This window comes from Nocardia caishijiensis NBRC 108228 (genome assembly GCF_001612825.1).
GTDB lineage: Bacteria > Actinomycetota > Actinomycetes > Mycobacteriales > Mycobacteriaceae > Nocardia > Nocardia caishijiensis.
The window spans coordinates 1-56662 of sequence record NZ_BDBE01000031.1 but is presented as its reverse complement, the minus strand read 5'-3'; the positions used below and the strand labels follow the sequence as shown (position 1 = coordinate 56662).

The window sequence follows — 56662 nt, the reverse complement described above, 5'->3', positions numbered from 1 at the left end:
CGAGCAGCATCTTGGCGATGAGTTCGGCGCCGCGCACGGGCTGGCGGATCGCGGGCACCTTGCCGCCGCCGTCGGCGGTGAGCACCACCTTCTCGTCCAGCACGCCGAGCAGCGAACTCAGGTCACCCGAGCGCCAGGCCAGGGCGAACGCCGAAACGACCTTCTCCTGTTCGGCGGGTGAGGCCGGGAAACGCGGTGTGCCGCTCTCCACGTGCTTACGGGCCCGCGAAGCCAGCTGACGTACGGCGGCCGGGGTGCGCCCGACCACCTCGGCGACCTCCGGGCCCGACATCCCGAACACGTCCTGGAGCACGAAGGCCGTGCGCTCGGCGGGCGAGAGCGATTCGAGCACGACCAGCAGGGCGGTGGTGACCCGCTCGTCCTGGGTGACGCGGTCGGCTGGGTCGTCCATGGTGCTGACCTCCGGTTCCGGCAACCACTCGCCGACGTACTGTTCGCGGCGGGCCCGCGCGGACCCGAGCTGGTCGAGGGCGAGTCTGCCCGTGACGGTGGTGAGCCAGGCGCGCAGATTGTCGATCTCACCCGTTCTGCCCGCCGCGTGCTGACGGTGCAGCCGCAGCCACGCCTCCTGCACCACGTCCTCGGCGTCGGCCAGACTGCCGAGGGTGCTGTAGGCGAGCCTGCGCAGGTAGGCGCGGTGCTCCTCGAAACGGCGCGCCAGTCCGGCGCCGTCGAGGTTCGCTGTGTCGGTCATGGTGCCAGCCGTTCGGTCGAGAGTGGGCGGGTGCGCCAGATGCTGTCACGAGGACGACGAAGCGGACGCATCCGGTGTGACATCAGCGCCGACCGGCTAACCTCGCCCGGTGCACAAGGGGATTTCGACCGCCGCTGGACTGCTGCTCGGTTTCGCGCTCGACCGCGTTCTCGCCGATCCGCGCCGGTGGCATCCGGTAGCCGGGTTCGGGACGGCTGCGGCGGCCTTGGAACGGTGGACCTACGCGAACACCCACCGGGCGGGGATCGGGCACGAGGCCGTGGCGGTCGGGACGGTCGTCGCGCTCGGCACGGTGGCGGCGCGGGGCGGGCTGCTGGCGACGACGCTGGCGACGTGGACGGTGCTCGGCGGGCGCAGCCTGGCACGAGCGGGCCACGCCATGGCCGACCGGCTCGACGCGGGCGATGTCGACGGTGCCCGCACGCTGCTGCCGTCGCTGTGTGGCCGCGACCCCTCCGTCCTCGACGCCGACGGATTGGCCCGCGCCGCACTGGAATCCGTCGCCGAGAACACCTCCGACGCCGCCGTCGCACCGCTGCTGTGGGGTGCGGTCGCCGGAGTGCCCGGGCTGCTCGGGTACCGGGCGGTGAACACGCTCGACGCGATGGTCGGGTATCGGAACGAGCGCTACCTGCGCTTCGGCTGGGCCGCCGCCCGCACCGATGATGTCGCGAATCTGGTGCCCGCTCGGATCACCGGATTGCTCACGGTGGTCTCGGCGCCGCTGGTCGGCGGGAGCCCCGGGCAGGCCTGGCAGGCCTGGCGCCGGGACGCGCGCAAGCATCCGAGCCCCAACGCGGGAGTGGTCGAGGCATCGATGGCCGGGGCGCTCGGGGTGCGACTCGGCGGCCGCACGCAGTACCGCTACGGGGCGGAGCTGCGGCCGACTCTCGGCAGTGGCCGGTCGCCGGGAACCGAGGATCTGCGCCGGGCCGTCCGGATGTCGGAGGCGGTGCAGATCGGAGCTGTCGTTCTCAGCGCGGCGGTGGCGTCGCTGCGCCGGTGAGCGTGCGGGACGGGCGCCGGACTGTCAGCGGGTGCGGCCGTATCGATCGGCCAGGCGGGCCTCCGTCGTGCTCGCCTCGGATGTCTCGGCGGGCTGATCGGTGACGTCAGGGACGGCTTCGCCGCGCTCACGACGACGAGCCCGCATTTCGGCGAAGACGAAATAGCCGAGGCCGAGCGGCGCCATCACACCGAATGCCAGCCACTGCAGTCCGTAGGAGAGGTAGGGGCCCGCGTCCAGCTGGGGGAGGGGAACGGGTGTGAACGCCCCCGGCTGGTTTTCGGCGAGCTGGAGGTAACCGCCCTTGTCGGTACCGGTCGGGATGGGCGTCAGCGGGGTACCAAGCACGGTGGATTCCTGGGCGGTGTCGATCGTGTACACCTGCCGGAACCCGTCCTGCGTACTCGGTGCCTTGTCGGGAACGACGCCTTCGGAGGCGCGCACTCGCGCTTCGATGCGCTGGGCGCCGACGGGTGCTTCGGCGATCTCGGGTGGGCGGGTGCCGTCGACGGCGGCGACGAGACCTCGGTCGACCAGCAGCGTGCGGCCGTCGTCGAGGCGGAACGCGGCGAGGACCGCGTACCCGGGGGCGCCGTCGAGGTGACGCAGACGCACCAGCACGGTGGAATCCGGCAGGAAGGTGCCGGTGGCGGTCACCTTGCGCCACTCGGTGTGGGTGGTGGGATCACCGGCGAGGATGTCGGTGACGGCGACCGGGTCGGCCTGCACGGAGTCGGCGATCAGCTGATTGCGGTGCTCGGTGCTGGTGTTCTTGTTCAGCTGCCAAGGCGCAAGGATCGTGAAGCACAGGTACGCGAACGCGACGACGACCAGGGCGAGGATCAGCCAGCTCGGGCGCAGCAGGAAGGTGAGTTTGCGCATCAGCGTCGCGCGGTGGCGGTGTCGCGGGCCTCTAGCTCGGCGCGTACCCAGTCGAGCAGGCCGGGCACGGCGGCCTCGATCTGGTCGCGGACCAGGTCGAAGTCGGTCTGGTCGCCGTAGTAGGGGTCGGGGACGTCCACGCCGTCGGCGGTGGGGTCGAAGCTGCGCAGCAGCCGACGCTGTTCGGTCGGCACGCCCCGGTGGGCCAGCTCGCGGTCGTGGCTGGTGTCGAGCACGACGATCAGGTCCGCGTCGCGATGCTCGTCACCGAAGGTGGCCGCGATGTGTTCGGCGGCGTATCCGGCGCGGCGCAGGGTGGCGGCGGTGCGCGGGTCGGCGGGGTCGCCCACGTGCCACGAGCCGGTGCCCGCGCTGCTCACTCTTACCCGGTTCGCCAGACCGGCACGGTACAGATGCGCTTCGAACATCTTCGCCGCCATCGGCGACCGACAGATGTTCCCTGTGCAGACGAAGGTCACGTGCAGCTCTCCCACGGGTCCCATTGTCGCCGGTGGGGCCGCGGCGGCGCCACGTAGGGTGTTCAGTTGTGTTCGAGGACTCGGTCGACCCCGCGATGCTGCGCCACCACGGCGACGTGGAAGCGCGCCCGGGCATGCTCGATTTCGCGGTGAACGTGCAGGGCGTCGCCCCGCCCGCCTGGCTGCGCGATCGGCTCGCCGCCCGCCTCACCGACCTCGGCCGCTACCCCGACGCCGACGAGGAACTGGCCACCCGCGCCGCCGTCGCCGCCCGCCACGGCCGCGCGCCCGACGAGGTCCTGCTGCTCGGCGGCGCCGCCGAGGGCTTCGCGATGCTGCCCCGCCTGCGACCGCGACTGGCCGCCGTCGTCCACCCGTCCTTCACCGAGCCGGAACTGGCCCTGCGTGAGGCGGGCGTCCCGGTGGCCCGGGTGATCCTCGACCGCCCGTACACCCTCGACCCCGACGCGGTGCCGGAAGAAGCAGACCTCGTAGTCCTCGGTAACCCCACCAACCCCACCTCGATCTTGCACCCCGCCGAGACCATTCAGCAGCTGCGTCGCCCGGGCCGCATAGTCGTCGTCGACGAAGCTTTCGCCGACGCGGTCGCCCACCTCCGTGCTCTCGCTGTCTCGCCGAACACGCAACCCCCGATCGGTAAGCGCGGCGCGGATGGTGGTGTGCTGCCCGCCCCGGGAGGTCTCCCGGCGTCGGCTCGGGAAGGCCGGGCTGCCGCTGTCGGCGTCATCGATGGTGAGCCCGAATCACTGGCCGGACTGGCCGCCCCGGACATCCTGGTGCTGCGCAGCCTGACCAAGACCTGGGCGCTCGCCGGGCTGCGCTGCGGCTATGTCCTCGGTGACCCTCAGGTCCTGGCGCGGCTGTCCAGCGGACGCCCGCACTGGCCGCTGGGCACCCTGCAACTCGAGGCGATCCGTGCCACCGCCGAACCGGCGGCCGTCGCCGCGTCCCGTCGCCTCGCCGACCGCATCGCCACCGACCGCGACGCGATGATCGATCGCCTCACCGCCCTCGGCATCGACGTGCACACCCCGGCGACCGGGCCGTTCCTGCTGCTGCACGTGACCGACGGCGCGCTGGTCCGCAAGCACCTCACCGACCGTGGTATCGCGGTTCGCCGCGCCGACACCTTTCCCGGGCTCGGCCCCGACCACCTGCGCCTCGCCGTGCGCGGTCGCGACGAGGTGGAGCAATTGATCGACGGGTTGCGAGCCGCGCTGTGGTGATGCCGATCCCCGCGGGTGCCCGCGCCAAGTCTCGAACCTGGCATGATCGAGCATTTTCCAGCGGAGCGAAGGAGGCGGCGGTGACCGACCTGGCCGAACTGATCGGGGTACTCGACGCGGCGTACCCTCCGAAGCTGGCCGAATCGTGGGATTCGGTCGGCCTGGTGTGTGGTGATCCGGCACAACAGGTTTCGAAGGTGCTGTTCGCCGTCGACGCCACCGCCGCCGTCGTGGACGAGGCGATCGCGTGGGGCGCGCAGGCGCTGGTCGTGCACCACCCGCTGCTGTTGCGCGGTGTCGACAGCGTCGCCGCGGATACACCGAAAGGCGCTCTGCTGCACCGGCTCATCCGTGCGGACTGCGCCCTGTTCTCGGCGCACACCAACGCCGATTCCGCCGACCCCGGTGTCTCCGACGCGCTCGCCGCCGCCGTCGGTCTCACCGTCACCGGCCCGCTCGACCCCAAACCCGTTGCCTCGATGGACAAATGGGTCGTCCAGGTGCCGCAGACGCACACCGCCGCCCTGATGTCGGCGCTGTTCGCGGCCGGTGCGGGGGCGCTCGGTGACTACCGCGAGGCGGCCTGGTACACCGCAGGCACCGGCCAGTTCCTACCGGTCGACGGCGCGAACCCGGCCATCGGCGCGATCGGCACCGTCGAGACCGTCACCGAGGACGCGGTCGAGGTCGTCGCGGCGCCGTCGGCGCGCCGAGCGGTGTTGGCGGCCCTGCGCGCCGCCCATCCGTACGAGGAACCGGCCTACCACGTCACCGAATGTGCGCCCCTGCCCTCATCCCTCGGCATCGGCCGCATCGGTGAACTCGCCGAACCCGAGACCCTGCGCGAGTTCACCGAACGAGTGGGCAATGGCCTGCCGCGCACAGTCTGGGGCGTGCGGGCCGCCGGTGACCCCGACCGTGTCATCGAGCGCGTGGCCGTCTGCGGCGGCGCGGGCGACTCCTACCTCGGCGCCGCGATCCGCGCGGGTGTCGATGCCTACCTCACCTCCGACCTGCGTCACCACCCGGTCGACGAACACCTGCGCCGAGGCGGCCCCGCCCTCGTGGACGCCGCCCACTGGGCCACCGAATTCCCCTGGTGCGCCCAGGCCGAATCCGTCGTCACCCGCGCGCTGCCCGGCCTCACCACCCGGGTGTCCACCCTGCGCACCGACCCGTGGACGGTCACCGGCTGACGCCTGGTCAGCGCCGGCCCCAGGCGGCCACGAAGTTCGGGTGCGCCCGCAGGGTCAATCGGCTCCCGTCCGGCGCCAGCTCCGCCTCGAGGTACCGCTCGTCCTTCGCGAACACCGCGGGCCAAGCGAACAACGCGAGCGGAAAGATCACCAGCGCGGAGATCACACAGGTGAGGAACGCGAACGCCGAGGCATGGATCGTCATCCACGCGATGCCGACCAGCAGCGGGACGAGGGCGATGCCGAAGTAGATGATCATCCGCTTGTACTTGGCGTTGTTGCGCTCACCGCATCGAACGCATTCGGGCCAGCTGGCGCTCACGACGGCGAACGGTTCGCTCACATAGGTCACCCACGGCGGTGCGAGGACCGACTTGACGCTCTCCCACAGCACCCGGCCCGACCCCTCCGGCCGGTAGGCGCCCGGTCTGCCCCAGAACCGGAGGAAGGCGCGCTTCGGTCTGACAGCGGGATCGCCGTGGCGGATACACACCGGCGGCAGGAGCCCGTCCACCGTCAGCTGGAGCCGGTCGGACTCCATGTACGGATCGACGACGTATCCGCTCAGCGGCAGGGTCACGGTTTCGGGTGGGTTCACGATCTGTTGGACGCGCCACGCCCCCGTTCGGTTCCGCCCTCTCGCGGATCCGGGTCATGGCGTCTTCGCGTCGCGGGGCGCGGTACGGTTGATCGATCCATCCGTCCACCGTGTTCAGGAGTTCGTGCCCGTTGAATGTCGAACCGTCGGTCCAGTCCAAGCTGTTGCAGCTCGCCGCTGTCGATGCCGAGCTGACGCGGATCGCGCACCGGCGCACCGCGCTGCCCGAGCAGCAGGAGGTCGCGCGGCTGGCGACCGAGCGCAACGGTTACAAGGACGCCGCGGTCGCGGTCGAGATCGGCATCGACGACCTGGATCGCGACATCCGCAAACTCGAGGGTGAGGTCGAGGCGGTGCGCAAGCGCGAGGACCGCGACCGCGCCATGCTCACCTCGGGTTCCGTCGCCGCCAAGCAGCTGTCCGAGATCCAGCACGAACTGAGCAGCCTGGAACGGCGCCGCTCGGTGCTCGAGGACGAGTTGCTCACCGTGATGGAGCAGCGCGAGGCCATGTCGGCCGACCACGACCACGCGGGTGCCCGGCTCAGCAAGGCCGACCAGGACCTGGCCGATGCCGAACGCCTGCGCGACGAGGCGATGGCCGATCTGGAAGTGGCCCAGCGCCGTTGCGAGAACGACCGCGCGGCGCTGATCGGGCAGTTCCCCGACGAACTGCTCGGCGTCTACGACAAACAGCGCGCCGCCAACGGTGTCGGTGCCGCCCTGCTGCAGGCCCGTCGCTGCGGCGCGTGCCGCATCGAGATCGACCGGGGTGAGATGCAGCGCATCGCCAAGGCCGCGCCCGAATCGGTCGTCCGCTGTCCCGAGTGCGGCGCGATCATGGTGCGCACCAAGGAATCCGGGCTGTGACCGCTGGGCCGGTTGGTGTGCGTGAGGTGATCGTCGAGGCCGACGGCGGCTCACGCGGCAATCCCGGCCCGGCCGGTTACGGCGCGGTCGTCTTCGCCGACGACCACGTGCGGGTGCTGGCCGAACGCAAGGAATACGTCGGCGTCGCCACCAACAATGTGGCCGAATACCGTGGGCTGATCGCGGGTTTGGAAGCCGCGGCCGAACTCGGTGCGCGGGTGGTGACGGTGCGCATGGACTCCAAGCTCGTCGTCGAACAGATGTCGGGCCGCTGGAAGATCAAGCACGCCTCCATGATTCCGCTCGCCGAACAGGCACGTCGGCTGGTCGCCGGTTTCGACCGGGTGAGTTTCACCTGGATTCCGCGCGCCGAGAACTCCCACGCCGACCGGCTGGCGAACGAGGCGATGGACGACGGCGCGCTCGTCGGCACTGTCCGCGAATCCCTCGCCGCGGGCTACACGCCGGGTGATCAGGTCGCCCTCGGCGAGGCGGATGAACGGGCTGCCGCCGACGTGGAGCCAAGCGTCGTCGCCAGGAGCGACGAAGCATCGACTACTTCGGGTGTGACCGTGACCCCGGCCGGTGGCAAGTCCCCGGGCTGGACAGGTGCCATCGGCCGACCCACGCGCCTGCTCTTGTTGCGCCACGGCCAAACCGAGCTGTCGGTGCGACGCCGCTACTCCGGTCGCGGCAACCCGCCCCTCACCGAGCTGGGCCGCGAACAAGCCGATCGCGCCGCGAAAATGCTTGCCGCCAAAGGTGATATCGCCGCCGTCGTGAGCTCACCGCTACAACGCGCCCGGTCCACCGCCGAAGCCGCCGCCACCGCACTCGACGTACCCCTGCGCGTCCTCGACGGGCTCATCGAGACCGACTTCGGCGACTGGGAAGGACTCACCTTCGCCGAAGCGGCACAGCGTGATCCGGCGCTGCACGCCGACTGGCTCGGCGACCCGTCGATCCCCGCGCCGGGCGGCGAGAGCTTCGACCAGGTGCGCGAACGGATCGAGAGCGTGCGCCGCGACCTGGTCGCGCTGTACCCCGGCGAGAACGTCGTCGTGGTCAGTCATGTCACCCCGATCAAGACCTTGCTGCAGCTCGCGCTCGGGGTCGGCCCCTCGCTGCTGTATCGGTTGCACCTGGACCTGGCGTCGCTGTGTATCGCCGAGTTCTATCCCGACGGTGGCGCTTCGGTGCGCCTGGTCAACGACACCTCCTATCTCTGAGCTGGCCCCGTGTCACCCGGGCGCGGTACGGTCGCCCGGGTTCGCGATGCGCGTCACATCGACGCATAGCCGGTCGCGGACGTCGAGAAAGGTACTTGATGAAGTTTCTACGGATGGCGGCGTTCGCGGCGGCCATCGCGGGGGCGCTCACCACGTCTGCCGGTGTCGGCAGCGTGTCGGCTGATCCGAGCGTGGTGCTCGGTGCCGGTTCGGGCATCGTCTTCGACAACAATTCCGGCTGCTCGCTCACGGCCATCGGCCACGACAACGCGGGTCGGCTGGTCGGTCTCACCGCCGGGCACTGCGCGTCGACCGGTGCCAAGGTCGGCGCGGAGCAGGCGCTGCACGCGGGTGTGATCGGTACCGTCGCCTTCTCCGACGACGGCGACTACCTGGATTTCGCTGTGCTGCAACTGGATGCGTCCAAGGTGGTGCCAACGCGCACGATCGGGCAGACCACCGTGGCGGGCCTCGGCCCCGCGCCCGCGCCGGGCTCCACCGTGTGCTCCGACGGGCGGACCAGCGGCCGCAGCTGCGGTGTGGTGTGGGGTGAGCTCGAGGGCAACTCGATCAACCAGTACTGCTCGCAGCCGGGCGATTCCGGCGGCCCGGTCGTGGTCGGCGACCAGCTCGTCGGCATGAACCAGGGCAGGCTCACCGGCCTCGGCCCGGTGGACTTCGACGTGCCGTGCACCAACGGCGCCAACCCGATCCACTCGCCCGCCTACTTCCAGCCCATCCAGGTGATCCTGGACGTGGTGAACCGCGCGGGCGGCGTCGGCGCGGGCTTCCAGCCCATCTGATTCGGTTCCGCGAAACCAGTAGGGGCGCAGCATCATCACGATGCTGCGCCCTGTTTCATGACGGCGACGGTGACGTCGTCGACCGGGTGGAAGAACTCGATGGCCAGCTCCGACAGGGTCACGTCGGCCGGTGCGCCGAAGGCGGCATGACCGCCTTCACCGCCGCGGGCCTTCGCCGCACCTCGATCGCCTGATCAGGGGCGCAGGATCGACACCAGGAAGTCGGTCTGGTCGCGCACGACCTGTTCGAAGACGTCGTCGAAGTACACGTCGAAGTGGCCGACCGGGTATTCCTTGACCACCGCGTGTTTGGTGCGGGCGGCGGCCTTGCGGGTGGGGCCGGACGGAGCGACGGAATCGTTCTCGGCGATCGTGTACAGCACCGGGACCTTCAGCGACTTGGCGCGTCGACCGGGGGAGTCGAACAGGGTGGAGAAAGCCACGCGCGCACCGACTTTGGGATCGTAGGTGGGGCTCTCCTCGGCGAGCCTGCCGAAGCCCTCGGGCACATCGGAGGCACTCATCAGGGCGGCGGCGCGTTTGCGGCCTGCCAGACGGATGCGAATCGGCTTGCGGCGCAACGGTCCGAACAGCAGATCGGTCATGGCGACGGTCGCCACCTTGGTGAGGCTGATCGGTCCCTTGGCCCGCGCCGACGCCCAGCCACTGGTGAAGGGCACCTGGGCGACCACGGCCGCCAGATAGTCGTCGTCTGGAGCGACGGAGAGCACATGCCCACCACCGAAGGATGTGCCCCACAGGGCGATCCGGGTGGCGTCGAAGCCGCGGATGCTGCGCGCGTAGGCGATCGCGGCCTTCCAGTCCTGGCGCTGCCTGGCGATGTTGAGCACCTGGCGCGGGGCACCCTCACTGGCACCGAAATGTCGGTAGTCGAAGGCCAGCACCCCCATTCCCGCCGCGACGAAGCGTCGCGCGTACCGATCCAACCCCATCTCGCGAGTCGCCCCCAGCCCGTGTCCCATGATCACCAGCGGACGCGGCCTCGGCGCACCATCGGGGAGATAGAGCCATGCGGCGCATTGCTGGTCACCCGAGGGGAAACTGACGTCGACACGTTCCATGACTGATTACCGTACCGAGTACCATGGCGGAGCGGACGAGTCGGCCGGGCGACCGCGGTGACGGGAACGGGCACGCTGGTGCCGCCGCCCACCACCGAGGAAAGTCCGGACTCCACAGAGCAGGGCGGTTGTTAACGGCAACCCGGGGCGACCCGCGGGACAGTGCCACAGAAAACAAACCGCCGCACGCCAGCGTGCGGTAAGGGTGAAACGGTGCGGTAAGAGCGCACCAGCGCCCCGGGTGACCGGGGCGGCTAGGTAAACCCCGCCCGGAGCAAGGTCGAAGGTCGCACCGGCGACGGTGCGACTGCGCAGGTGTTCGAGGGCTGCTCGCCCGAGCCTGCGGGTGGACTGCTCGAGGCACCCGGCGACGGTGTGTCCAGATGGATGGTCGCCCCCCGGCGCGAGCCGGGGACAGGATCCGGCTTACAGGCCGACTCGTCCGCCCGGGAACGACGAAGGCGGCGGTCCCACACGGGACCGCCGCCTCGTCTGTCCGGGGGACTCAGCACATCAGCTTGGCCATGTCGTAGACCGCGCGCGCTTCCTGCTCGGTGGCCGAAACGGAGCCGTTGGTCGAGCTCTTGACGATTCCGGCGATGGTGTCGGCCTCGGCCTTGCCCGCCTTGATGTCGGAGCACGTCTGGTTGAGCACCCCGCTCACCGCCAGGTCGTCACGGCCCGCGGCCAGCTTCGGGAAGGCGTTGCGATAGCTCACCACGAACATGCCCGCCTTGCCGGGATCGACCTGAACGGCCGGTGTGGTGGTGGTTGCGGGGGCGGCGGCGGTGGACGAGTCCTCGCCGCAACCGGTCAGAAGCAGGGCGAAGGCTGCGGTGCCTGCCGCGAGGGCGGCGGTAGTTCTACTCACGCAGCGGGATGCTAGCGGTCCAGGAAACAAGCCGCCTCCCGTCAGGTTAACGGGAGGCGACAGGTCGACGTGCTCTGCGGTGAGTCAGGCCGGGTTGATCATCAGCACCTGGGCCCAGTAGGTGGCCTGGTCAGGCCCGAGGATCGGCAACAGGTAATCGTAAATCAGCGACGACATACGCTCGGAACTCCCATTTATCGACGTGGGTGCAACACTTTCCGGCTTGTGCCGGGTGTGCCGCCGCCACAGTAACAATTCGTGCGAGGCGCGCGACGGGGCGGTGAATATGCGCGGGAACTCGTCGGGAACGTGAGCGAGGTCATAGAGTGTTGCCCGTCGGCAGGGCCCGTCGTGCGGGCTCAACACATCGATCGCGGAAGCAGGTCACATTTCCATGCGGGTAGTTCGTTCCATTGTCGCCGGTGCCTTGATCGCCGGAGCCGCCGCGGTGCTCACCTCGATGGGTGCGGGTTCGGCGAGCGCGGTCGCGGTGACCCCGCTGCCCGGCGGGGTCCAGGTGGATCTCAGCCCGGCCGATACCGCCTGGGTACACCAGAACAAGTTCGGCCGGACCGTCGCCGGTCTGCCGCATCCGTCGGCGGCCTCGTTCGGTCAGGCGCTCGACGCGGCCGCGGCCGTGTCGTCGTCGGTGCCGGGTGGCCGGGTCACCTTCACCGTGTACGGCCCGTTCGATCAGCTCAACGGCACCATGCTCGCACTGCAGTAGAAGTCGCTACGCTGCCAGGATGGAACTCCATCAGCGGATCGTCTCGGCGCCGGTCGATTTCGGCGCCATCCGTTCCGAATTCGGGCTGGCCTCGGACTATCCGTCCGAGGCCGTCTCCGAGGCCCGCGACGCGGTCGACGCGTTCGCGGGCACCCGGGTGGACCGCACCGACCTCGAGTTGGTGACCATCGACCCGCCCAGCGCCATGGATCTGGACCAGGCGCTGCATCTCGAACGCACCGCGACCGGTTTCACCCTGCACTACGCCATCGCCGATCTCGGCGCGGTGATCGTGCCCGGCGGTGCCCTCGCCCGCGAATCCGAATCCCGCGGCCAGACCTTCTATCTCCCCGACGGCACTGTGCCGCTGCATCCGCCCGTGCTGTCGGAAGGGACCGCCAGCCTGCTGCCCGGCGTGGACCGGCCGGTCGCGCTGTGGACCATCGAGCTCGACGATGCCGCCGCGCCGCTGCGTTTTTCGGTCGAGCGTGCCCTGGTGCGCTCCCGGGAACGTTTCGACTACCAGCAGGTCCAGGCCGCCGCCGACGCCGGGACGTTGCACCCCTCGCTGGCCGCGCTGCCCGAGTTCGGGCGGCTGCGGATCGAGGCCGGACTCGAGCGCGGCGCGATCTCGTTGCGCCTGCCCGCCCAGGACGTGGTTCGCCACGGCGACAACTGGCGCCTCGACCTGGAACCGCGCACCGCCGCCGACGACTGGAACGAACAGATCTCCCTGCTCACCGGGATGTGCGCGGCCCGAATCATGCTCGACCACAAGACAAGCCGGGTGGGCCTGCTGCGCACGATGCCCCCACCGGCCGACAGCGCGGTCGAGTCGATGCGCCGCACCGCCGCCGCTCTCGGTGTCGACTGGCCCGCCGACCTCACGGTCGGTCGCATGCTGGCGGGTCTCGACCCCAACACCCCGGCCGGGCTGGTTCTGATGTCGGAGGCCACGACCCTGCTGCGCGGCGCCGGGTACACCCTGCTCGCCGACCTCGACGACCCGACCCCCGACCAGTTGACCCACAGCGCCATCGGCGCCCCCTACGCCCACGTCACCGCCCCGCTGCGTCGCCTGGCCGACCGCTTCACCACCGAGATCTGCCTGGCCCACTGCGCGGGCACCGAGGTACCACGGTGGGTGCTCGACGGCCTCGCCCCCGCCGCGGAAACCCTGCGCCGCACCGATTCGGTCGCCAACAAGGTCGACCGCGCGTGCGTCGACCTCACCGAAGCCACCGTCCTCGCCCCCCGCGTCGGCACCGACTTCGACGCCCTTGTCCTGCGCGAGGCCAATGGCTCCCGCGACGCGGAGATCTTCGTCGCCGAACCCCCGATCCTGGCGCGCTGCGCGGGCAAACCACCGGAGGGCGACCGCGTGCGCGTGCGTCTCGTCGAGGCTGACAGCACGACGAGAACAATCCAGTTCGCCTACCCCGCCCACTGACCGCGGAGCCCCCATGAGGCGTCGCCGCAGCAGGCGACTCGTACTCGCGGACAAGGTTTTTCGATGGAGTCTGACCCATCGCCACACCGTCGGCGACGACGGGGCCTACCGCGAATGCCGGGAGACGCTCACGGTGTGGCCGGAGGGCATCCGAGGGTGCTGGCGCATCGTGTTCGCCGACGGTCCCGATCGACTCGTCGGCGGACCCTACCTCCACGGTGGCGGCGTCTGCCTCTCAGCGACACGGCCTATCTCAATCTGAACCGGCCGGGCGTGGTCCGGGCGTTGATCGGACCCGCGTTGGCCGACGGCGTGGCGGCGGGGGCCCGCGTCGATGGCTGGCAACTGCTCGACCGCGCACGGGCGGCCCTGCCTGATGTGGTGGGGTCAGGCGATCATTCGACCGACGAGATGAACGCCGCGGCCGAGGGATAGCCCGCGATCGCCCGACCGGCCGCGGCCTCCTCGGTGTCGGCGAGGAGTTCGTAGACGGTGGCGTCGGTGGCATCGGCCGCGGCCGCCATGATCGCCTCGCGGGATTCTACGGCGTCGCGGTGGTCGCCGAGGACCGATTGCAGGCGTTTGGCGTGGGTGCCGAGGTCGGTGGCGTCGGTGCCGAGGACATCGCCCGCCGCTTCGCAGGAATAGCGTAAACGCTTGGCGCCCTTGCGGATGTCGTGCAGCAGCTCCACTCGGTCGGCGGGGGTCGCGGTCGGCTCGGCGAAGACCAGTTCGCGCAGCCGTTTGCGGTCGCGGCGCAGCACCCGGCCGAACACCTCGTCCGCGTCGTCACCGGCGAGGGAATCGTTGAGCGGGGGATCGGTGCGCCAGGCGGTGAGGACCTCGCGCAGAGCCGCGTACCGCTTGCCGTCGAGGGCGGTGAGGATTTGCGCGTGAGCCTGGGCGTAGGCGTCGCGGGCGGAGCCGACCAGGCGGTGGGTCACCTCGGCGGGCACCTCGCCGAAGCCGTCGAGCAGTTTCTCGAACCGCTCGCCGCGGACCTCCGCGTCGCGCGCCACCCCGAGCAGTTCCGCGAGCCACTTCAGCTCCGTCACCGTCTCGGCGGCGGCCTCACTGTCGAAAAGCTTTCGGTAGGAACGCAACACGCTGCGCAACCGCCGCGTGGCCACCCGCATCTGATGCACCGAGTCCTCGGCGTCGGCGCGCACCTCGGGTTCGGCGGCCAGCAGCCGGTCGATGTCCTCGCGCAACGCCGCGACGACGGCGGGTCCGGCCTCGGTCGTCATGGTTGCGCCTCACTTCCCGAACAGGTCGGTCGCCTCGACCAGGTGATGGGTGATGCCGGGCTCGTGCGCGGTGTGCGCGGCGTCCTCGACGATGTGCAGGGTCGAACCCGGCCACGCGTTGTGCAGTTCCCAGGCGCTCACCGCCGGGCACACCACGTCGTGGCGGCCCTGCACGATCACTCCGGGGATGTCGGCGATCCGATGGATGTCACGCAGCAACTGTCCCTCGTCGAGGAATCCGCCGTGCCGGAAATAGTGGTTTTCGATGCGAGCGAAGGCGAGCGCGAAACGTGGTTCACCGGTCTCGGCGACCCGATCCGGGTGCGGCAGCAGCGAACTCGTCGCACCCTCCCAGGTCGACCAGGCGACCGCGGCCGCGAGCGCGACCTGCGGATCCGGCGAATGCAGCAGCCGGTGATACACCTCGACGAGGTCGTCCCCGTGCTGCTCAGGTGGCACCGGTGCCAGGAATTTCGCCCATTCGGCGGGGTAGATGTTGCCCGCCGCGCCGTTGTAGTACCAGTCGATCTCCTTGCGCCGCAACAGGAAGATGCCGCGCAGCACGAGCTCGGTGACCCGTTGCGGATGCGCCTGGGCGTAGGCCAGGCCCAGGGTGGAACCCCACGACCCACCGAACACCTGCCAGCGTTCGATCCCGAGGTGCTCGCGCAGTGCCTCCATGTCGGCGATCAGGTGCGGCGTGGTGTTGAACTCGAGGCTCGCGCCATCGGCGATGTGCGGCACCGACTGTCCGCATCCGCGCTGATCGAACAGCACGATCCGGTACACCGCCGGGTCGAAGAAGCGTCGTTGCAGCGGACCGGTGCCGCCGCCGGGACCGCCGTGCACGAACACCACCGGCTTGCCGTCGGGGTTGCCGCTGACCTCCCAGTACACCGACTGGCCGTCGCCGACGTCGAGGAGTCCCTTGTCGAAGGGTTCGATCTCGGGGTACAGCCCGCGCATCAGAACGCCAATCCCGAGGCCAGATCGGGCAGGTCGAGGGCGGTGAGCGTCTCGGTGCGCACGTCGGCGCACGCCTTGGTGGTCACCCGGTCGATCATCGCCTTGTCGGCCAGCACGTGCCCGTTGATGCCGCCGTTGCGCAGTGCCCATTCGTGCACCATCGTGTTGAGCGCCAGCCGTCCGAGCGTCGGGCCCTGGACCCGGAAGTTCGACAGCTCCGGCCGGATCATGTCGCACAACTGGGTGGCCGAGGAATCGCTGATCTCGAGGGTGGTGCTCGGCGTCGCCGTCTCGGTCGTGGTGGCGGCACCGGCGGTCGTGGTCGTCGCGGACCCGCTGGGTGTGACTTCCGCACCGCCACAGGCTGTCAGGGTCACGGCGGCGAGAACACCGGTGACAACGAGCCCGGCACTGGTCTTCCATCGGCGATGCATGCGTACCTCTTCGAGTCGGCTGTTTCGACTCCGAGTCTGCCACCTCACCGGCCGCCGCGCCGCTGCCCGACCCCGCCGGGTGGCGGGGTCGGGTGCGAGGGGGTCAGAAGCTGTGTTCGGGCCCCGGGAAGGTGCCCTGACGCACCTCGTCGGCGTAAGCGGCTGCGGCGGAACGCAATTCGTCGCCGACATTGCCGAACCGCTTCACGAACTTGGCGGTCTTGCCGCTGGTGTAGCCCGCCATGTCCTGCCAGACCAGCACCTGGGCATCGCACTCGGCACCGGCGCCGATGCCGACGGTCGGGATGGTGAGCTTACGGGTGACCTGCCCGGCCAGCTCGGCGGGCACCATCTCCATCACGACGGAGAAGGCACCGGCCTCCTGCACGGCGATCGCGTCGGCGATGAGCTGTTCGGCACCGTCACCGCGACCCTGCACGCGGAAACCACCGAGGGTGTTCACGCTCTGCGGCGTGAACCCGATGTGGGCCATCACGGGAATGCCCGCGGCCGTGATGAGCGCGATCTGCTCGGCGACCCGTTCGCCGCCCTCCAGCTTCACCGCGTGCGCGCCGCCCTCCTTCATGAAGCGGGTGGCGGTCGCCAGCGCCTGCTGGGGCGAGGATTCGTAGGTGCCGAACGGCAGGTCGGCCACGACGAGCGCGTTCGGCGCGCCCCGTACCACGCCGCGGACCAGCGGGATCAGCTCGTCGACGGTGATCGGCACCGTGGTGTCGTACCCGTACACGACGTTGGCGGCGGAATCGCCGACCAGCAGCACGGGAATGCCCGCCTCCTCGAACAGGCGGGCCGAGGAGTAGTCGTAGGCGGTCAGCATCGACCAGCGCTCACCCTCGGCCTTCATCTGCCGCAGATGCTGGACACGGGTCTTGCGGCGGGGCTTGGGGGTGGTGTCGGGAGCGGCACCGTAGGCAGGGCTCTGCTCTTCGGATACGGACATCATCGTCCCTACTTTCGTCTGGTTCCTCGAGGCCCGTAGCGGGTCCCCGGGTTTTTCTGACGCATCCAGTGTGCCACCTCGCCCCGAACCGTTTTAAGGGTGTGGCCGGTGGGATCGGTCACACCCGTGCTTCGGTTACCGTGATGGCGAGCCCGTTCGGGTGCGTCGTGTTGCGCCGCCCGGCGCGGAAAGGTTGGCCAACTGTGCAGCGAGGCAGGCTCGTTGTCCTCGGCGCGATCTGCGCGCTGATCGGCACTGCATGCGGAACCGGCGGCGACAGCGCGACACCGCCCACTCCGTTGCCGCCGTCGCCGCCGGGGCTGAACAGCTTCTACGACCAGCGCGTCGACTGGGGTTCCTGCGAGGAGTTCGGCAGCCCCGAGGAGCGACTGCCACCGAGCACGCAGTGCGCGCGCGTCACCGTGCCGATCGATTACGCCCGGCCCGACGGTCCGACCGCGCAGATCGCCCTCTCGCGCATCCCGGCCAGTGGCGACAGGATCGGATCGCTGTTGATGAACCCGGGCGGTCCGGGTGTCTCGGGGCTGTCGATGGTCACCGTCGGGCACCGCACCGAGCTGGCCGAACGATTCGACCGCATCGGCTTCGATCCGCGCGGCGTCGGCTCCTCGCTACCCGCGATCGTCTGCCTGACCCCGCCCGAGGCCGACTCCGAGCGCGCCGAACCGCCCACCGACAACACTCCCGCCGGCATCGCCGAGGCCGAGGCCGAGAACCGTGAGTACGCCGGTCGCTGCGCCGAACGCTCGGGAACCGACCTGCTCGGCCATGTCGGCACCCGCGAGGTCGTGCAGGACATGGACGTCGTGCGCGCGGCCCTCGGCGACGCGAAGCTCAGCTACCTCGGCTACTCCTACGGCACGCGCCTCGGCGCCGCCTACGCCGAGAAGTACCCGCAGAATGTGCGCGCCATGGTCCTCGACGGCGCCGTCGACTCCTCCCAGGACCCGGTGCAGGAGTCGCTGCGCCAGGCGGCCGGGTTCCAGGGTGTGTTCGACGCCTTCGCCGCCGACTGCGCGACCGACGCCGAGTGCCCACTCGGCACCGACCCCGCCGGTGCCGTCGCCCGCTTCCGACAGCTCGTCGACCCGCTGCAGGCCGCCCCGGCCCGCACCGACGACCCGCGCGGACTGAGCTACAACGATGCCATCACCGGCGTCCAGCAGGCCCTCTACAGCGACGAGATGTGGCCCCTGCTCGCCCGTGGCCTCACCGAACTGCGCGGCGGCACGGGCGACACCCTGCTGCAACTGGCCGACCTCTACGACGGCCGCCGCTCCGATGGCACCTATGCCAATACCCAGGACGCGTTCAACGCCATCCGCTGCGTCGACGACCCGCGCATCACCGACCCGGCCGTGGTCGCCCGCCAGGATGCCGAATACCGCAGGGCGGCACCCTTCCTCGACGACGGCAAGGGCACCGACGCGGCGCCGTTGGAACTGTGCGCCTCCTGGCCCGTGGCGAGCACGAGCGAACCGCACCGGATCTCGGCCCCCGGCGTGGCGAAGACCGTCGTCGTCTCCACCACCGAGGACCCGGCCACCCCGTATCAGGCCGGTGTCGACCTGGCCGACCAGCTCGGCGCCACGCTGGTCACCTTCCGCGGCAACCGGCACACCGCGGCCCTCGTGGCCGGTGACCGGTGCCTCGACGACGCCGTCATCGCCTACCTGACCGAACTCGCCACGCCCGCGCCCGGCCTCACCTGTGGCGGGTGAAACCGCGCACAGCGCCCGGTCGGGGCAGGTGAGGAGTGCGAACGATGTGACGTGGCCGCAAACGAGTCGGTGTATGTAACACGGATTTAACGCCGGGTGCCTACGCTCGCCGTATGGATCGCCAGAAGGAATTCGTGCTGCGGACGCTCGAAGAGCGGGACATCCGCTTCGTACGTCTCTGGTTCACCGACGTGCTGGGCTACCTCAAGTCCGTCGCCATCGCTCCCGCGGAGCTCGAAGGCGCCTTCGAGGAGGGCATCGGCTTCGACGGGTCGGCCATCGAGGGCTTCGCGCGCGTGTCCGAGGCGGACATGGTCGCGCGGCCCGATCCGTCGACCTTCCAGGTGCTCCCGTGGGCCAGTTCCAAGGGCCACCAGCACTCGGCGCGCATGTTCTGCGACATCACCATGCCCGACGGCTCGCCGTCGTGGGCCGACCCGCGCCACGTGCTGCGCCGTCAACTCAACAAGGCCGCCGACGTGGGGTTCAGCTGCTACGTGCACCCCGAGATCGAGTTCTTCCTGCTGGAGAACCAGCTCAAGGACGGCTACCGGCCGACGCCCGCCGACAACGGCGGCTTCTTCGACCAGGCCGTGCACGACTCGGCGCCCAACTTCCGCCGCCACGCCATCGACGCGCTCGAGTCGATGGGTATCTCGGTGGAGTTCAGTCACCACGAGGGCGCGCCAGGCCAGCAGGAAATCGACCTACGCTACGCCGACGCGCTATCGATGGCCGACAACGTGATGACCTTCCGCTACCTCATCAAGGAGGTGGCGATCGACGAGGGCGTGCGCGCGACGTTCATGCCCAAGCCGTTCTCCCAGTACCCCGGCTCGGCCATGCACACCCACATGAGCCTGTTCGAGGGCGAGTCCAACGCCTTCGCCGACCCGGACGACCCGAACAACCTCTCCGGCACCGCGCGCTCGTTCATCGCGGGCATCCTCGAGCACGCCCCCGAGATCAGCGCGATCACCAACCAGTGGGTCAACTCCTACAAGCGCCTGATCCACGGCGGCGAGGCTCCCACGGCCGCGTCCTGGGGCCGGTCCAACCGCTCGGCGCTGGTTCGCGTGCCGATGTACACACCGAACAAGTCCTCGTCGCGGCGCGTCGAGATCCGCAGCCCAGATTCGGCCTGCAACCCCTACCTCACCTTCGCGGTGCTGCTCGCGGCCGGTCTGCGCGGCATCGAGAAGGGCTACAACCTGCCGCCCGAGGCCGAGGACGACGTGTGGTCGCTGACCGACGCCGAGCGCCGCGCGATGGGCTTCCGTTCGTTGCCGGGCACCCTCGACGAGGCCCTGCAGGCGATGGAACGCTCCGAGTTGGTCGCCGAGACCCTCGGCGAGCACGTCTTCGACTTCTTCCTGCGCAACAAGCGCCGCGAGTGGGCCGACTACCGCAGCCAGGTCACCCCCTGGGAGCTCGAGGAGTACCTGAGCTTGTGAAATCGGCGCCGGGGATCCGGCGTGACACCGTTGTTGCCCGGACCATGTAAGTTTTGACCATGGTTCGGCCACCGACTGCCCGCTCCGCTGTTCCCGGCGTAGGTCGGCTCGGGTTACTGGAACCCACCGCGGCGGACTCCCTGCACCAGCTCGGCTGGGACAACGTCGACGGGGTGCCCGTGCTCTGGGCGCTGTCGCGTTCCCCCGATGCCGATCTGGCTCTGTGCACGCTCGTGCGGCTACGCGAAGCGCTCGGAAACGACTGGGGCGAACTGGATTCGGCGATCCGCTCGGAAACCACCCTGCGCGGCAGGCTGTTCGCGTTGCTCGGTTCCTCGACGGCGTTCGGCGACCACCTCGTCGCCGTGCCGCAGCGCTGGAAGGTGTTGCGCGCCGACCGTCTTCCGGATCGTGACGAACTGATCGCCGACCTGCTCGACGCCGTAGACGCCAAACCCGAGACCGGACCCAACGCGGGGCCCATGCTGTTCCGCGCGGGCATCTCCGGCCCGGAGTCGATCGCGTTGCTGCGCGACAGGTATCGCGATCAGCTCATGCTGCTCGCCGCCTTCGACCTCGCCTCCACCGTCGAGAACGAACCGGTGCCGCCCTATCAGGTGGTCGGCAGACAGCTGTCGGATCTGGCCGACGCCGCGCTCACCGCCGCCCTGTCGGTGTCGGTGGCGCGGGTGTGCAAGAGCGGCGAGGTTCCGGTGCGTCTCGCGGTGATCGCGATGGGCAAATGCGGTGCGCGGGAACTGAATTACGTCAGCGATGTGGACGTGGTCTTCGTCGCCGAGCCCGCCGACACCACCGCGACCCGGCTGGCCGCGGAGATGATGAGTGTGGCCAGTTCGGCCTTCTTCGAGGTCGACGCGGCACTGCGCCCCGAGGGCAAGGCGGGCGCGTTGGTACGCACCCTCGACTCGCACCTGGCCTACTACAAGCGCTGGGCACGCACCTGGGAGTTCCAGGCGCTGCTGAAGAACCGCCCGATGACCGGCGACCTGGAACTCGGTCAGCAGTACCGCGACGCGCTCATGCCGATGGTGTGGGCCGCCTCCGAACGCCCCGACTTCGTGGCCGACGTGCAGGCCATGCGCCGCCGGGTGGAAGACCTGGTGCCCGCCGACCTGCGCGAACGTGAACTCAAACTCGGCGCGGGCAGCCTGCGCGACGTCGAATTCGCCGTGCAGCTCCTGCAATTGGTGCACGGGCGAGTCGACGACTCGCTGCACGTGACCAATACCGTCGAGGCGCTCACCGCGCTGGCGGCGGGCGGGTACATCGGCCGCGACGACGCCGCCAACCTCACCGCCTCCTACGAATTCCTGCGTCTGCTCGAGCACCGTCTGCAGTTGCAGCGGTTGAAGCGCACCCACACCCTGCCTGCCGCCGACGACGAGGAAGGCATGCGCTGGCTGGCGCGCGCCGCCCACATCAGGCCCGACGGTCGTCAGGACGCGGTCGGCGTGCTCGACACCGACATCCGCCGCAATGCGGTCCGGGTGCGCCGTCTGCACGCCAAGCTGTTCTACCGTCCGCTGCTCGACGCGGTGGCCCGAATGGATTCCGACGCGCTCCGGCTGAGCCCCGACGCCGCCGTGCGCCAGCTCGCCGCCCTCGGTTACGCCGCCCCCGAGAACGCGCTCGGCCACCTGAAGGCGCTCACCGGTGGCGTGTCCCGCAAGGGTCGTATCCAGGCATTGCTGCTGCCGACACTGCTCGAATGGCTCGGTGACACACCGAATCCCGATGCCGGTCTGCTCGCCTACCGCCGGGTGTCGGAGGGACTCGACGACCAGATCTGGTTCCTGCGCGAACTGCGCGACGAAGGCGCCATCGCGCAACGGCTGATGATCGTGCTCGGCTCCTCGGAGTACCTGCCGGATCTGCTCATCAACGCCCCCGAAACCATCCGCATGTACGCCGACGGTCCCGGCGGACCCCAGCTGCTCGGACCACAACCCGAGGACGTGGCACGCGGCATCCAGACCGCCGCCGCCCGCTACGACGACCCCAAACGCGCTGTGGCGGCGGCCCGTTCGTTGCGCAGGCACGAACTGGCCAGGGTCGCCTCGGCCGATCTGCTCGGCATGCTCGATGTGCCGCAGGTGTGCGCGGCGTTGTCGTCGGTGTGGGTGGCGGTGCTCGAGGCGGCGCTCAGCGCGGTCATCCGGGCCTCGGAGGCCGAGCGCGGTACTCCGGCACCCGCTGATATCGCGGTGATCGGGATGGGCAGGCTCGGCGGCAAGGAACTCGGCTACGGCTCCGACGCCGACGTGCTGTTCGTGTGTGACCCGCGGCCCGGCGAGGACGAGACGACCGCGGTGAAGTGGGCGACCGGGATCGCCGAGAACGTGCAGCGACTGCTGGGCGCGCCCAGTGTCGACCCACCGCTGCAGGTCGACGCGGGTCTGCGTCCCGAGGGCCGTCAGGGTGCCTTGGTGCGCACGCTCGCCGCCTATCAGGCCTATTACGCCCAGTGGGCTCAGTCGTGGGAGGTGCAGGCGCTGCTGCGCGCGCACCAGGTGGCCGGTGACCAGGATCTCGGGGTGCGGTTCCTGCACGTCATCGATCCGGTGCGCTACCCGGCGGGCGGTGTGTCGCCCGAGGCGGTGCGCGAGATCCGCCGGATCAAGGCGCGCGTCGATTCCGAGCGGCTGCCGCGCGGCGCCAACCCCGCCACCCACACCAAACTCGGTCGCGGTGGCCTGGCCGACATCGAGTGGACAGTGCAACTGCTGCAGCTGCGGCACGCCCACGAGGTGCCCGCCCTGCACAACACCTCGACCCTGCAGTCCCTCGACGTCATCGAGGCCGAGGGCATCCTCGAGCCGGACGACGTGGCGTTGCTGCGGGAGTCGTGGCTCACCGCGACCGCGGCCCGCAACGCGCTCGTGCTGGTGAAGGGCAAGCCGACCGACCAATTGCCCGGACCCGGCCGATTGCTGTCGGCGGTGGCGCGGGTGGCGGGCTGGCCCAATGACGACGGCAGCGAATTCCTCGACAACTACCTGCGCATCACGCGCCGGGCCAGGTCCGTCGTCGAGCGGGTCTTCGGGGTATAGACACACGAGAAGGGCCCCGCACCGATGGTGCGGGGCCCTTCTGCAGCGTTACGCCGAAATCAGATGGCGCGGACGTCCTGAGCCTGGGGGCCCTTCTGGCCCTGGCCGACCTCGAACTCCACGCGCTGGCCCTCGTCGAGCGACTTGAAGCCCGAGCCGCTGATGGCCGAGTAATGCACGAAGACGTCGGGGCCGCCTCCGTCTTGGGCGATGAAGCCGAAGCCCTTCTCGCCGTTGAACCACTTAACAGTGCCTTGAGTCATGTTTTTGAAAGTCTTTTCCGTAGGTGAGCCATGGCGATCACTTGCGATCAGCCCAGTCTCGACATCCAAGTATGCCACACTCGTCAGCAAACCGTGCACCGGGCCGTCCGATGACGCCGTGTGGGCGGAGTCTGCGATATCCGCCGGGCGTTTCCGGCGCGGATTCGCGCATCCTCGTGCCTCGCCCACCCGGCGCCGCGAAGTATGTCAATCTGGGCGGCATGGACATCGACCTCGCCATGCGGGTACTCGACGCGCACGTGGCCTTCGAGAAGCAGCGGCTGCGCGATCCCGCGAGTTTCCTCGAACTGATCACCGAAGAGGTGGACGGCGCGCTCGCCGAGGCCGACGTGCTGACCCTGGCCGAGGCGGTCACCCGCGAACAGATCAAGGCCGTCGCGCACAAGTACGCGGTGCAGTTCCCCGTCGAGGGCGCCATCCCCGAACTCGTCGGCGAAGTGGCGGCCCGGCTGTACAACCATCGCGTCAACGACGAGATGGAGGTCGGCGAGGTCCTCGACACCCGGTACTTCGACGACCTCGTCGACGCGATCGCGGGCATGGAGGTGACCCACCGGCTGCTGCGCATGGTGCTCGACAGCCCCGTCACCGTCGACGCCTGCGTGGAGGCCGTGCAGCGCGCGGTGGTCACCGCGGTCGACGACGGTCGCCACGTGGCGGGTGGCGGGCTGACCGCGTCGCTGCGTGGCGCGCTGTCGCGGCTGGCCGAGCCCGCGATGCCGGTGATCGAGAACGGCGTCGGGCGCATCACCCGTTCCGGTGCGCGATTCGTGTTGCGTGGCAACAGCAACGACGCCGACGAGGTGCTCATCGACACCGCTCGCGAGACCTGGCGCAAACATGTGGGCGACTCCGTCGGCACCTTCCGGGAGGTGGTCTCGGCCGACGACGTCGAGGACATCGTCGTACTCGCCTTCGAGTTCTGGCGCTCCTTCCGCGACACCGACTACTTCCACGCCCTGCTCGACGAGGGCATCGACCACGTCTTCGACAAGTACGGCGACACCCCGCTCACCGAACTCCTGGCCGAGCTCGGCGTGAGTCGCGCCGACCTCATGGAGGAGGCCCTGCGCTTCGGCCCGTCGGTGCTCGAAAAGCTCGACGAGCGCGGCTATCTGGACACGGTGCTGCGGCGGCGGCTCGCGCCGTTCTACGCCTCGGCGGAGTTCCGGGCCGCGGTGGCCGGAACGGGGTAGCGCGGTAGTCGACCCGCCAGTCCTGTTCGGGCGCTGGGATGTCGGAGCCTGTCGGTACGATCCGTGCGACGATGGGGCGGTTCGCCGCTAGGAGGAACGCGATCGAAAGGCTGTCGTGACACGTCTGTCCACCCTGCTCGACCAGATCGATTCCGGCGCCGTGCTGCTGCCGGAGTTCCAGCGCGGCTACGTGTGGAACCGCGATCAGGTGCGTGGGCTCATGCGGTCGCTGTACCTGGGATACCCGGTCGGTGGGTTGCTGGTGTGGGAGACCGGATCCGACGACATCGCGGTGCGCGGCACGGCCACCGGATCGGGGCTGCGACAACTGCTGCTCGACGGGCAGCAGCGCATCACCACCCTCTACGGCATCGTGCGGGGGAAGGCGCCGTCGTTCTTCGAGGGCGACGCCATCGCGTTCACCGGCCTCCATTTCGATGTCGAGCGTGAGCTTTTCGAGTTCCAGGTGCCCGGCCGCGACACCAGCCCGGCCTGGATCGACGTCACCGAGCTGTTCGCGCTCGGCCCGATGCACTACATGTCCCGGTTTCCCGACGAGTCGCCGGAAACCCTCGCGGTGTATCTGGACCGGTTGAACAAGCTGCGCGAGATCACCCACCGCGAGTTCAACGTCGAGACCATCACCGGTTCGGACCGCACGGTCGACGAGGTGGTCGACATCTTCAACCGGGTGAACTCCGGTGGCACCAAACTGTCCAAGGGCGACCTGGCCCTGGCCACCCTGTGCGCGCAGTGGCCGCAGGCGCGGGGCAATCTGCGCGATCACCTGATCCGCTGGGACAAGGACGGCTACACCTTCACCCTCGACTGGTTGCTGCGCAATGTGATCGCGGTGGGCAACGGCCGCTCGCACTTCGACGCGCTCGGTGATCTCGAACCCGCCGAATTCGAACTCGCGCTGAGCGAGTCGGCCCGCCAGGTCGACACCTTCCTCGACACCGTCGCGGGCAGGCTCGGCCTCGACCACGACCGGGTCCTGATGGGGCGCTACGCGATTCCGGTCGTCACCCGGCTGCTGTTCCTCAACGGCGGCCGGTTCGACAACGACCTGCACCGCGACCGAGTGCTCTACTGGTACATCCATTCGGCCCTGTGGGGCCGCTTCAGCGGCTCGACCGAGACCTTCCTGCAGCAGGACTACGAGACCCTCGAACGCGGCGGTGTCGACGCGCTGATCGCCTCCCTGGAACGACTGCGTGGCGGTTCGCTCGACCTGTGCGCCGACGATTTCGGCGGCGCCACCCGAGGGTCGCGTTTCTACCCGCTGCTGTATCTGCTCACCCGCGTCGACGGCTCGCGCGATCTCGGCACCGGGACCGAGCTCGGCATCGAACAGGTCGGCGACCGCACTCCGGTGCAGGTGCACTACCTGTTCCCCAAAACCCTGCTGCGCGAATACGGCTACGAACGCAACGAGATCAACGCGATCGCCAACTTCTGCTTTCTGAGCCCTGGTTCGGAGGCGGAATTGGGCGAGCGCGAGCCCGCCGACTACTTCGCCGAGATGGAGCGGCGCAACCCGGGTGTGCTCGCCTCGCAGTGGATTCCCACCGATCCCGCGCTGTGGCGGGTGGAGAACTATCGCGAATTCCTGCGGGCACGGCGCCTGCAGCTGTCGCGCGCGGCCGACACGTTCCTGGAGAAGCTGCGCACAGGCAACCTGCATCGGCCGACGCTGCTGTCGGTCGGCGTCGCCGGTGTCACGGTTGGCGACCCGGCCGTCGACCAGGTGAACGCCCTCGTCGACGACCTCGTCGCCGACGGCTTCGGTTTCCCGTTGCTCGACAGCGAGGTCTCCGATCCGATCACCGGCCGTGAACTCGCTGTCGCCGAGGCGTTCTGGCCCGAGGGCCTGCAGCCCGGCGTCGGGATGCCCGTGGTGTTGCTGCTGGAACCGGCCGATGCCGACCTGACCCGCTTCTCCCAGCTGGGCTACGCGGTGTTCACCTCCGTCGACGCGCTGCGCGGCTACGTGGACAACCTGCGCGCCGAGGCCTCGGGTGCGCCCGGCTTCGAGGGACCGGCCGCCGACGTGGCCGCGCTGGCCGAGCGGCTGCCCGCCACCTGGGTCGGCAACTCCGAGCTGGTCTGGTTCACCTACTCCTGGTCGCTGCTCGAGCAGGATCGGGCGAACGGCCCCGACGCGGAATTGAGCCCTGAACAGGTCGCGTTGCGTTACATCGCGCTGTGGGCGCTCACCCGCACGTTCTACATCCATGCCTTCGACCAGGGCAATCCCGGCGAATGGCGCTACTACCTCGGTGACGCGATCGGTCCCGAGCCGTTGATCCCGCGTGAGTGGCTCGCCCATCGGGCGGTGCGTTCCGGTGCGCTGGCGCCAGGCGCGGTGCCCGGCGACGAGGACATCGCCATCGCCCTGGTGCACGGCGTCATCGATACCGTCGACGAGGTCGCCAACGCGCTCACCCACGTCCTGGGCGGGCCGGGTCTGTTCGCGTCGCTGTGGGCCTCCGCGGGCGCGGCCGAACACTACGGTTACCCGCTGTCGACCGATCAGATCAACGACCTCATCAACCAGGTCGTCAACGACCCGGCTTCGCGAAAGATCCAGGCCTACAACTGGATCGAAGCGGGGATGCCGCTCTAGTCGCGCGCGGCGGTCACCCGCTGGAAGGTCGTGACGAACTCCCGCAGGGCGTTCGGGTCGGTGGTCTCCACGGTGACGGGAGTGCCCGCGCCGACGGCCAGTTCCGGCCAGCAGACGGGCAGGACCGGCAACTGCACGGTCCGCGCACCGACGGTCAGGGTGATGGCGGGGGTACGGCTGGTCGCGACGGTCATCAGCTCCTCGACGGCCTGGTCGGTGAGCTGCCCGGCGGCGCTGAATTGCTCGATGTACACGGCCACCTCCTTCTCGGGGCCAGTGTAGGCCCCTCAGAGAATCCTCAGAGGCGCCACAGCGAGGTCGGGGACGGGCAAGCTTAGGCTGCTCGCATGATGCGTAAATGGATGGATCGAGCGCTGCTCGTCCTGGGGTGGGGCGCAGTGATCGCGGCGGTGGCCGGGATCGTGTTGCACATCGGCGACTGGCAGCAGCGGTCGTTGGTCTTGTTGGCCTCGGGGGCGATGTGGTTGATGCTCGGTGCCGTGATCGGTGTGGTGTTGTTGTTGCTCGCGCGCGGTTGGCGCAGCGCCGGGGTCGGGGCGGCGGTGCTGGTCGGGGTCGGCGCGTTGGTCCTGCCGTCCTACATTCCCGAGGCCCGCGCGGCCGACGGGCCGGAAGTGGTTGTGCTGCAGTCGAACATCCTGTTCGGCAAGGCGGATCCGAGGGCGGTCGTCTCGACCGTGCGCGACAACGCCGTCGACGTGCTCACTGTGGACGAGCTGACCTTCGACGCGATCACGGCGCTGCGGGCGGCGGGTCTGGAGGAGCAGCTCCCGCACGTCTATCTCGAAGCCGCCCACGCGGGCGGCGGTGGTACCGGCATCTACAGCCGGTATCCCTTGCGCGAGACGAAGAAATTCGACGGGTTCGTGATGAGCAACCTCGGCGCGACGATGGAGCACCCGCGGCGCGGCCCGATCGCGGTGTTCGCCTTCCATCCGATGCCGCCGAACCTCGACTTCGCCGCGTGGTCGAACGAGATGCGTCGCGTCGACGAGATCCTCGCCGCGACAACGACTCCGGCGATCGTCGGCGCGGATTTCAACGCGACCCAGAATCACTCGGCCTTCCGGGCGCTGCTCGACGGCCCGTTCGCCTCGGCGGCCGACCAGACCGGCGACGGCATCCTGCTCACCTACCCCGCCGACCGGCGGTGGGGTCCGGTGATCGGCATCGACTACGTGCTCGTCGCGGGTGGCGTCGCCGAAGACGTTCGCACACTGACTCTTCCGGGCACCGACCACCGTGCCGTGCTCGCCACGCTCCGAATGGACCGCTGACACTTCTGGATTACCATGTGGAGCGCTCGACAGCGGAGGCGTTCGCGTCCGTGTCATACCCGGGGAGGACAGCGCATGAGAAGACATCGGTTCGGCGTGGCCGTGGCCGCGGCATTGATGAGTGTGGGCCTACTGGTGACCGGTTGTTCGGCGAACACCGTGACCACCGAGCAGCCGGTGCCGACACAGGACAACCCGTGGGAGGTGGCGGGCGCGACCTCGAGCGAGGGACCGAGCGGCCCCCGACCGGGTGTGCCCGACACCGACAAGAAGGCCGAGAACACCGACAACGGTGCCATCGACAAGCTCGCGATGAACGCGATCGCCGATATCGAAGAGTATTGGCAGGGGGAGTATTCCAAGACCTTCCGTGGCGATTTCAAGCCCGCCTCGAAGTACATCTCCTGGTCGGCGCGAGCCTCGGAGGCCGAGTCGGTGGAGTTCTGTTTCGGCAGCACCTACAAGCTGGTCAACGCCGCGTACTGCCCGCTCAACCACACCATCGGCTGGGACCGTGAGGTGCTGTTGCCGCTGCTGGTGAACAAGTACAAGGAGATGTCGGTGGTGATGGTGCTTGCCCACGAGTACGGGCACGCCATCCAAGCCCAGGCCGACCTGCTGCGCGGCTTCCTGATGGACGGCCTGGTGAAGGAACAGCAGGCCGACTGCCTGGCCGGTGTGTTCCTCCGCCATGTGGCGGAGGGCAATTCCAAGCACTTCACCCTCAACACCACCGACGGCCTCAACGGTGTCCTCGGTGCGACCGTCGCCGTGCGCGACCGTGACCCCAACGACCCCGACGCCATCCACGGGTCGGCGTTCGAGCGGGTCACCGCGGTGCAGATGGGGTACACCGAGGGCGCCCAGTCGTGCAAGGCCATCGACAAGGAGGAGATCGCCAAGCGCCGCGAGGGCCTGCCGGTCACCTTCGAAGAGGACGAGCGCGACAAGCAGTTGCCCGTGAACCAGGACACGCTCAGCACGCTCGCCACCCAGCTCGGCAAGTCGATGCCGGTGCGGAACGCGCCGAAGTTCGACTACAAGGGTGTCACCCGCGACTGTGCGAAGACCACCACGACCGAACCGGTCTCGTACTGCCCGTCGTCCAACACCATCGGCACCGACGTGCCCGCGATGGCGAAGCGGGCAGGGGAAGGCGCGAGCGGGAAGGAGGAACCGCTGTCGGCGGTCGTCACCGGCGACTACAACGCGGCGGTGGTCTTCGTCTCCCGCTACGCCCTTGCCCTGCAACAGGATCGGAAGGTCTCGCTGACCGGGGCGGCCACCGCTGGCCTTCGCACGGCGTGCCTGTCGGGTGCGCTCACCACGAAACTCAGTGAGCCGGGTAGCGATCCGCGTCTGTCGGCGGGCGACCTCGACGAAGCGGTGTCCGGCCTGCTCGCCGACGGCCTGGCCGCCAGCGATGTCGACGGCAAGGTGGTGCCGAGCGGATACCAGCGCCTCGAGGCATTCCGCACCGGCGTGCTCCAGGGCGAGCAGGTCTGCTGGACTCAGTTCGGGTAATCAGGAAACCGGCAGCGACCGAAGGGAGCTGAGGGTGTTCGCCACCGCGCGGGCAGCCTCGGCTCCCTTCGTCACGAAGTGGTTGGTGTAGTAGTCCACGTGCTCGCTGTGTTCGTGGAAGTGATGCGGCGTGAGCACCACCGAGAACACCGGCACATCGGTGTCGAGCTGCACGCGCATCAGGCCGTCGATCACCGCCGAGGCGACGAAGTCGTGGCGGTAGATGCCGCCGTCGACGACAAGGGCGGCCGCGACGACGGCCTCGTAGCGGCCGGTGGCGGCCAGGCGCTTGGCGTGCAGCGGGATCTCGAAGGCGCCCGGCACGTCGAACACCTCGACGGCGGCCGGGTCGAATCCCAGACCGGCGTACTCGGCGAGGAAGCCCTCGTGCGCCTTGGTGACGATGGAACTGTGCCAGCTGGCGCGGACGAAGGCGACGGCGCCGGAAGTGGTGTTTCCCATGGTCGGAGTCTACTAGGCGATAAATTACTCGTCGGTAATATGGGCCGTGAGCCAGTCGACGACGTCGCCGATCACCTCGTCGCGCTCCGGTTCGTTGAAGACCTCGTGGTAGTAGCCCGCATAGCGGCGCACGGTCTTGTCGGTCGAACCGGCGTCGCGTTCGAGGACATCGGCGCTGGACGGCGCGGCGATCACGTCCCCGGTGCCGTGCAGCACGAGCAGCGGTGCGCGCAGCGATCCGAGGCGCTGCTTGACCAGTTCGGTGTGGCGCAGGATCTCCACCGCGGTGCGGGCGGGCAGCTTGCCCCGGAACACCAGCGGATCGTTGTCGTAGGTGCGGACCACCTCGGGATCACGGCTGATCCCGGACGAATCCAGTTTGAGCACACCGAGATTCGGGGTGAATCGAGTGAGCAGCGGAGCAACGGCCCGCTGCACCGGGTTGCCGAGCGGAATGTCGAGCGGCGGCGCGGACACCACCACACCCGTGACGTCGGCGGGGGAGCGGGTGACCAGGTGCAGCACGACGAGACTGCCCATCGAATGCCCGAGCAGGAAGCGCGGCAGGCCGGGGTACGCGGCGCTCGCGAGTTCGAGCAGCGTCGCCACGTTGTCGGCGGCGGCGTCCATCGAACCGATATTGGCCCGGTGACCCTCCGACCGCCCGTGCCCGACATGATCGAGGGCGTACACCGCGAACCCCGCCTCGGCCAGGGCGGCGCCGACGTGGTCGTAGCGTCCGGAATGTTCGGCCACACCGTGGACGAGTGTCACCACCGCACGCGGTGCCTCGGGTTTCCATGCGCGCCAGGCGATCCGCCCGCCGTTGCCCGCGAATTCACCGGTCTCGGTGGTCATTGCTGCGTTCCTGTCGGCTCGGGCGCTGTCCGTCCGGCGGACGCGACCTGTTCGGGCCGGTCGCTCGGTGCGGCGAGCCGCTGGATCAGGCGCCGATTGAATTCGATCAGCCGAGCGTAGTTGAGCCGGGAGATCCGCTCGTCGGTTCCGTGTATCCGTTCCAGGTCTTTGGCGTCGAGCACAATCGGCGCGAAATTACAGCGCGTATCGACCAAGTCGTCGTAGTGGCGCGAATCGGTGGCCCCCGGCACCAGGCCGGTGGTGGTGACGATGCCGGGCACGAGGCCGGTGGCGAGTTCGGCGATCAGCTCGTAGGCGGGCCCCGGACCATCCACGCGGGACGGTTCGGACGTGGGTCCGACGAGTTCGACCCGCACGGCATCGTCGCCGATCACGCGGCGGCAGTGCGCGAGGACCGCCGCCACCGAATCACCGGGCAGGATCCGGAAATTCACCAGTGCCTCCGCGCTCTGCGGCAGCACGTTGGCCTTCACACCGCCCGTGATCACCGTCGGCGCCGTCGTCGTTCGCACCAGCGCTTCCGTGCTGGGGGCCAGCGCCATGATCCGGGTGAGCAGCGGTGCCGCGAGCCGCGACAGCACCTCGGAATCGGTGAGCCCGAGCAGTCGACGGCGTGGTCCCGGCAGGGCGACGCGCATCCGGGCGAGCATGTCGGCGATCACCGGCGTCAGCCGCAACGGCATCGGCCGATCCTGCACCCGGGCCACGGCGCGAGCCAACCGGCCGACCGCGGTCTGACGCCCGGGCATCGAGGAGTGTCCGCCGGTCTCGGTCACCGCCAGGCGCACCGTCGCGTAGCCCTTCTCGCCGAGCATGATGCTGGCGACCGGCCGGTCGACGCCGTCGGCGACGCCGTCGGTGATGACACCACCTTCGTCGAGCAGCAGATCGGCCCGCACACCCAGCCCGCGCAGGTGCTCGGCCATGCGCACCGCGCCACCGTCGCCGAACACCTCCTCGTCGTGCCCGAAGGCCAGGTAGACCGTGCGGCGGGGACGGACCCCGCTGCGCAGCGCCCACTCGACGGCTTCCAGGACGGCCAGCACGCGGCTCTTGTCATCGATCGCGCCCCGGCCCCAGATGAACTCGTCATCGACCACACCGGCGAACGGCGGGTGCGTCCAGCGCTGCGGGTCGTCGGCCGGGACGACGTCTTGATGGGCCAGCAGAATCGCCGACACCCCCTCGTCGGGTCCGGCCCAGCGGTAGAGCCTGCTGTGGCCGAACGTGGTGAGTTCGAGCTCGGCGTGGGACAGCGGGAAGGCGGTCTCGAGGTGGTCGGCCAAGCGGGCGAACTCGGCGTCGGCGCTGCGGGCGGGATCGTCGGTCGAGACCGTCGCGCAACGCAGGGCCGCGGCCAGCCGTTCGGCCGCCTCGTCGTCGGCACCGGCGGTGACGGGGGACTGGGGACTGGGGTCGGTGATCGGGCGCACCTGCGCCATTGTCGCCGGACACGCGGCCGAAAGCGCGATGAATCGTCGCGAGTGTCATGCGGTCCGACCGGCGCGGGAGCGTGCATCTAAGCTGAACACCATGGCAGGAGGCAAGGGCGGCAAGCCGTCGAAGGAAGCCAAGGCCGCGGCTAAAGCGGCCCGTAAGCAGGCATCACGCGAACGTCGTCAGCAGTTGTGGCAGGCGTTCAACATGCAGCGCAAGGAAGACAAGGCGCTGCTGCCGCTGATGATCGGCGCACTGGTGGCCACGACGGTGGTGTTCTTCGTCATCGGCCTGATCTTCGACATGCAGTGGTTCCTGCTGCCGCTCGGTCTGCTGCTCGGCGTGCTGTTCGCCTTCATCATCTTCGGGCGACGCGTGCAGAAGAACGTCTATCGCAAGGCCGAGGGTCAGGCGGGCGCGGCGGCGTGGGTGCTGGAGAACCTGCAGGGCAAGTGGCGGGTGTCCAACGGCGTGGCCGCGACCACCCAGCTCGACGCGGTGCACCGCGTGATCGGTCTGCCTGGCGTCGTCTTCGTCGCCGAGGGTTCGCCGCAGCGGGTCAAGTCGCTCGTCGCGCAGGAGAAGAAGCGCACCGCGCGCCTCATCGGTGACACCCCCATCTACGAGGTGATCGTCGGCAACGAGGAAGGTCAGACTCCGCTCAAGGATCTGCAGAAGTTCCTCACCAAGTTGCCCCGCAACATCGATGTCAAGCGGATCGACCAGATCGAGGGCAGGCTCTCGGCCCTGAGTTCGCGCAGCGGCGGTCCCGCGATGCCGAAGGGCCCGATGCCCCCCGGCGCGAAGATGAAGGGCATGCAGCGCGCCATCCGTCGCCGCTGATCGAAACCCGTCGCGAGCCCGTCACCCGCCGAGGTGGCGGGCTCGCCGCTTTTCAGGCGTGGGAGGTGCGGCCGGTCACCAGCCACAGGACGCGGTCGTAGGCAAGTAGCTGGTAGGCGACGACGACCGCCGCCGAGATCAGCGCCCATCGAGGCAGAGCGGCCGCCCACAGCGCCGCCGCCCCGCCGAACAGCACCGCGAACTCGACGCCGAGACGCACCGGCCCGGGGACCGGCACCGGCGCGGCACCACTGCGGCTCGGATCGTCGGGGACGGCGAACGTCCCCCACAGCACAGCCGCCGCGACCGGAAGTACCCCGACGAGCAGATATCGCCATGGGGAATCGAAGGCGCGCCAGCCGAACACCCCGAACGAGGTGATGGCGACCAATTCGAGCAGGAAACGGACGGCAAGCATCGCCGGATTCAATGACACGACATGATCCTATGGCCGCGCCCCGCCGAGGCGCGCTCGATCAGCGAGCGTTGACCAGGGCGGTACCGGTGGCCTGATCGTGCATGCCGCGACCGTCGGCATCGGTGAACAGGGCGGGCACCACGAAGAACACCAGCACCTGCCTGGCCAGCGCGCGCACGAATCCGACCGGCACGGGCGCGTCGATGCGGGCGACCCGGAGGCGAAGGAAGTACTGGCCGGGGGTGAAACCGAACAGCGTCACCGCGAGCACACCGATCACGAACCACACCAGCAGCGGCACCGACGACGACGCGAAACTCCGGGTGATGACCGCCGCGATGCCCACCGCGATGAACCAGTCGACGAACAGCGCGACCACCCGCCGCCACGTCGGCGCCAGCGATCCCGCACCCTCGCGGGGCAGCCCGTAGAGCTCGCCGGGGTAACCCGCGATCTCGTCGTCGCCGTCGGTGGGATTGCCCGAGAGCCATGTGCCGGTGATGCGCGCCATGAGTGCAAGGATAGAGCCGGGTCAGGGCAGGCTCACGACCGCATTGACGGAGGTCACGTGAGCGCACGGCGATGGAGATGGCAGGATTGGGCGTGCAGGTCGCGCCCGGATGGCAGACATCACCGTCGCCGGCATGCGCGTAACACTGGCGAAACACAGGCTTGACTGTAGGGAAACACCGCCTCCATAACGTCAGGTCGCGACGAACCCACGCATCGTGACGGGCTGGGAACCGATCCGTAAGGAGAACAAGTGACGTTCAGCACGGCCGAAGAGGTCATCCAGTACATCAAGGAACAGGACATCGAATACGTCGATATCCGTTTCTCGGATCTTCCCGGCGTCCAGCAGCACTTCTCGATCCCGGCCAAGGCGTTCACCGCCGACCTGGCCGAAGAGGGTCTGGCGTTCGACGGCTCCTCGGTGCGTGGCTTCCAGTCCATCGACGAGTCCGACATGCTGCTGCTGCCCGATTACAGCACCGCCCGGATCGACCCGTTCCGTGCCGCGAAGACGCTCAACCTGAACTTCTTCGTGCACGACCCGTTCACCCGTGAGGCCTACTCCCGCGACCCGCGCAACATCGCGCGCAAGGCGGAGGAGTACCTGCGTTCGACCGGCATCGCCGACACCGCCTACTTCGGTGCCGAGGCCGAGTTCTACATCTTCGACGGCATCCGCTACGGCTCGGGCATGAACGGCTCGTTCTACGAGATCGAGTCCGTCTCGGGTTCGTGGAACACCGGCAACGAGTTCAACCCGGACGGTTCGCGCAACCTGGGTTACAAGGTCCGTAACAAGGGTGGCTACTTCCCCGTCGCCCCGTACGACCACTACGTCGACCTGCGCGACAAGATCTCGACCAACCTGCAGAACGCGGGCTTCGAGCTCGAGCGCGGCCACCACGAGGTCGGCACCGCCGGTCAGGCCGAGATCAACTACAAGTTCGGCACCCTGCTGTCGGCCGCGGACGACCTGCAGCTGTTCAAGTACATCGTGAAGAACACCGCGTGGCAGGAAGGCAAGTCCGTCACCTTCATGCCGAAGCCCCTCTTCGGTGACAACGGCTCGGGCATGCACGTGCACCAGTCGCTGTGGAAGGACGGCAAGCCGCTGTTCCACGACGAGGCCGGTTACGGTGGCCTCTCGGATCTGGCGCGTCACTACATCGGCGGCATCCTGCACCACGCCCCGTCGCTGCTGGCGTTCACCAACCCGACCATCAACTCGTACCACCGTCTGGTGCCGGGCTACGAGGCCCCCATCAACCTGGTGTACTCGCAGCGCAACCGCTCGGCCGCGGTCCGCATCCCGGTCACCGGCAACAACCCGAAGGCCAAGCGCATCGAGTTCCGCGCGCCGGACTCCTCGGGTAACCCGTACCTGGCCTTCGCCGCCATGATGATGGCCGGTCTGGACGGCATCAAGAACAAGATCGAGCCGCTGGCTCCGGTCGACAAGGACCTCTACGAGCTGCCGCCCGAGGAGGCCAAGAACATCCCGCAGGCCCCCACCAGCCTGTCCGCGGTCATCGACCGCCTGGAGAACGATCACGACTACCTCACCGAGGGCAACGTCTTCACCGAGGACCTGATCGAGACCTGGATCCAGCTCAAGCGCGACAACGAGATCGCGCCGGTGAACCTGCGCCCGCACCCGTACGAATTCGAGCTGTACTACGACGTGTAAGTCGCAGCCGGATTCTCGGTGGCAACTACCGAACGCCCGTCCCACGGTTTCGTGGGGCGGGCGTTCGGCGTGTGGGTGACGCCCCCGGATGTCGGGGCTGGACGTGGTGGGCCGCAGCGGTCATAGTGCTCGGGTGCGATGGGGTGTTGTGGTGGCGCGGGCAGTGGTCGGCGTGGCGTTGGTGTTCGGCGTGGCTACGGCGCCCGTATCGGCGGAGGAGCCGATCGGGGTCGAGTTCAGTTGGACCCAGGAGTATCTGACCGCCGCCGACGGAACCCGGTTGCACGCGGACGTGTTGCGGCCCGCCGGGCTGGCGACTGACGCCCGCACCCCGGTGCTGCTGACGGTGAGCCCGTATCGCGCGCACCTGGCGTACCTGAGCGTGCCGAGGCCGGGTGGTGGCCCGTCGACGGAGAACCTGCCGGTCGAATTGGCCCTGCGGGCCGGGTACACGTACGTGATCGTCGATCTGCGCGGTTTCGGCGGGTCCAACGGCTGCCCGGACTACGGCGGGCAGGGGGAGCGCTCGGATGTGGCGGCCGCGGTCGAATGGGCGGCGAGCAGGCCGTGGTCGACCGGCCGGGTAGGCATGGTCGGCACCTCGTACGAGGGTTGGACCGGGATGATGGCACTGGCCGAGAAACCGAAGGGGCTCGCGGCGGTGGCGGCGTTCGCCCCGGTCGTCGACCCGTACTCGTACCTGTACATGCAGGGCACCTCGTGGAAGTTCGGCGGCAAACCGCTCACCGAGGACGGTGTGCGCCCCGCCGACATGGCGGGCGGCGAGCACCTGGCCATCGCGTCGACCCCCGGACACTGGGCCGACAGTGACGAGTACAAGGCCAACGCCGTGCAGATGACCCAGGCGTGTGCCGACAGCTATCTCGGGCTCACCATGAACCACGACGGCGCCGATCCGGGTTGGCGCGACCGGGACATGGTCGATGACCTGCGCGGCAACACCACGCCCCTGTTCCTCGGCCAGGGTTTCCTCGACGCCAACACCCGCGCCGATCGGATCATCGAGGTCTGGGAAGCGCGGGGCCCCGGCGAGCATCGTGCCTGGTTCGGGCAGTGGGGGCACTCCGACTGCCGGGAGAAGTGCGGCACACCGCACTTCGGCGCCGAACTGTTCGCGTTCCTGGACCGGCACGTGGCCGGTGCCGAGGTGGAGGTTCCCGGCCCGCCGGTCACCGTTGGTCAGTTCGACGGTGGTTGGCGCGGCGAGGACGTCTGGCCACCGGTCGACACCCGGCGGACAACGGTCCAGTTGCGGACCGGAACCTACGTCGATCGAGGTGTGCTGCCCGGCGCCGACCGGGAGATCTGGTCCATTTCGGACCCGGTCACCCAGCCGGTGCACCTGGCGGGCCGCCCGACCGCGACCCTGACTCTGTCCGGCCCGCCCGAGGCGACCGTCGCGCTGGAGCTCTACGACATCGCACCCGACGGCCGGGCGACGGTGATGAGCCGAGGGATCGCCCCGGTTCGTCCCGAAACCCAGGTCCGGTTGCTGTGGCAGGACGCGCGTCTGACGGTCGGGCATCGGCTGGGTGTACGCATCACCGATGTGGTGGACGACGTGTGGTCGCACACCCCGACCAACGCGCGCGTCACCGTCGACGCGGCGCGCGTGGACCTTCCGTTGCTCACCGTCGCACGCGAACCGAACCTCCCCGGCGGTGTGCCGACCTGGCACGCCCGTTGGCGCGGTGCCGAAACCGTCGAACTCGGCCAGGCGCTGCTGAACGATCAGGCTGTCCGAGTCGAACTTCCCGCTTGAAGTCGCCCGGCGACAGGCTTCTCCGAGCCGAGGATCACGCGGACGACCTGATCGGGATGGGTCAGCTGCGGATAGTGTCCGGCACCGGCGACGGTGGTGACGCGGTGGGTGGTCGGCTGGGTCAGCGGGTCGTCGGCGCCGACGACGATGTCGACCGGAACCTTCACCTCGGCGAGTTTCGCGGCCAGCTCGGCGCGGTAGCGGTCCGTGCGAACCGACCGCATGATCGCGAACGTACGCCGAGCCACCCCCGGACGCCGCAGCCCGGCCACGGCAGATTCGATCGCCGCACCGTTCGGAATACCGAGGCGCGCGGCGAATCTCGCTGCCGGAAGCCGCTTCGCGACGGCGGCGGCCAGGGGTGACGCGGTCAGCCACGGCAGCTGCGACTGGAGGAACCAGGGGGCGATCAGCACCAGCCGTGACACCCGATCCGGGTGGCGCAGCGCGTACTCGACGGCGGCACCGGTGCCGAGCGAATGTCCCACGAGCACGGGCGTGCCGCGGACCGGCGCGAGCAACTCCTCGATCCAGTCGGCCGTCGATTTCCCCGATGCGGCGGAACGGCCGAGTCCGGGCAGATCGGCGGCGAGGACGGAACCGTCCAGCGCGTCGGCGAGATCGGCCCACGAATCACTGTCGAGCGGAATGCCGTGCAGCAGCACATGATCGGGCGCGGTGTGGTCACCACTCGACCAGGTGCCCGCGCGGAACCCGGCGGGCCTCGCCACCTCCACGGTGCCGTTGCGCGTGCCGACGACCCGGTCGGCGTAAGCCCGCAGCAGGTCACCGACCGGTGGCTGGGATATTCCCAGCCGTGCGGCGACCTCGTCGCTGGCGGAGGTGTCGTATCGGTCGCTGCTGATGAACGACAGCGTCTCGGGGTCGATTTTCGTAAGCGCCCGTGGCAGGCGAAGCAGCAACTCGGCGGGAACGGTGAATCGCGGTGCCCGGACCCCCAAGTGCTCGGCGACCAGCCGGATCAGTTCGGGAAGGTTCGGGGTCGTGGCGTCGAGGACCGGGTAGGAGCGGCCGACGGTGTCGGGCAGGGTGGGCAGGCCGACGATGAAGCGGGTGAGGTAGTCCAGGTCGACGACCGGAATGAACGTATCGGCCGACCCGGTCAGTACAGGCAACGTGCCACGCCACAGCATGTCGATCAGATCGGAGAGCCCGAAGTACTGACCCGGTCCGACCACGCCCGACGGATTGGCGGACGTTAGCGGAATGTTCCTGTCCGCCGCCACTTGTCGCAGCAGACCGTCGGCCTCGACCTTCGACGCCTCGTAGGCGCCCGCGCGGTAGTCGGTGTGCCCGGCCTCGGCACGGTATCCGGTGATGTGCACGATTCGGCGCAGATCCGGTTGCCGCGCCGCCCATTCCAGCACGTGCAGCGCGCCGTCGAGATTGACCCGCCGCGCCACGTCGGGATCGAGACCGAACTTCATCAGCGCGGCGGCGTTGTACACATCGCGCACGCCCTCGATCGAATCGCCCAGGGCCAGATCGGGTTCGGCGATGTCGGTGGTGGTGATCGTCAAGCCGGTGGTGTCGACGTCCTGCCCGGCCAGCCAGGTGGTCAGGCGGTGTTCACTGCCCGCGCGCAGGGCGGCCGTGACGGTGTGGCCCGTCCGCAGCAATTCCGCGACCAGTGAGCGGCCGATGAACCCGGCCGCCCCGAAAACGATCGAATCGGTGTGAACCATGTTGTCCTACTTTCAGTAGACCGATTGGCATATTTTATGGTGAGAGAAGACCCGACTGTGGCGTCGGTGGGGTCAGAAGAGGAGATCGATGGTGTCGGCCAGTCGATCGAGGGGCCGACGATCATGGTGTGCTCTCGCGAGTACCAGCCCGCCCTCGATCAGCGCGAGCGCCACGGTGGCGAGACGTTCCGGCTCGGGGTGGTCGAAGCCTGCCAGCCGCTCCCGAATGGCGTCCTCCCAGAGGTGATACGCGGTCGAGCAGGTCTGTCGCACAACGTCATTGGTCGACGCCGTATCGAGGGCCACCGCCGCGACCGGACAGCCGATCGTCCAGTTGGAGGCTTCGAGCTGGTCGCCGAGCAGGGTGAGCATGGTGTGCGCGAATTCCCGTGCGTCGGAGGCCTCGATGGTGCGGATGATCTGCGCCATCTCGGTCCCGCTGTCGGTGAGGGCAGCCGAGATCAGTTCATCCTTGCCGCCGGGGAAGTGGAAGTACAACGACCCGCGCGGGGCGCCGCTGTCCTCGACGATCTGCTTCAGGCCGGTGCCGAAGTAGCCGCGCGATTCGATCAGCGACCGGGTGGTCCTGATCAGTTTGCACCGGGTCTCGGCTCCTTTTGCGCCCACGAGACAAAGCTAGACCGGTCGTCATATTTCCGCAAGGGGTGGTCAGCTCGCCGTCAGCAGATCGGAAGCCTCCGTGCAGAGGCGGGCGATGGTCTCGGCGGCCGGTTCGACATGTGCGACCAGCCCGACTCCCTGGCCCGCGTCGACCGGTGCGATCCGTGGGTCGTCGGCCGCGACGGCCGCGCGCAGATCGTCGACGCCGGGCGGGTTCTCATCGCCTTCGGCCCTGGTCCACGGGTCGGTGAATTCGTTGCGCAGCACTCGCGCCGGATAGATCGGTGGCCACGGCAGATCGAGTGCCTCGTCGAATTCGGTGGTCACCACGGTGCTGGTCGAGTCGGCGGCGAGCATGGCCCGCCGCGCGTTCTCACCGAGCAGTGACTCCTCGGCCGCGGCCAGGCACGTCCCGAGCCAGGCCCCGGAGGCTCCGGCCGCCAGCACCGCGGCCAGTGTGCGCCCCGACCCGATGCCGCCCGCGGCGAGCACCGGCACGGTGGCGATCTCGAGCACCGCGTCGAGCAACGGCATGAGTGCCAGCCGGTCGGCACCGTGCCCGCCGCCTTCGCTCCCGCGCGCGACGATCACGTCGACCCCCGCCTCCTGCGCTCGATGAGCGCCGGGCACGTCGTAGACCTGCGTGACGGCCAGGATGCCCGCCGCGCGCACCTCGGGCACCCAGGAGAAATCGGTACCGAAACTGATCGACAGCGCGCGTGGCCGAGCCGCGACAGCGGTGTCGAGCAGGTCGGTTTCGCGGGTACGCACCCAGTCGACCAGGCCGATCCCCACCGCGGCGCCGTTCGCTTCATCGAGTTCGTGGCGCAAGGCCCGCGCCGATCCGGCACTGCCCATCCCGATCATGCCGAGCCCACCCGCCTCGGTGACCGCGGCCGCCAGCCGTCCACCCGCCGCCCCGCCCATCGGCGCGTTCACGATCGGGATCCGCAGACCCAGCGAGCGCGACCATGCGGTGGACAGGACCGGATCGGGGGTCATCGGCGCGGCTCCTCTCGGCCCGGGCGGGCGCCGGGCACGGCAGTTCCCATCATGACAGCCCGAACGAAGGCGAGCTGTCGGTCATGGCGCGTATGTTCGACGGCATTGCCACATCGACACAACGGGGGTTCGGATGACGATCAGGGACCGACTGGAACAGGCCATCACCGAAGCGCCGACGGTCTTCGGCGAGCCGACCGACACAGCCGACGGCGCGACCGTCATCACGGTCGCTCGCGGCGGCGGATTCGGCAGGCCCGCGCGGCCCGTCGGCGTCTTCGTCATCCACGAGGGCCGAGCGCACTGGTCACCGGCTGTCGACGCGAATCGCATCGCTCAGCTGGGGGAGTGGATCGGCCTGCTCACCGGTGTGATCCTGGCGCTCGCCCTGCTGCGCCGTCCGCCGTGGCCGGATCTGCGCCGCCCCTGATCCCGTGCGCCGCCAGCCTTTCGAACTGCTGCCACGCCTGCCCGGCGGGCAGCGGATCGGCCGGGTCGATGATCTCCGCGATCAGGCCGATCAGTCCCCAGGACACGAAGGCGACGGTGGTCGTCGGCCACTCGTCGAACAGTTCGGCGATCAGCTGCGCCACACCGCGCCGGTAGGCGTGTATCACGCCGGTCGCCGCCTTCGGCCCGACCAGCGGCCGATACACCTCGGGATATCGGCCTGCGAGCTGGAACAGTACGCGCAGCGAACCGAGTGGGGAGAACGTGTCGGCGGTGTGCGCGATCTCGCGGCGCAGAAATTCGGTGCAGCTCACCAGCAGTAGGTCGTCCTTGTCGCGGTAGTGCGCGTAGAAGGTGGACCGGCCGACGTCGGCGCGCTCGATGATGTCGCTCACCGTCACCCGCTCGTACCCGCGCTCGATCATGAGCTCGATCAGCGCGCGATGCAGGGCGTCACGGGTGCGCCGAACCCGGCGATCGGTGTGCTCGGACAACGTTCCTCCCGGACGAATTCCCCGGATCTGTGCGGAAACGGACAGATCCGCCCATCTTGCGCCTGGTCGACGCCGCTACCTCGCCCGACCATGGGTTCATGACAGGAAATCAGCTTCTCACCCCCATGTTCGTCGACGACGGCGACACCGGTCTGCTCATCGCGGGACTGCGGCGCTACAACGTGTTCACGAGCGTGTTCTTCCTCGGCAGGCATCGCGCGTTGCTGACGGAACTGGTCACTGCCTCGGGTGTCGGGCCGGGGGACCGTGTGCTCGACATCGGGTGTGGGCCGGGGAAATTGGTGCGCGTCCTCGGTGCGGTGACCGGCTCGGCAGGCGCCGCCGTCGGAGTCGATCCGTCGGCGGCAGCGATCGATGACAACCGGCGGCGCGATCGCATGCCGCATCACCGCTATGAACAGGGCCCCGCACAACGGTTGCCCTTCGAGGACGGCGAATTCGACGTGGTGACCAGTACCTTCGTCATGCACCACATCCCGGAACAACATCGGGGGGAGGCGCTGACACAGATGTGGCGTGTCCTGCGCCCCGGTGGCAGGTTGCTGCTGGCTGATGCCGCACCGTCACCCCGGATGCGCAGACTGCTCGGACCGCTGTTCGGCGACTTCGAGGCGGTCGACATCCGCCGCTACCGCGAGCACTTGACAGCGACCGGTTTCACCGATCTCGCCTACACCCGAAGCCGGTACCAGACCGGCATTCTCACCGGTGTGAAGCCGGTCTCCGGGACCGCTGCGCACTGATCGGCTCGACTTGTCGGTGCCCTCGGCTAGGGTCGGGGCAACAGGTTCGCAATCGAGCACGGGGGTGTGGCATGGAGTTCGATCAGCGCGAAGCGCAGGCACGGGAATTCGCCGTCGCGGCGCACGGCGACCAGCGGTACGGGGAGCTGCCCTACATCACGCACCTCACTGCCGTGCGTGCGGTGCTCGACGACTTCGGTTTCGGCGGCGACCTCGCGGTGGCCGCCTGGCTCCACGACATCATCGAGGACACCCCCGTCACCGCCGAGGAGGTCGAATCCCGTTTCGGCCGTGCGGTTCTCGACCTCGTCTGGGCGGTCACCGGCGTCGGCCCCGACCGCAAGTCCCGAAACCTCGACGCCTACACCAAGATCGCCGCCCACCCGCGCGCGGTGATCCTCAAGCTCGCCGACCGCACGGCCAATGCCGAGGCGAGCCCGCCCGCCTCCAGTTGGATGGGCATGTACCGCACCGAACATCCCACCTTCACCGCACATCTCGGCGGATTGCTCGCCGACGACCCGACCGTCGCGCGCATGTGGGCTCGTCTCGACCGCCGACTGGACCCTACGGTGGCCGCACCCTCCGCGCAGTGGGCCGAGATCGACCGGCTCGTCGCGGCGGGTGAACACGTGAAGGCGGTCGACGCCGTGCGCGCCGCCTTCGAATGCGACCCCGGCGAAGCCGAACGCATTCTGGCCGAACGCTCCTGACTCAGAACGACTGCCACACAGGCTTGTTCGCGAGCGCGTAGCGGTAGTAGTCGGCCAGCTTCAGCTTGCTCGCGGCGGCTTCGTCGATCACCACGGTGACATGCGGATGCCACTGCATCACCGAAGCCGGGCAGAACGCCGACAGCGGTCCCTCGGCGGCGGCCGCGATGGCGTCGGCTTTGCCCGCGCCGAGCGCGATCATCACCAGGTGCCCGGCTTCGCGGATGGTGCCGAGTCCCTGGGTGAGGACATGGTGCGGAACGTCGTCGGGGCTGTCGAAGAACCGGGCATTGTCGCGGCGGGTCTGTTCGGTGAGTGTCTTCACCCTCGTCCGTGAGGTCAGCGACGAACCGGGCTCGTTGAAACCGATGTGCCCGTCGGTGCCGATACCGAGCAACTGCACGTCCACCCCACCCGCGGCGGCGATGGCGGCGTCGTACCGCCTGCCCTCACCCGCGATGTCACCGGCTTCCCCGTTCGGGCTCAATACACGCGCAGGATCGAGGTTCACATGATCGACGAATTCCGACCGGATCACCGAGAAATACGACTGCGGATGGCTTTTCGGCAGCCCGACGTACTCGTCGAGCAGAAACCCGCTGGCCGTGGTGAAGTCCAGTTCGCCGTCGCGACAGCGGCGCGCCAGTTCCCGGTAGCTGCCCAGCGGCGACGACCCGGTGGCCAGGCCGAGGATCGCGTTGCCCTGGCGCACATAGCCGCCGACGATGTCGGCGACCGTGGTGGCCACGCCGTGTTCGCCCGCGCGGATCACGATTTCCATCAGCTTCCTTCCGTTCCGGCGACGAACACCCGCCGCACCTGCCATTGCCGATCGATCACGAGCAGGTCGGCGCGCGCCCCGACCGTCAACGTGCCGCGCTCGGCCGCCAGCCCGAGCACCCGCGCAGGCGTGCGCGTGGCCGCCCTGACCGCATCGACGAGAGGGATACCCGCATGCTCCACCGACCACCGCACGACCTCGAGCAGCGTCGACGTGCCGCCCGCGATGGCTCCGGGGACACCGTTCTCGCAGGCGAGTCGCGCAATTCCGTGCCGCACTTCGACATCCAGGGCGCCCAGCCGATAGTCGCCGTCGGTCATCCCGGCGGCCGCCATCGCGTCCGAGACCAGGGCGATCTGGTCGGCACCGACCGTGTCGAACACCATCGCCAGGGTCTCCGGCGCCAGATGTACTCCGTCGGCGATCAATTCGACCACCATCTCACCGCGTCCGGCCGCCGCCAAGCAGGCGGCGACGGGCCCCGGCCTGCGGTGATGCAGTTCGGGCATACCGTTGAACAAATGCGTGGCGGTGATCGGCGCACCGCCGGTCCGCGCGGTGCTGTCGGCCTTCCGAGCGGCGGTCGTTCCGGCAGCGCGGATGGACTCGGCGATTCGAGCCGCGGTCGTCGCCGCATCGGCATCAGTGTGGCCGAGGCTCGGCAGCACTCCGTATTCGCGCATGGCGGTGACCAGCTCGCCGAAGTGCGCGGTCTCGGGCGCCAACGTCATCGATCGAACGGTGCCACGCGATGCCCGGTAGACCCGCTCGAACAGGGCCGGATCACCGGGAACGATCGCTGCCGCGTCCTGCGCCCCGCACCGCACCGCGTTGAGGAACGGACCCTCGAGATGAACCCCGAGCAGGTCCCCGCTGTCCACCAGGTCCGCGAGCATCGCCGCCTGCTCGACCAATACCTGCGGCGCGGCCGACACCAGGCTGCCCAGCAAGCCCGTCGTGCCGTGCGCGCGATGGTGCGCCGCCGCGATCCGCGCACCCGCCTCATCGGCATTGGGAAAACCGAAGCCCGCCCCACCGTGACAGTGCAGGTCGATCAGCCCGGGCAGCACCAGCTCGTCCGTGGCCGCTGGAAGGTCCTGCGGGCGTGGATGTTCCGCCGAAGGGCCGACCCAGCTGATCGTCGAACCGGCGAATTCGACTACACCGTCGACGATCTCACCATCGGCAGCACCGACGATGCGGCCCCGCACGATCGTCATGCCGACCCACCTCGTCCTTTCCCCGCTGTCAGCACCTCATACCCGTCCGACGATCGCCGCGACCACCTCGCGCGCGATCTGTGGCCCCCGCGCCGCGCACGCCGCGTCGGCCGCTTCCTGGCATCGCTGGATATCGATCTCCGCCAGGGCCGCGCGCACCGCGGGCAGGGCGGGCACCGACATCGACAGACTCGTCACCCCGAGCCCGACCAGTACCGGCGCGAGCAGGGGATCCGACGCCGCCTCGCCGCACACTCCGACCGACTTGCCCGACGCTGTTCCCGCCGCACCGACCATCGCGATGAGGTCGAGTACCGCGGGCTGCCAGGGGTCGAGAAGTTGCGCGAGGCTGCCCGCCATCCGGTCCGCGGCGCAGGTGTATTGGCTGAGGTCGTTCGTCCCGATGCTCACGAAGTCCAGATGCGCCAGCAGATCGGCCGCCCGCAAGGCCGCCGCCGGGATCTCGATCATCGCCCCGACCTTGCGCACCCCGGATTCCCTTGCCAGCGCGGCGAACCCGGCCGCCTCGTCGGCAGTGGCGACCATCGGTGCCATCACCCACAGATCGGCCCCCGTCGCCGCACCCGCCCGAGCCAGCGCCGTGAGCTGGGTGGCCAGGGTGTCGGGAAACACCGACCCGATCCGCAACCCGCGCACGCCGAGTGCCGGGTTCTCCTCGGTGCCGAGATCGAGGAACGGCAGCGGCTTGTCCGAGCCCGCGTCGAGCGTGCGCACGACGACGCGCCGCCCGGCGAACTGTTCGAGAACCGCTGTGTACGAGGCGGTTTGCTCGTCCAGCGACGGCTCCGAGGCTTTGCCCAGGTACATGAACTCGGTGCGGAACAGGCCAACACCCTCGCTGTCGACCGGGGCGGCCTTCACCGCGTCGTCGACCGTGCCGATATTGACCAGCAGGTGCACCGGGGTGCCGTCGGCTGTGTGACCCGGCCCGCTGGCCGCCGCCAGCCGGGCCTTGTCGGCCGCCGCCTGCTCGACCGCCGCCCGCTGCCGTGCGGGGCTGGGGTCGATGACCACCTCGCCGGTCGCACCGTCGAGCAGGATCGGCGCGCCCTCGACGAGCTCGTCGGTCCGCGGGCAGCTCACCACGGCGGGCAGTCCGAGCGATTTCGCCAGGATGGCGGTGTGACTGGTCGGCCCGCCTTCACTGGTGAGCAGTCCGACCACATCACTACCGCCGAGCATCGCCGTGTCGGCGGGCGCCAGATCCCGTGCGACGAGTACGAACGGAAATCCCGGCTCAGGGATGCCCGGCATCGGCTCACCGAGCAGCACCGCGATGGTTCGCCCGCCGATATCGCGCAGATCGGTCGCGCGTTCGGCCATGTAGCCGCCCAGTGCCTCGAGTTTGGCGCAGAACCCCTCGAAGGCCAGGTGCACGGCGTGCGCCGTCGGCATCCCCGCCCGCAATTCCTTGTCGGCGGCGGCGACGATGCCCGGGTCGCGGGCCATCGTCGCCGACATCGAAAGGATCTCCGCCGCAACACCGTCCACGCGCGACGCCCTGGCCGCCATGTCGTCGGCCACCCCGGCGAGTGCCGCCTTCACCCGAGCCAGTTCCGCGTCGGGCGACCCACCGACCGGGTCCTGCGCGGAGGTCTGAAGCTGCGAACCGAATCGCAACCACGGCCCACACACCACTCCGGGACTGACCCCGAGCCCATGGATCACCTGTTCCGGCATCGAGCGTCACTCACCTTCCGGCTTCTTGTCCAGCTTCGTCTCGGTCCCATCGCTTCGAGTATCGCCGCTGTCGGCCACCACGGGTTCGGCTTGCGCCTCGGCCACGCCGGGGACCTCGTCATCGGTCTCCACCTCGCGGCCGGGTGTGCGCAGGTTCCACTTCTTGATCACGAAGCTGAACAGCAGGTAGTAGACCAGCGCGTACCCGAGCCCGATCGGGATCAGCAGCCAGGCATCGGTCGCCTTACCGAAGTTCAGCAGGTAGTCGATGGCGCCTGCGGAGAAGGTGAATCCATCGTGGATGCCGAGCGCGTTCACCAGCGCCATCGACGTACCGGTCAGGATCGCGTGCACTACGTACAGCGGCCACGCCACGAACATGAACGAGAACTCGAGCGGTTCGGTGATGCCGGTGACGAAGGCGGTGAGCCCGGTGGAGAGCATGATGCCGCCGACCAGCTTCTTCTGCGACGGCCGCGCGTTGCGCCAGATGGCCAGGGCGGCGGCGGGCAGCGCGAACATCATGATCGGGAAGAAGCCGGTCATGAACGTGCCCGCGCTCGGGTCGCCCGCGAAGAACCGGTTCAGATCGCCGCGCACCAGCTGGCCCGAGGCGTCGGTGTAGTCGCCGACGAGGAACCAGACCGTGGAGTTCAAAATGTGGTGCAGGCCGGTCGGAATCAGCAACCGGTTGGCCGCGCCGTAGATGCCGCCGCCGACCACCGAGTTGTCCGCGACCGTCTCACCCACCCAGGTGAGCGCCGAGTTGAACGCCGGGTACAGGAACGCCATCGCGACACCGACAACAAGGCCGGTGACCGCGGTCAAGATGGGAACCAACCGCCTGCCATTGAAGAACCCGAGGAAATCGGGCAGCTTCGTGCGATAGAACCGCTGCCACAGCATCGCCGAGAGCAGACCCATCACGATGCCGCCGAGCACGCCGTAGTTGATGAGTGCCTGCGCGCCCTTGGGATCGGTCTTGCCTTCGAGCACGACCGGCGACATCGCCTTGAACACCCCGTCGATCACCATGTAGCCGACCACCGCGGCGAGCGCGGTCGACCCGTCGGCCTTCTTGGCCCAGCCGATGGCGATGCCGACGGCGAAGATCAGCGGCAACCAGGTGAACACCGCCTGGCCTGCCGCCGAGATCACCGACGCCGTGCTCTCCAGCGCGGAGAAGCGGCCGAGCAGGTCGTCCTGGCCGAGGCGCAACAGGATGCCCGCCGCGGGAAGCACGGCGATGGGCAGCATCAAGCTGCGACCGAGGCGCTGCAATCCCGCGAATGTTCTGGATTCTTGCTTGGGGCTGTCGGTAACGGCAGTCATGTCGACCTTCTTCGTCCAGCGGTTGTGAACCAGTGGCTCTGACGGGTACTGTCCGGTCATAACCAGTTGTCAGTTTGACCAGGTGGCCGTCGGATGTCAACCGTGAAATATGACGTGGCGCACAACCGAGGCTCCCATACTGGAACCGGCTGTCACCGCGGAAAGGGAGAACACATGACCAAAGCGGAAGCGATCCTCCAGGGCCTGGGCGGCGCGGAGAACATCGTCGAGATCGAGGCGTGCATCACCCGCTTGCGTACCGAGGTGCGCGACGGCGACAAGGTCGACGAGGCCGCCCTCAAGGCGGCAGGCGCCCACGGCGTCCTCAAGTCGGGCTCGGTCGTGCAGGTCGTCGTCGGCCCCGAAGCCGACACGCTGGCCGAGGACATCGAGGACATCCTGTGAAGGTCGCCGCACCACTCGCCGGTCGGGTCCTCGCGCTCTCGGAGGTCCCCGACCAGGTCTTCGCCGACCAGCTCGTCGGCTCCGGTGTGGCCATCGACCCCGACCGCACCCGCGGCCCGCTCACCGTCACCGCCCCGATCACCGGCAAGCTGCTCAAACTCCACCCCCACGCCTTCGTCGTCTTCGGCGGTGGCATCGGCGTGCTGGTCCACCTCGGCATCGACACCGTGAAACTCAAAGGCGAAGGATTCACCCTGCACGCCACCGAAGGCGCAACCGTCGAGGCAGGCACCCCCATCGTCTCCTTCGACCCCACCGAGATCGCCGCCACCGGCAACCCCGTCATCTGCCCGGTCGTGGTGATGGACTCCCCGAAGAACTCCATCGACCCCACCACCATCGACACCACCGTTGAACCCGGTGCACCCCTGTTCGACACGCCCTGACAATCCGATCCGACGCCATGAAACGTCAGCTTGCTTCGCACCCGATCCCGTCTCCATCGGCATCGAGCCCGTACTCATCCGGCCCGATCACCCGAACTCGACCCGTGTAGGCCGGACCGTTCCCGCTGCCACCTTCGCAGTCGACATCAGGGGCGAATGGCACGCACGGATCGTAGGAAGGATGACACTCGCGCGACGGTGGTGGCGGTGGCGGACAGAACTGACTCGATCCGCTGTTGCACAGCAGGTCGGTGACGGGATCAGCACCGGCTTGCGCGGGAAGGACGACAGCCAGAGCCATCGCGACGCAGGCGGCTGGTCCGAGAAATGAGCTCGGCCTCATGACAACTCCGATCCTGGGAACTCCGCTCAGCCTCTCGCAAACAGCCCGCAACCGACAGTGCCGAGATCGAATCGTTGGACGGGCGGTGAACCGAGACGTTTCCTTGTCCGTTCTCCTTGCAGCGGGCCGCTCGGGTCCGCCTTGAATCGGGAGGTCATCAGTGAGCGCAGTGGAGCAGACCACTGAGCAGTTCGCGCAGCGATTGTTCGAGGCGGCGCTCGGCACGGTCGACATCCTGGCCATCCATCTGGGTGACCGGCTCGGCTGGTACGCGGCGCTGGCGACGGGCCCCGCCGACGCGGGCGAGCTCACCTCCCGCGCGGGCGGTGACCGCCGGTATGCCGAGGAATGGCTCGAACAGCAGGCAGCCACCGGCATCCTCACCGTGACGCCGGACGGTCGGTTCGCCCTTCCGCCGGGCGCGGCCGAGGTGCTCACCGACCCGCACAGCCTCGACTACCTCGCCCCGCTCGCCCGGATGCTGGCCGGTGCGGCGGTCCAACTGCCCGCCCTGGTGCGCGCCTATCGCGACGGCGGTGGCGTCGGCTGGTCCGAATACGGCACCGACGTCCGCGAATCCCAGGCCGACATGAACCGTCCCTGGTTCGAACACCGTTTGGCCGCCGACCTCGCCGCCGTCCCCGACGTCCACGCCCTGCTGTCGGCTCCCGGCGCGAGAGTGGCCGATATCGGCTCCGGCGGCGGCTGGTCCTCGATCGCCCTGGCCCGCGCCTATCCCGACCTGCGGGTCGACGGCTACGACATCGATCCACCATCGATCGCCCTGGCGACAACCAATGCCGCCGACCTCGCCGATCGTGTCCAATTCCACCTCGCCGACGCCACCGCCGACCTCCCCGAATCGACCTACGACGCCGTCTTCGCCTTCGAATGCGTGCACGACATGCCGTACCCGGTCGAGGTGCTCTCGGCCGTGCGCCGCGCGCTGCGCCCCGGCGGCGTGGTGATCGTGATGGACGAAGCCGTCGACCCGGAGTTCACTTCTCCCGCCAGCGATGTCGACCGCCTGATGTACGGCTTCAGCCTACTCATCTGTCTGCCGGACGGCATGGCACATCCCGGCTCGGTCGGAACCGGAACCGTGATGCGCGCCGAGCAGTTGGGGGAGTACGCGCACAAGGCGGGCTTCTCCGGAGTCGACGTCCTGCCGATCGAGAATTTCGGCTTCTGGCGTTTCTACCGGTTGACGGTCTGAGCGACCAGCTGATCGGATTCGGCGGGCCACCGCTGGGCGAGCACGTCGAAATACCGCTGGCTGCTCCACAATCGGTAGTTGCCGATCACGTACACCCGCCGCCGAGCCCGCGATACCGCCGCGTTCAGCACGTTCGGATTGGTCGCGGCCCAACGCCGCGAACCGCCCGCGGCCGGTGACGTGCCGAGTACCAGCACGACCACCTCCGCCGAATTGCCACGCATGCCGTGGATCGTGCCCACCTGGGCGGCGGCGAACTCGGCTCCGAGAACCTCGCGCGCGACACGGTGCGCACCGTGGGCGACGTCGCGGAAGGGGCTGACCACCCGGATGTCGTCGGCCGCGACCCCGTCGTCGCGCAGCCGCGCGAGCAACGAGGCGAGCGCCTCACCTTCACCCGGGATCCAGTTCCCTTCGGCACGCGCGGATCTCACGTCGATCCACCGATCGTGGCCGGGAAACTCGGACCGCCCGGGGGTACCGAAGACCAGCAGGTCGTCGTCGTAGGCGATCCGATGGGTCAGCTCGAAAATCGGCAGGTCACTCCGGCGATGTACCCGCAAGGGCGTCCCCACCCACACCGGTCGCTCGTAGTCCGCGGGTGTCAGCCAGGTCCCGAATCGAACGCCACGATCAGCCGCCTGCCGCGCCGAGGCCAGGTCGGGCATCCACTCCGCGTCGAGTCCGTACTGGCGGACCAGCGCCTCCTGCGCCGAGGTCGGCAGCGCGACAACAGGTCCCAGCTGACGGTGATCACCGACGATCACCGCCCGCCGCGCCCGCCACAGCCCACCAGCCACCGCCTGTGGCGCGGCCTGACCGGCGTCGTCGACGAACAACCAACCGAGCGCCTCGCGCCCGAGTCCGGCGAACAGTCTGGGCAGCGCGGTGAACGTGGTCGTGAGCATCGGCACCGCGAGGAACAGCGTTTGCCATGCCGCCGCGATGGTTTCCGGCTTCGGCGCCACCGCCAGCTCGTCGCGGATCAGCGCGATCGCCACGATCAGATTGTCGCGGACGCGGGGCGCGGCGTTGAGCAGCAGCGCGCGATGCAGTCGCAGCGCCGACAGGAAGAGCTCGCGCCGAGCCGTCGAGTACTCCTCGTCGGCCCACGGATTGCACAGCTGGAACTGTTCGTCGTCCGCGGCCACGTCACCGAAGGGGATCGTCTCCGACCATTTCTCCCGTGCCGTTTCGATGATGTCGAGTGCGCGCGCCCGGCGCTCGGTCAACGCGACGTGGTCGCGGATGAGGATGCGTCCGTGCTCGGCTGCCTGCGCCCACTGTTCGCGTGCGTGGTCGACCTCGCTCTGCCTGCGCCGCATCTGCGACTCGGCATCGTGGCGCTCACGCAACAGTTCGTTGGAACGCGCACTCCACCGTCGCCCGGCCCGGAACCCGGTGGACAACGACTCCGCGAATCCCGGCTTCTGCCCGCCGTGTTCGGCGAGCAACGCGCTCACCCGATGATGGGCGGCCTGGGCCGTGCGCAGCTGCTGCGAGGCCTGCTGATGCTGCTCCCGCCACTGTGCGTGCGCCGTGTCGGCATGGGCGATCTCCGCCGCCATCGACAGCAGCTCGTCGTTCATCGTCGGCAGTTCGGCCACCGCGTCGGCCACGTCCTGACGTTGCTGGGCGAGCGTTCGAACGTGCGCGCGTCTGCTCTCGAAGTCGCGCACCGCGGTGGTCCAGTCGGGCACCGAATCCGTATCCGCCTCAGCTTGTTTGAGCAGATCGAGCATGCCCGCCGAACCGGCCTGCGCCTTGCGTTCGGTGGCGAAGCGGTCCCCGAACCAGAACTGCTCCCCGAAGGTGCGCCGCGCCCCGCCGAGCGCCGAGGCGATCAACCCCCACGCCGGTTCGCCGCTGACGAATTCGGCGAGCTCGGCGAAGTGATTGATCCGCACGTCGGGGTCGATGGCGTCGAGGTCCTGTATCTCGGCCACCACATCGGCGGCGTTCCGGTCGCTGCCGGTGGCGAGCACCACCTCGAACCCGGTCAGCTCGGGTGCGAGCCGGTGCGCGCCGACGGTGTAGTTCTTGGCGACCCGCACCTGTTCCGTGATCCCGGTGAACACACTCATCGGGTCGTCGAAAGCGGCCAACTGCCCGGCCCTGTCGACCACGATCGCCGCGAGCAGGTCCCGCAGCATCGTCGTCGTTCCGGTGCCGGGTGCACCGTGCACCGCGAAGATGCCCGCACCGTCGCGAAGTTCGGTCATCGCCTGATCCACCGCGAACTGCTGCCCGGCGACGAGCGGATCACCCGGCCACCGCCCGTCCGGTACGCGCTGCGGCAGCAGCCCCTCGACCACCACGTCCTGACGCTGCCGGACATCGATTCGTTCATCGACAGGCAGCGTCTCACTCGCCGCGAGGTAGTCCCGCAGCGCCACACCGACATCCCCACGGTCCACCGCAGCCGCGAGTTCACGCAGCTGCGCACCGAGCCCACTGTTGAGCCGATCCTCGCCCGCCGCATTGTCCGCGTCCCTGGCCGCGACTTGCACGCAGGCCACGCGCACCCCACCCGCCCGCAGCTCGGAACGGATCGACAGCGCCCCACACAGATCGCCCGCGAACGTCTGCAACGCCCGACCGCTCACCAGCGGCGTTCCGAATTCCGCATCGGCCATGACCCCGCGCACGAACGCGGTGGCCGACATCCCCGCGAGTCCCGGCGACACGACTCCGTCCGCACCAGCGGCGATCAGCGACGCGCCGACGCCGCGACCAACCACGTCCAAGGCCCGCCACCGAGGGGCGGGCTCGTCGGCTTCGGGATCGATGCTCGGTGCCTCGGTCGTCAGGAGGTCGAAAGCGGCGGTGAATGCCGAGGAATCGTGCTCGAACCCGTCGGCCCAACCGGGGTCGTCAGGGCCGGGGGAGCGCAGCCGGTTCACCGCCCATGCCAGCCCCGACAGCGTCGCCGAGCCTTCGACGACCATGCCGTCGTCGCTCAATGTCACCGCGAAAGTGGCTGTGGTTCCGGATTGTCGCGCGTCCGCCTCGAGCCGGTCCCGTCCGAAGGCGCGCATCAACGATTCCCGCGCGCGACCCACTTCGAACAGCCCGCCGAAAACCACGAACTGCCATACTCGACCAGGTTGTGGCGCGGGGAGCGCGGTGAGGTCTTCCCACGGCGCCGGTTCGTCGGCACCGAGTTCCACCACCAGCGCACCGGTTTCGCGGCAGACCCCGACTTCCGGCACCAGTTGGGGACCGAACAGTTCAACAGTCCGCCAGAAACGCACGAGCCGCGCGGCATGCTCGGACCCGTTCACGATGCACCCCATTTCGTCGGCCAGCATGCTGACAACTCGCACCACGGTACGTGATCGACCGAGCCCCGGCACGGCAGCCCGATGGTCCCGGCGCCGTCGCCGAGACCATCGGCGCTGGTCCTACCGGCGCGGCAGGCACCCAGCGGCCCGAAGCCGCGCGGCCAGCGACGAATTCACCATCGCGCTCGACCCGCCTCCGCCGGTGAGCGCCACCAGCACGTCTCCACCGAGCCCGGCACCGACCGAACACCCGAGCACATTGACGTCGATGTAGATGTTCTCCTCGGTCTCCGGCTCCGCGGCTGCCGCACCAGTTCCCACCGCTGTAGCGGCCGCGACGGCCAGCGTGATCCCAACAGCTTTGACGATGCGCACAAGTTCTCCTCGAATTGCGGTGATCGGATTCGGTCCATCCGGTCGCGGACCGACGAAAGGGTTGACCGAACCCAGTTCACGGAAACCTCGACCGCGTCCGTATTCCCGTTGACGGCCGAACGTCGAATCCGCACGCTGAACCCTATGGACGAGTTGAGCCGGGCCGCAGACCTGTTTGCGCTGGGCGAGCTGCCCGACCGAGACCTCACGATGATCGCCGCCGAGGCCCTGGCCAGAGGTCTGGATTCCCCGGCGCTGATCGAACTCGCCTGCCTGCACCGCGACGATGACCGCGAGGCTTCTGAATTGTTCCGCGCGGCGGTCAACGAACTAGGTCTCCTCGACATCGCGAGTTGGTCCGAACGGGAAGTGTCGGTGCGGCTCGGCCGCGCGACCCGCCATGCCGCCGCGCTCCTGAACGACGAAGGCGACCCCGTCGAGCACCTGCGCGTGATCGACGCCGAACTCTTCTCGCTGGCGAATCGCTTCGAGCCCGAGGTGCCGGAGTTGGTGAGTTTGGCCGACGACTTCTCGCAGATGTCGATGTGCCTGGAGCAGGGATACTCGGATGCGGCACAAATATGGGACGACGTTCGCCGCGGATGTCGAAACCTGCTGGCAGGCTCTCCTTACGAGCCTGTCTACGAGCGGGTCGACCTGTCGTCCTATCGCGCGACTGCCCCCGAGCCACCTGTTCGACCGAAGTCGACACTTCGCGCCAGAATCGCCGCGCTGTTCCGGGGATAGCCGCGTCGGTGGTCAGCGCAAGATCATCTCGATGACGGCCTTCGGCGCCGCCAACCATTCCCGCACGTTGTTCCGCACCTCGGTCGCCCGTCGGCACTCGCAGTAGGCGACGACTCCCTCGGCATCGATGTCGGCCGCCCTGCACAAGGCGACCGCCCGAGGCAGATGCTGGTACTGGGTGACGATGATCGCGCGGTCCACCCCGAACATCGACCGAGCCCGCTCACACGTCTCCCTGGTGGACAGTCCCTCCCCGTCCTCGCGGACGATGCCCGCATCGACGCCGCGCCCGAGCAGGTAGCGCCGCATCGACGCGATCTCGTCGCCCGACGTCCCGCCCGCATCCCCCGACAGAAGGATCTCGCGGGCCTTCCCCGCCGCCACCAACTCGATCGCCACATCGAGGCGTCCCCGCAGATACGCCATCGGCGTCCCATCCGGCGCGACCCGCGCACCGGGAACGATGACGACCGGAACAGCGGGCACCCCGGCCACATCACTGCGATGGCCCGACGACAACATCCACATGGCCGCATTGGCACAGACCGTCACCAACACCACGCCACTCGCCAACACCACACCGGCCTTCATGACGCGACGTAACAGCCGCCGCTTTCCACTACGTTCCTCGCTCGACACGCGACCCTCCCTTTGTTGTGCTTCTTGTTGTGCTTCGAAACCCGGCTTGACTAGGGAATTTGACATTGGAATTCCAGCCACGTAACTTTATTCCAGTCAGAGCGACACGGACACCGACCCGGTGCCGAAGAGCTGGTCCGACAGGGCCGCTACGGTACAGGGAAACGAGGTAGGACGATGAGCGCCTGACCGATCATGTGTTCAGGGTTCTTCCGGATTTGCATCCGGTCGAAGCTCTGAGCTACAGTACGAACCCTTGCCGCACGGAAACCTCGACTGAGTGTCGGGTCGGATGTGTGTGCGTGTGTTCTTTGAGAACTCAATAGTGTGTCGATGAATGTCAGTGCCAATATTTTATTGGTTCCGCTTCTCATACCCCCCGGTTGGGAAGTGGACATTTTGAATGTCAGCAAATTTTTG

Annotated in this window: 53 protein-coding genes and 1 other RNA gene (1 of these 54 cut by a window edge); 26 read left to right on the top strand and 28 right to left on the bottom strand. The window is 68.9% G+C overall.

The window, feature by feature from the left end; genetic code table 11:
- Window positions 1-715, bottom strand: the 5' portion of a protein-coding gene (sigJ, locus tag NC7_RS16115) for an RNA polymerase sigma factor SigJ (RefSeq protein WP_067983887.1). The gene continues 224 nt to the left of window position 1, outside the view; only the first 715 of its 939 coding nucleotides appear in the window; the start codon lies at window positions 713-715; its stop codon lies off the left edge, out of view.
- A gap of 109 nt (window positions 716-824) precedes the next feature.
- On the opposite strand from sigJ, the gene NC7_RS16110 reads away from it, so the two are divergent.
- Window positions 825-1742 (top strand): cobalamin biosynthesis protein, encoded by a 918-nt coding sequence (locus NC7_RS16110; RefSeq protein ID WP_067983885.1) that lies wholly within the window; start codon window positions 825-827, stop codon window positions 1740-1742.
- A 24-nt stretch (window positions 1743-1766) separates the two neighbouring features.
- Here the strand turns inward: NC7_RS16110 and NC7_RS16105 are convergent, their stop codons facing one another.
- Window positions 1767-2624 carry an SURF1 family cytochrome oxidase biogenesis protein gene (locus NC7_RS16105; RefSeq protein WP_067983883.1) on the bottom strand — a complete coding sequence of 286 codons (858 nt, stop codon included), beginning with the start codon at window positions 2622-2624 and terminating at the stop codon, window positions 1767-1769.
- On the bottom strand, window positions 2624-3127 hold the full coding sequence (locus NC7_RS16100; protein WP_067983881.1) for a low molecular weight protein-tyrosine-phosphatase: 504 nt from the start codon (window positions 3125-3127) through the stop codon (window positions 2624-2626). Before NC7_RS16100 ends, NC7_RS16105 begins: the two co-directional genes overlap by 1 nt.
- A 71-nt stretch (window positions 3128-3198) precedes the next feature.
- On the opposite strand from NC7_RS16100, the gene NC7_RS16095 reads away from it, so the two are divergent.
- Window positions 3199-4350 (top strand): pyridoxal phosphate-dependent aminotransferase, encoded by a 1152-nt coding sequence (locus tag NC7_RS16095; RefSeq protein WP_067984101.1) that lies wholly within the window; start codon window positions 3199-3201, stop codon window positions 4348-4350.
- An 80-nt stretch (window positions 4351-4430) separates the two neighbouring features.
- Complete coding sequence (locus tag NC7_RS16090) at window positions 4431-5546, top strand: Nif3-like dinuclear metal center hexameric protein (protein WP_067983879.1); 1116 nt, start codon at window positions 4431-4433, stop codon at window positions 5544-5546.
- 7 nt (window positions 5547-5553) lie between these two features.
- Here the strand turns inward: NC7_RS16090 and NC7_RS16085 are convergent, their stop codons facing one another.
- Entirely contained in the window at window positions 5554-6144 is a 591-nt protein-coding gene (locus NC7_RS16085; protein WP_067983877.1) for a hypothetical protein, read from the bottom strand.
- Between the two features lie 131 nt (window positions 6145-6275).
- Here NC7_RS16085 and NC7_RS16080 point away from each other — a divergent pair, with 131 nt between their 5' ends.
- From NC7_RS16080 to NC7_RS16070, 3 genes are all read left to right on the top strand, one after another.
- Complete coding sequence (locus NC7_RS16080; RefSeq protein ID WP_067983873.1) at window positions 6276-7013, top strand: zinc ribbon domain-containing protein; 738 nt, start codon at window positions 6276-6278, stop codon at window positions 7011-7013.
- 17 nt (window positions 7014-7030) lie between these two features.
- Window positions 7031-8242, top strand: coding sequence for a bifunctional RNase H/acid phosphatase (locus NC7_RS16075; RefSeq protein WP_067983871.1), 1212 nt, complete (start codon window positions 7031-7033; stop codon window positions 8240-8242).
- Window positions 8243-8340: 98 nt separating this feature from the next.
- Window positions 8341-9045, top strand: coding sequence for a S1 family peptidase (locus NC7_RS16070; protein ID WP_236573534.1), 705 nt, complete (start codon window positions 8341-8343; stop codon window positions 9043-9045).
- A 194-nt stretch (window positions 9046-9239) separates the two neighbouring features.
- Here the strand turns inward: NC7_RS16070 and NC7_RS16065 are convergent, their stop codons facing one another.
- Complete coding sequence (locus tag NC7_RS16065) at window positions 9240-10127, bottom strand: alpha/beta hydrolase (protein WP_067983866.1); 888 nt, start codon at window positions 10125-10127, stop codon at window positions 9240-9242.
- A 36-nt stretch (window positions 10128-10163) separates the two neighbouring features.
- Between NC7_RS16065 and rnpB the strand changes: the two genes are divergently transcribed.
- An RNA gene (gene rnpB / locus NC7_RS16060) (RNase P RNA component class A) lies at window positions 10164-10572 on the top strand.
- A gap of 60 nt (window positions 10573-10632) precedes the next feature.
- On the opposite strand, the gene NC7_RS16055 is transcribed toward rnpB, so the two are convergent.
- Entirely contained in the window at window positions 10633-10998 is a 366-nt protein-coding gene (locus NC7_RS16055) for a hypothetical protein (RefSeq protein WP_067983864.1), read from the bottom strand.
- Between the two features lie 394 nt (window positions 10999-11392).
- Here NC7_RS16055 and NC7_RS16050 point away from each other — a divergent pair, with 394 nt between their 5' ends.
- Both NC7_RS16050 and NC7_RS16045 read left to right on the top strand, forming a co-directional pair.
- On the top strand, window positions 11393-11725 hold the full coding sequence (locus NC7_RS16050; protein WP_067642204.1) for a hypothetical protein: 333 nt from the start codon (window positions 11393-11395) through the stop codon (window positions 11723-11725).
- A gap of 19 nt (window positions 11726-11744) precedes the next feature.
- Window positions 11745-13175 carry an RNB domain-containing ribonuclease gene (locus NC7_RS16045; RefSeq protein ID WP_067983862.1) on the top strand — a complete coding sequence of 477 codons (1431 nt, stop codon included), beginning with the start codon at window positions 11745-11747 and terminating at the stop codon, window positions 13173-13175.
- A gap of 395 nt (window positions 13176-13570) precedes the next feature.
- Here NC7_RS16045 and NC7_RS16040 read toward each other — a convergent pair whose 3' ends face one another.
- The 4 genes from NC7_RS16040 to panB form a co-directional block, all read right to left on the bottom strand.
- Window positions 13571-14422 carry a CHAD domain-containing protein gene (locus NC7_RS16040; protein ID WP_067983860.1) on the bottom strand — a complete coding sequence of 284 codons (852 nt, stop codon included), beginning with the start codon at window positions 14420-14422 and terminating at the stop codon, window positions 13571-13573.
- A gap of 9 nt (window positions 14423-14431) precedes the next feature.
- Window positions 14432-15388, bottom strand: a complete 957-nt coding sequence (gene pip, locus NC7_RS16035; RefSeq protein WP_067983858.1) for a prolyl aminopeptidase — start codon at window positions 15386-15388, stop codon at window positions 14432-14434.
- On the bottom strand, window positions 15388-15822 hold the full coding sequence (locus NC7_RS16030; protein WP_067983856.1) for a hypothetical protein: 435 nt from the start codon (window positions 15820-15822) through the stop codon (window positions 15388-15390). The genes pip and NC7_RS16030 overlap by 1 nt, the downstream gene beginning before the upstream one ends.
- Before the next feature lie 103 nt (window positions 15823-15925).
- On the bottom strand, window positions 15926-16783 hold the full coding sequence (gene panB / locus NC7_RS16025) for a 3-methyl-2-oxobutanoate hydroxymethyltransferase (RefSeq protein ID WP_067984096.1): 858 nt from the start codon (window positions 16781-16783) through the stop codon (window positions 15926-15928).
- 143 nt (window positions 16784-16926) lie between these two features.
- Here panB and NC7_RS16020 point away from each other — a divergent pair, with 143 nt between their 5' ends.
- The 3 genes from NC7_RS16020 (at window position 16927) to NC7_RS16010 (ending at window position 23050) form a co-directional block, all read left to right on the top strand.
- Complete coding sequence (locus NC7_RS16020) at window positions 16927-18525, top strand: alpha/beta hydrolase (protein ID WP_067983854.1); 1599 nt, start codon at window positions 16927-16929, stop codon at window positions 18523-18525.
- A 113-nt stretch (window positions 18526-18638) separates the two neighbouring features.
- Complete coding sequence (glnA, locus tag NC7_RS16015) at window positions 18639-19979, top strand: type I glutamate--ammonia ligase (protein ID WP_067983852.1); 1341 nt, start codon at window positions 18639-18641, stop codon at window positions 19977-19979.
- Window positions 19980-20038: 59 nt separating this feature from the next.
- A complete protein-coding gene (locus NC7_RS16010; protein WP_067983851.1) occupies window positions 20039-23050 on the top strand; it encodes a bifunctional [glutamine synthetase] adenylyltransferase/[glutamine synthetase]-adenylyl-L-tyrosine phosphorylase in 3012 nt (1003 codons plus the stop codon).
- 59 nt (window positions 23051-23109) lie between these two features.
- Here the strand turns inward: NC7_RS16010 and NC7_RS16005 are convergent, their stop codons facing one another.
- On the bottom strand, window positions 23110-23313 hold the full coding sequence (locus NC7_RS16005) for a cold-shock protein (RefSeq protein WP_019046048.1): 204 nt from the start codon (window positions 23311-23313) through the stop codon (window positions 23110-23112).
- 221 nt (window positions 23314-23534) lie between these two features.
- On the opposite strand from NC7_RS16005, the gene NC7_RS16000 reads away from it, so the two are divergent.
- Both NC7_RS16000 and NC7_RS15995 read left to right on the top strand, forming a co-directional pair.
- Window positions 23535-24530 (top strand): hypothetical protein, encoded by a 996-nt coding sequence (locus NC7_RS16000; RefSeq protein WP_067983849.1) that lies wholly within the window; start codon window positions 23535-23537, stop codon window positions 24528-24530.
- A gap of 115 nt (window positions 24531-24645) precedes the next feature.
- Entirely contained in the window at window positions 24646-27159 is a 2514-nt protein-coding gene (locus NC7_RS15995) for a GmrSD restriction endonuclease domain-containing protein (RefSeq protein WP_067983847.1), read from the top strand.
- Here NC7_RS15995 and NC7_RS15990 read toward each other — a convergent pair.
- A complete protein-coding gene (locus NC7_RS15990; protein ID WP_157102032.1) occupies window positions 27156-27413 on the bottom strand; it encodes a hypothetical protein in 258 nt (85 codons plus the stop codon). The two genes, NC7_RS15995 and NC7_RS15990, sit on opposite strands and share 4 nt — an antisense overlap.
- Window positions 27414-27506: 93 nt before the next feature.
- On the opposite strand from NC7_RS15990, the gene NC7_RS15985 reads away from it, so the two are divergent.
- Together NC7_RS15985 and NC7_RS15980 are read left to right on the top strand one after the other, a co-directional pair.
- Complete coding sequence (locus tag NC7_RS15985) at window positions 27507-28457, top strand: endonuclease/exonuclease/phosphatase family protein (protein ID WP_084458534.1); 951 nt, start codon at window positions 27507-27509, stop codon at window positions 28455-28457.
- 75 nt (window positions 28458-28532) lie between these two features.
- Window positions 28533-29981 carry a neutral zinc metallopeptidase gene (locus NC7_RS15980; RefSeq protein WP_067983841.1) on the top strand — a complete coding sequence of 483 codons (1449 nt, stop codon included), beginning with the start codon at window positions 28533-28535 and terminating at the stop codon, window positions 29979-29981.
- On the opposite strand, the gene NC7_RS15975 is transcribed toward NC7_RS15980, so the two are convergent.
- From NC7_RS15975 to NC7_RS15965, 3 genes are read right to left on the bottom strand one after another with little or no spacing between them, the layout of a single operon-like run.
- Window positions 29982-30443 (bottom strand): 6,7-dimethyl-8-ribityllumazine synthase, encoded by a 462-nt coding sequence (locus tag NC7_RS15975; RefSeq protein WP_067983839.1) that lies wholly within the window; start codon window positions 30441-30443, stop codon window positions 29982-29984.
- Between the two features lie 24 nt (window positions 30444-30467).
- Window positions 30468-31301, bottom strand: coding sequence for an alpha/beta hydrolase (locus NC7_RS15970; protein WP_067983837.1), 834 nt, complete (start codon window positions 31299-31301; stop codon window positions 30468-30470).
- Window positions 31298-32755, bottom strand: a complete 1458-nt coding sequence (locus NC7_RS15965) for a M20/M25/M40 family metallo-hydrolase (protein ID WP_236573532.1) — start codon at window positions 32753-32755, stop codon at window positions 31298-31300. Before NC7_RS15965 ends, NC7_RS15970 begins: the two co-directional genes overlap by 4 nt.
- A 100-nt stretch (window positions 32756-32855) precedes the next feature.
- Between NC7_RS15965 and NC7_RS15960 the strand changes: the two genes are divergently transcribed.
- Complete coding sequence (locus NC7_RS15960; protein WP_067983835.1) at window positions 32856-33602, top strand: DUF4191 domain-containing protein; 747 nt, start codon at window positions 32856-32858, stop codon at window positions 33600-33602.
- Window positions 33603-33654: 52 nt separating this feature from the next.
- Here the strand turns inward: NC7_RS15960 and NC7_RS15955 are convergent, their stop codons facing one another.
- A complete protein-coding gene (locus NC7_RS15955; RefSeq protein ID WP_236573530.1) occupies window positions 33655-34038 on the bottom strand; it encodes a YrdB family protein in 384 nt (127 codons plus the stop codon).
- A gap of 40 nt (window positions 34039-34078) precedes the next feature.
- Entirely contained in the window at window positions 34079-34531 is a 453-nt protein-coding gene (locus tag NC7_RS15950; RefSeq protein ID WP_067983831.1) for an RDD family protein, read from the bottom strand.
- 252 nt (window positions 34532-34783) lie between these two features.
- Between NC7_RS15950 and glnA (NC7_RS15945) the strand changes: the two genes are divergently transcribed.
- Complete coding sequence (glnA, locus tag NC7_RS15945; protein WP_067983829.1) at window positions 34784-36220, top strand: type I glutamate--ammonia ligase; 1437 nt, start codon at window positions 34784-34786, stop codon at window positions 36218-36220.
- Window positions 36221-36353: 133 nt separating this feature from the next.
- Window positions 36354-38003 (top strand): CocE/NonD family hydrolase, encoded by a 1650-nt coding sequence (locus tag NC7_RS15940; protein ID WP_067984093.1) that lies wholly within the window; start codon window positions 36354-36356, stop codon window positions 38001-38003.
- Here the strand turns inward: NC7_RS15940 and NC7_RS15935 are convergent.
- The 3 genes from NC7_RS15935 to NC7_RS15925 form a co-directional block, all read right to left on the bottom strand.
- Window positions 37973-39709, bottom strand: a complete 1737-nt coding sequence (locus tag NC7_RS15935) for an alpha/beta fold hydrolase (RefSeq protein ID WP_067983827.1) — start codon at window positions 39707-39709, stop codon at window positions 37973-37975. The two genes, NC7_RS15940 and NC7_RS15935, sit on opposite strands and share 31 nt — an antisense overlap.
- Before the next feature lie 72 nt (window positions 39710-39781).
- Window positions 39782-40336: a TetR/AcrR family transcriptional regulator gene (locus NC7_RS15930; RefSeq protein WP_067983824.1), complete on the bottom strand. Its 555-nt coding sequence runs from the start codon at window positions 40334-40336 to the stop codon at window positions 39782-39784.
- 42 nt (window positions 40337-40378) lie between these two features.
- Window positions 40379-41332: an NAD(P)H-dependent flavin oxidoreductase gene (locus tag NC7_RS15925; RefSeq protein WP_067983822.1), complete on the bottom strand. Its 954-nt coding sequence runs from the start codon at window positions 41330-41332 to the stop codon at window positions 40379-40381.
- Window positions 41333-41465: 133 nt separating this feature from the next.
- On the opposite strand from NC7_RS15925, the gene NC7_RS15920 reads away from it, so the two are divergent.
- Window positions 41466-41762 (top strand): hypothetical protein, encoded by a 297-nt coding sequence (locus NC7_RS15920; RefSeq protein WP_067983820.1) that lies wholly within the window; start codon window positions 41466-41468, stop codon window positions 41760-41762.
- On the opposite strand, the gene NC7_RS15915 is transcribed toward NC7_RS15920, so the two are convergent.
- A complete protein-coding gene (locus NC7_RS15915) occupies window positions 41695-42276 on the bottom strand; it encodes a TetR/AcrR family transcriptional regulator (RefSeq protein WP_067983817.1) in 582 nt (193 codons plus the stop codon). The two genes, NC7_RS15920 and NC7_RS15915, sit on opposite strands and share 68 nt — an antisense overlap.
- Before the next feature lie 98 nt (window positions 42277-42374).
- On the opposite strand from NC7_RS15915, the gene NC7_RS15910 reads away from it, so the two are divergent.
- Window positions 42375-43040 (top strand): class I SAM-dependent methyltransferase, encoded by a 666-nt coding sequence (locus NC7_RS15910; RefSeq protein ID WP_236573528.1) that lies wholly within the window; start codon window positions 42375-42377, stop codon window positions 43038-43040.
- A 71-nt stretch (window positions 43041-43111) separates the two neighbouring features.
- On the top strand, window positions 43112-43753 hold the full coding sequence (locus NC7_RS15905) for an HD domain-containing protein (RefSeq protein ID WP_067983815.1): 642 nt from the start codon (window positions 43112-43114) through the stop codon (window positions 43751-43753).
- 1 nt (window position 43754) lies between these two features.
- On the opposite strand, the gene nagB is transcribed toward NC7_RS15905, so the two are convergent.
- Genes nagB through NC7_RS15885 form a run of 4 tightly spaced genes read right to left on the bottom strand, consistent with a single transcriptional unit; the run spans window position 43755 to window position 48787 of the window.
- Window positions 43755-44534 (bottom strand): glucosamine-6-phosphate deaminase, encoded by a 780-nt coding sequence (nagB, locus tag NC7_RS15900; protein ID WP_067983813.1) that lies wholly within the window; start codon window positions 44532-44534, stop codon window positions 43755-43757.
- A complete protein-coding gene (locus NC7_RS15895; RefSeq protein ID WP_067983811.1) occupies window positions 44534-45754 on the bottom strand; it encodes an N-acetylglucosamine-6-phosphate deacetylase in 1221 nt (406 codons plus the stop codon). Before NC7_RS15895 ends, nagB begins: the two co-directional genes overlap by 1 nt.
- 36 nt (window positions 45755-45790) lie before the next feature.
- The gene (ptsP, locus tag NC7_RS15890) at window positions 45791-47455 is read right to left on the bottom strand and encodes a phosphoenolpyruvate--protein phosphotransferase (protein WP_067983809.1); all 1665 of its coding nucleotides are present in this window, start codon (window positions 47453-47455) and stop codon (window positions 45791-45793) included.
- A gap of 6 nt (window positions 47456-47461) precedes the next feature.
- Window positions 47462-48787: a PTS transporter subunit EIIC gene (locus tag NC7_RS15885; RefSeq protein WP_067984089.1), complete on the bottom strand. Its 1326-nt coding sequence runs from the start codon at window positions 48785-48787 to the stop codon at window positions 47462-47464.
- A 174-nt stretch (window positions 48788-48961) separates the two neighbouring features.
- Here NC7_RS15885 and NC7_RS15880 point away from each other — a divergent pair, with 174 nt between their 5' ends.
- From NC7_RS15880 to NC7_RS15870, 3 genes are all read left to right on the top strand, one after another.
- On the top strand, window positions 48962-49192 hold the full coding sequence (locus NC7_RS15880; protein WP_067983807.1) for a PTS sugar transporter subunit IIB: 231 nt from the start codon (window positions 48962-48964) through the stop codon (window positions 49190-49192).
- Window positions 49189-49638 carry a PTS sugar transporter subunit IIA gene (locus NC7_RS15875; RefSeq protein ID WP_067983805.1) on the top strand — a complete coding sequence of 150 codons (450 nt, stop codon included), beginning with the start codon at window positions 49189-49191 and terminating at the stop codon, window positions 49636-49638. The genes NC7_RS15880 and NC7_RS15875 overlap by 4 nt, the downstream gene beginning before the upstream one ends.
- Before the next feature lie 503 nt (window positions 49639-50141).
- Window positions 50142-51197: a methyltransferase domain-containing protein gene (locus NC7_RS15870; RefSeq protein ID WP_067983803.1), complete on the top strand. Its 1056-nt coding sequence runs from the start codon at window positions 50142-50144 to the stop codon at window positions 51195-51197.
- On the opposite strand, the gene NC7_RS15865 is transcribed toward NC7_RS15870, so the two are convergent.
- Window positions 51179-54523: a DEAD/DEAH box helicase gene (locus tag NC7_RS15865; RefSeq protein WP_157102031.1), complete on the bottom strand. Its 3345-nt coding sequence runs from the start codon at window positions 54521-54523 to the stop codon at window positions 51179-51181. The genes NC7_RS15870 and NC7_RS15865 overlap by 19 nt on opposite strands.
- A 78-nt stretch (window positions 54524-54601) precedes the next feature.
- A complete protein-coding gene (locus NC7_RS15860) occupies window positions 54602-54856 on the bottom strand; it encodes a hypothetical protein (RefSeq protein WP_067983800.1) in 255 nt (84 codons plus the stop codon).
- Window positions 54857-54964: 108 nt separating this feature from the next.
- On the opposite strand from NC7_RS15860, the gene NC7_RS15855 reads away from it, so the two are divergent.
- The gene (locus NC7_RS15855; RefSeq protein ID WP_157102030.1) at window positions 54965-55603 is read left to right on the top strand and encodes a hypothetical protein; all 639 of its coding nucleotides are present in this window, start codon (window positions 54965-54967) and stop codon (window positions 55601-55603) included.
- A 12-nt stretch (window positions 55604-55615) separates the two neighbouring features.
- On the opposite strand, the gene NC7_RS15850 is transcribed toward NC7_RS15855, so the two are convergent.
- The gene (locus NC7_RS15850) at window positions 55616-56242 is read right to left on the bottom strand and encodes a SanA/YdcF family protein (protein WP_236573526.1); all 627 of its coding nucleotides are present in this window, start codon (window positions 56240-56242) and stop codon (window positions 55616-55618) included.
- Between the last annotated feature and the right edge of the window lie 420 nt (window positions 56243-56662).

Coding starts and splice junctions, on each gene's coding strand:
- NC7_RS16105 (WP_067983883.1), bottom strand. CDS start 2,624: ATGCGCAAACTCACCTTCCTGCTGCGCCCGAGCTGGCTGATCCTCGCC.
- NC7_RS16100 (WP_067983881.1), bottom strand. CDS start 3,127: ATGGGACCCGTGGGAGAGCTGCACGTGACCTTCGTCTGCACAGGGAAC.
- NC7_RS16095 (WP_067984101.1), top strand. CDS start 3,199: ATGCTGCGCCACCACGGCGACGTGGAAGCGCGCCCGGGCATGCTCGAT.
- NC7_RS16070 (WP_236573534.1), top strand. CDS start 8,341: ATGAAGTTTCTACGGATGGCGGCGTTCGCGGCGGCCATCGCGGGGGCG.
- NC7_RS16065 (WP_067983866.1), bottom strand. CDS start 10,127: ATGGAACGTGTCGACGTCAGTTTCCCCTCGGGTGACCAGCAATGCGCC.
- NC7_RS16050 (WP_067642204.1), top strand. CDS start 11,393: ATGCGGGTAGTTCGTTCCATTGTCGCCGGTGCCTTGATCGCCGGAGCC.
- NC7_RS16045 (WP_067983862.1), top strand. CDS start 11,745: ATGGAACTCCATCAGCGGATCGTCTCGGCGCCGGTCGATTTCGGCGCC.
- NC7_RS16040 (WP_067983860.1), bottom strand. CDS start 14,422: ATGACGACCGAGGCCGGACCCGCCGTCGTCGCGGCGTTGCGCGAGGAC.
- pip (WP_067983858.1), bottom strand. CDS start 15,388: ATGCGCGGGCTGTACCCCGAGATCGAACCCTTCGACAAGGGACTCCTC.
- NC7_RS16030 (WP_067983856.1), bottom strand. CDS start 15,822: ATGCATCGCCGATGGAAGACCAGTGCCGGGCTCGTTGTCACCGGTGTT.
- panB (WP_067984096.1), bottom strand. CDS start 16,783: ATGTCCGTATCCGAAGAGCAGAGCCCTGCCTACGGTGCCGCTCCCGAC.
- NC7_RS16020 (WP_067983854.1), top strand. CDS start 16,927: ATGGCGAGCCCGTTCGGGTGCGTCGTGTTGCGCCGCCCGGCGCGGAAA.
- glnA (WP_067983852.1), top strand. CDS start 18,639: ATGGATCGCCAGAAGGAATTCGTGCTGCGGACGCTCGAAGAGCGGGAC.
- NC7_RS16010 (WP_067983851.1), top strand. CDS start 20,039: ATGGTTCGGCCACCGACTGCCCGCTCCGCTGTTCCCGGCGTAGGTCGG.
- NC7_RS16005 (WP_019046048.1), bottom strand. CDS start 23,313: ATGACTCAAGGCACTGTTAAGTGGTTCAACGGCGAGAAGGGCTTCGGC.
- NC7_RS16000 (WP_067983849.1), top strand. CDS start 23,535: ATGGACATCGACCTCGCCATGCGGGTACTCGACGCGCACGTGGCCTTC.
- NC7_RS15985 (WP_084458534.1), top strand. CDS start 27,507: ATGATGCGTAAATGGATGGATCGAGCGCTGCTCGTCCTGGGGTGGGGC.
- NC7_RS15980 (WP_067983841.1), top strand. CDS start 28,533: ATGAGAAGACATCGGTTCGGCGTGGCCGTGGCCGCGGCATTGATGAGT.
- NC7_RS15975 (WP_067983839.1), bottom strand. CDS start 30,443: ATGGGAAACACCACTTCCGGCGCCGTCGCCTTCGTCCGCGCCAGCTGG.
- NC7_RS15970 (WP_067983837.1), bottom strand. CDS start 31,301: ATGACCACCGAGACCGGTGAATTCGCGGGCAACGGCGGGCGGATCGCC.
- NC7_RS15960 (WP_067983835.1), top strand. CDS start 32,856: ATGGCAGGAGGCAAGGGCGGCAAGCCGTCGAAGGAAGCCAAGGCCGCG.
- NC7_RS15950 (WP_067983831.1), bottom strand. CDS start 34,531: ATGGCGCGCATCACCGGCACATGGCTCTCGGGCAATCCCACCGACGGC.
- NC7_RS15935 (WP_067983827.1), bottom strand. CDS start 39,709: ATGGTTCACACCGATTCGATCGTTTTCGGGGCGGCCGGGTTCATCGGC.
- NC7_RS15925 (WP_067983822.1), bottom strand. CDS start 41,332: ATGACCCCCGATCCGGTCCTGTCCACCGCATGGTCGCGCTCGCTGGGT.
- NC7_RS15920 (WP_067983820.1), top strand. CDS start 41,466: ATGACGATCAGGGACCGACTGGAACAGGCCATCACCGAAGCGCCGACG.
- NC7_RS15910 (WP_236573528.1), top strand. CDS start 42,375: ATGACAGGAAATCAGCTTCTCACCCCCATGTTCGTCGACGACGGCGAC.
- NC7_RS15905 (WP_067983815.1), top strand. CDS start 43,112: ATGGAGTTCGATCAGCGCGAAGCGCAGGCACGGGAATTCGCCGTCGCG.
- nagB (WP_067983813.1), bottom strand. CDS start 44,534: ATGGAAATCGTGATCCGCGCGGGCGAACACGGCGTGGCCACCACGGTC.
- NC7_RS15895 (WP_067983811.1), bottom strand. CDS start 45,754: ATGACGATCGTGCGGGGCCGCATCGTCGGTGCTGCCGATGGTGAGATC.
- ptsP (WP_067983809.1), bottom strand. CDS start 47,455: ATGCCGGAACAGGTGATCCATGGGCTCGGGGTCAGTCCCGGAGTGGTG.
- NC7_RS15885 (WP_067984089.1), bottom strand. CDS start 48,787: ATGACTGCCGTTACCGACAGCCCCAAGCAAGAATCCAGAACATTCGCG.
- NC7_RS15880 (WP_067983807.1), top strand. CDS start 48,962: ATGACCAAAGCGGAAGCGATCCTCCAGGGCCTGGGCGGCGCGGAGAAC.